Below are 56,320 nucleotides of genomic sequence, written 5' to 3' on the forward strand. Positions count from 1 at the left end.
GCGGACAGGCCGGTGTATTGCCTGGCAGTACTTACTCACTGGAAATAAAAATAATGATGAACCTGCAAAAATCACAGGTTGTTGTACGCGGCCGCTCCGGCGGTACGCCTTTGACGTTGCGCCTTTCAGGGGTTGCGCTGATGGTTGCCCTGCTCGCCGGGTGTGACAACAGCGTGGCGCAAAATGCTGCACCACCTGCTCCGCAAGTCAGCGCGGCAGATGTGTTAATCAAACCAATCAGCCAGTGGGATGCGTTTAACGGACGTGTGGAAGCGGTACAAAGTGTTCAGTTGCGCCCCCGCGTGTCCGGCTATATCGATAAAGTGAATTATCAGGAAGGTCAGGAAGTGAAAAAGGGTCAGGTGCTGTTCACCATCGACGACCGCACTTACCGCGCCGCGCAGGAACAGGCGCAGGCTGAACTGGTGCGTGCGCGCAATCAGGCCAGTCTGGCGAGAAGTGAATCCGCCCGTACGGAAGCGCTGATCGGTTCGCTGGCTGTGTCGAAAGAAGCTGCGGAGCAACGTCGTTCGGCCGCTTCGCAGGCACAGTCAGATGTGCTGGCAGCTCAGGCACAGCTGGACATGGCACAGTTGAATCTTGATTTCACCCGTGTCATCTCCCCGATTGATGGTCGCGCCAGCCGTGCGATGATCACGACCGGCAATCTGGTAACAGCGGGCGACAGTGCCAGTGTACTGACCACGGTGGTGTCACTCGACACGGTCTACGTGTATTTCGATGTCGATGAAGGGACGTTCCTGCGCTATCAGGCGCAGGCCCGCGAAGGGAAATTCAATGACAGCCCGCAAAGTCGCTTACCGGTTCATGTCGGGCTGGTGGGTGAAAACGGCTACCCGCATCAGGGCGTCGTCGATTTTACTGACAATCAGCTGAACTCCGGCACAGGCACGATCCGCATGCGTGCTCTGCTGGATAACCGCGACCGCACATTTACGCCGGGATTGTTTGCCCGCGTTCAAATGCCAGGCAGCGCACAGTTCAACGCCCTGCTGGTGGACGATAAAGCCATCCTTACCGATCAGGATCGTAAATTCGTTTATGTGGTGGATAAAGACGGCAAGGCGCAGCGACGTGATGTTGAAATTGGCCGCATATACGGCGGCTTACGCATCGTGCAGAAAGGCCTTGAAGCAGGCGATCGCGTCATCATCGATGGCGTACAAAAAGTGTTCATGCCGGGCATGCCGGTCAATGCCAAAACCGTCAGCATGGCGGCTAATACTGTCACGCCAGCCGCTCCTGCCGTTCAATAAAAGAGAATCCTGACTCATGGACTTTTCCCGCTTTTTCATCGACAGGCCGATTTTTGCGGCCGTCTTGTCGATTCTGATTTTAGTCACCGGGGCGATTGCCATTCCCCTGCTGCCGGTCAGCGAATACCCGAACGTGGTACCGCCAAGCGTGCAGGTTCGCGCTGAATATCCGGGTGCTAACCCGAAAGTGATTGCTGAAACCGTGGCGACGCCGCTGGAAGAAGCGATCAACGGTGTTGAAAACATGGTGTACATGAAATCCGTGGCCGGTTCTGATGGTGTGCTGGTGACGACAGTCACTTTCCGTCCGGGAACCGATCCGGATCAGGCACAGGTTCAGGTGCAAAACCGTGTGGCCCAGGCCGAAGCCCGTCTGCCGGAAGATGTCCGCCGTCAGGGCGTGACCACGCAGAAACAATCGCCAACGTTGACGCTGGTGGTGCATCTGGTGTCACCTTCGGGTAAATATGATTCGCTGTATCTGAGCAACTACGCCACGCTGAAGGTGAAAGACGAGCTGGCACGTTTGCCGGGTGTCGGGCAGATCCAGATTTTCGGTGCAGGCGAATATGCCATGCGCGTGTGGCTGGATCCGAACAAAGTCGCGGCGCGGGGTCTGACGGCTTCTGACATTGTGAAGGCAATGCAGGAACAGAACGTACAGGTGTCTGCCGGTCAGCTGGGCGCAGAACCGATGCCGAAAGACAGTGATTATCTGCTTTCCATCAATGCGCAGGGTCGTCTGAAAGATGAAGATGAGTTCGGCAAAATCATCCTGAAAAGCGGTGATAATGGCGAAATTGTCCGTCTTCGTGATGTGGCGCGTATCGAAATGGGGTCCGGCAGTTATGCCCTGCGCGCGCAACTTAATAATAAAGATGCAGTCGGGATCGGTATCTTCCAGTCGCCTGGCGCGAATGCGATCGATTTGTCAGACGCGGTGCGAGCCAAAATGGATGAACTGGCAACCCGGTTCCCGGAAGGCATGACCTGGCGTGCGCCGTACGACCCGACGGTGTTTGTCCGTGATTCCATCAGTGCGGTGGTTCACACATTGCTGGAAGCCGTCGTGCTGGTCGTACTGGTGGTTATTCTGTTCCTGCAAACCTGGCGCGCATCAATCATTCCTTTGCTGGCGGTACCGATATCTGTGATCGGGACATTCAGCATTCTGTATTTGCTCGGATTTTCGCTTAATACACTCAGTCTGTTCGGGCTGGTGCTGGCGATAGGGATAGTCGTCGATGACGCCATTGTGGTGGTGGAAAACGTCGAGCGAAACATCGAGGAGGGACTCGCGCCAAGGGACGCTGCGCACCAGGCGATGCGGGAAGTTTCAGGACCGATAGTGGCTATCGCGCTGGTGCTGTGTGCGGTGTTCGTGCCGATGGCGTTTTTGTCGGGCGTGACCGGTCAGTTCTATAAGCAGTTTGCGGTGACCATCGCCATTTCAACCGTGATCTCGGCCATCAACTCACTGACGTTGTCCCCTGCTCTTGCGGCATTGCTGCTTAAATCGCACGGTGCACCGAAAGACATGCCGTCGCGGCTTATCGACCGCCTGTTCGGCTGGATTTTCCGACCGTTCAACCGGTTCTTTAATGCCAGTTCACATCGTTATCAGAATGCAGTGTCTAAAACACTTGGGCGTCGTGGCGCGGTATTTGTGGTTTACATTCTGCTGTTGTGTGCGGCGGCCTTTATGTTCAAAGCCGTGCCGGGGGGCTTTATCCCGACGCAGGATAAACTGTATCTGATCGCGGGCGTGAAAATGCCGGAAGGCGCGTCCTTATCCCGCACTGATGCGGTGATCCGCAAAATCAGCGCAATGGGGTTAAGTACTGATGGCGTAATTGATGCGGTGGCGTTCCCCGGGTTGAACGCTTTGCAGTTCACCAATACGCCGAATACCGGTACGGTGTTCTTCGCGTTGAAACCACTGAGCGAACGTACCCGTACAGCGGCGGAGATTAATGCGGAAATCAACGCCAAGATTTCGCAGATCCAGGAAGGGTTCGCCTTCTCCATTATGCCGCCGCCGATCCTCGGATTGGGTCAGGGATCAGGTTATTCTCTGTATATACAGGATCGTGCAGGGCTGGGTTACGGTGCATTGCAAACCGCGATTAACACCATGTCCGGCGCTATCATGCAAACGCCGGGAATGGGGTATCCGATTTCTTCATATCAGGCTAACGTGCCGCAGTTGGACGCGCATATTGACCGTGATAAAGCCAAGGCGCAGGGCGTATCGCTGGACGAACTGTTCAGTACGCTGCAGGTGTATCTCGGCTCGTCCTATATCAATGATTTCAACCGGTTCGGACGTACCTGGAAAGTAATGGCACAGGCCGATGGCCAGTTCCGTGACACCGTGGAAGACATTGCCAATCTGCGTACCCGTAACGATAAAGGTGAAATGGTGCCAATCGGCAGTATGCTGAATATCACCACCACTTACGGTCCCGATCCGGTGATCCGCTATAACGGCTATCCGGCAGCAGATTTAATCGGTGACGCTGATCCCCGCGTGCTTTCTTCGACGCAGGCAATGACCGAGCTGACTGCAATGTCGAAAAACCTGTTACCGAACGGCATGAATATCGAATGGACCGACCTGAGCTATCAGCAATCCACACAAGGCAATGCTGCACTGATTGTGTTCCCGATGTCCGTGTTACTGGCGTTTCTGGTGCTGGCCGCCCTGTATGAGAGCTGGACGCTGCCGCTGGCGGTAATCCTGATTGTGCCAATGACCATGCTATCGGCCCTGTTTGGCGTGTGGCTGACCGGTGGCGACAACAACGTGTTTGTACAGGTCGGACTGGTGGTGCTGATGGGACTGGCATGTAAGAACGCGATTCTGATTGTTGAGTTCGCCCGCGAGCTTGAACTGCAAGGTAAAGGGATTATCGAATCTGCGCTTGAGGCATGCCGTCTGCGTCTGCGCCCTATCGTCATGACCTCGATTGCGTTTATCGCCGGGACTATCCCGTTGATTCTGGGTCACGGCGCGGGTGCGGAAGTGCGCGGTGTCACCGGTATTACCGTATTCTCCGGTATGCTGGGTGTGACGTTGTTCGGGTTGTTCCTGACGCCTGTTTTCTACGTCGCACTGCGCAAGCTGGTGACGCGTAAGAAAGTCGTTTTAGAAACGCAAACTGTGTAAACCGTTAAGATCAACAGAATGCAAAAAGCCGGGAGAATGATCTCCCGGCTTTTTTTTATATGCTTTATTAAGAGCGGTGCGCAGCGTCTTGCGTATCAGCGCTCTATTTCAAACAGAGCGAATCTTCTGGGTTTTGCGCCGCTAAATCTTTGGTACATTTGTATTTGCCACCGCGTTCAAACTCAGCCAGGGCATCCGCAACGGTATGACGGGCTAACACCTGAAACGATGCTTCTTCAGCTTCGCTGACAATGTTTTTGAAATAGGTGCAGGCATTGGCGCTGACCACACAGCGGGCGGGCACGTCCGGGCGCGCTGCCCACAGACGTTTATCTTCAATCACCGCGCAATAAATATCACGAAGTGTGATTTCTTCCGCCGGACGGCCAAGTGTAATCGAGCCGGTGCGACCAAGTGTGGAGACGATAATGCCATGCTGAGTCAGTGGCACCATCAGTTTGCGGATAAAACTGGAGTTGGCTTCCAGACCCGTTGCTAAAATCGCACTGGTGCAGCGCTGGCCAGCCTTTTGGGACTGAGCGATACAAAACACCATCTGCATAGCTGTCGGAAAGCGATAATCTAACATGTCATTGTCCTGAGAAACCAAGTCTTAGGTGAAGCACCGTATCACAGAGGAAATCCCCTATACGTGATCTGGTCAATAATATAACAAACACTGTTGCATTATTGAAGGCAGACACCTCTTAAACGCACAGAAAGCCACGATTTAGGGCACAAAAAAACCCATCCGGAGATGGGTTTTGGTACTCAGATTCTTTTATGAGAAGTTTCGGAGATTAGAACTGATATTGTAAGCCTACGCCCACGATATCATCGGTAGAGATTTTGTTGGTTTCGTAGAAATTATCATCGTTGTCCAGCAGGTTAATTTTGTAATCAACGTAGGTGGACATATTTTTGTTGAAGTAATAACTCGCACCAACAGAAACATATTTAACCAAATCTTTATCGTTGTTATCAGAAGTATTACTGCCGTCTGCAGTCAAATCCTTACCTTTAGATTGCAGGTAAGACACTTCAGGACGTAATCCAAAATCAAATTGATATTGTGCGGTTACTTCGAAGTTCTGCGTTTTGTTTGCAACACCACTCTCACCAAACATTGTCATATTACGCGTTTCGGAATACATCGTAGCGAGATAGACATTGTTTGCGTCATATTTTGTACCCACAGTCCAGACATCAGCTTTATCCCCTCCTGCAAAATTCTCGCCTGCAGAAGTCGTCTGATCGTTTGTACGGTCAGATGAGGCATACGCGGCACCCGCAGTGATACCCATACCGAAGTCGCAGAGCTAAGTAAATAATTTAAACCATTGAATAAAAAAGAAAATACCGCCATTTCAGCATGCCTTTACTTGCAAAAATTGTGTTTGTAACTGCATGAATTTACAAAGAATAAATTTAGTTTTGCAGAAGGGTTTTATTTTAACAAAACAAATATTACTGTATGCATATCCAGTTTAATGTGTGTGCGGTGATTTATGTTTGTTGAGCTGATTTACGACAAAAGAAATATGGCCGGTGTACCAAACGCCAATGCTCTGATCCTTGCTGAACTGACCAAACGTGTACATGGCACCTTCCCTGATGCTGACGTGAAGGTGAAGCCAATGGTGACGCTCAGCAGCATCAATACGGACGCCAGCAAGGCGCAGAAGGCAGTCTGGCCGTAATAGTGGAAGATATGTTTGAGGATGCCGGTAACTGGCTCGCTGTGGAGTAAGGGGGATTTATGCATATTGAACTGCTGATCGACAAAACCAAGCAGCTGCCCATCGGCGCGGTCGAGGCTTTCGAAGTTGAGTTTGATAAAAGGCTTGAAAGGAATTACCCAGGCGCCACGTTCAGCGTTCGCAGAGCTGGCAGTGATGGGATGTCGTTACCGGGCGGTTCGCCTCACGATCGGGAAGTGATTGACATGATGCTTCAGGAGACGTGGGAAAGCGCAGATGACTGGTTCCAGCCATAGAAAGTATCATGAGAATCTTCAATCCCTGATATATCAACAGTATTGGTGTTCCAAGTAATGAAGCTTAGTATGTCTTGCAGGGTTCTGAAGAAAAGCTGTGGCTATAATCTCTAACCTATACTCAGCACATGCATTGACGACAGATATCACTTGAACAACAATGAAGTAGTATTATGCGTTTTAAAAATTGAGGTTGTGATAAACCCATGGGCAAAGAAAACCGCCTGACCTTAAAACTTGATGGAACTAGCCCAGGCGAGCTTTCAATGCATCGTCTCGGAAAGTATCTTTCAGCTCTATCGGATCTTTATGGTTCGGTAGATGCCGTTCACTTCAAAGATGTGAGCGAAGGGTCGGCTTGCCTAAATACTTGGGTTGATAGCACAACCTCATATAACGCTGTAGTTCAGCGATCTATTTCGCAAGCCACTACATCCGGAACGGCTTACCTTAGATTGGTTTCTCTTCTTTCGCAGGACGGCTTTGAAGCCCGAATACTCAATCAGGACAAAGTAACTATTTTAGAGTTTCCATCCGCAAAAGAAGAATCCACGCTGATCGTTACGAAAAAAGGTAAGGTTCAAGGGAAACTTTATAATGTAGGTGGCAAGGATGACTCAGCCCCAGTCAAGCTTGAAGGCGCTAACGGCGAAACATTTCATTGCGAAGCTACCCCCGCCATGGCCGCTAAGCTCGCTATACATCTTTTCAAACAAGTAAGAGTTTCTGGCAACAGTGAATGGATAAAGAAAGACGGAAAGTGGAAACTTAAAAAATTAATAATTGAGTCTTTCGAAGTCCTTGAAAAATCTAACTTGAAGACTGCTTTAAAAGCATTACAGAATTCCTCTGGTAATCAATGGAAAGAAGAAGATGACGCACAAGCCATCTTAAAAGCTTTAAGGGCGCTAAATTGCGAATAATATTCGATACAAACATCTTAGTGCAGGCCATCACGGGAATGCGAGATGGGTGCACACTTTCTGATCCTGAGACAGGAATTGAAGTTGCTGATCCGGACAGAAGAGTCGAGGCCTTAATCGATATGGTTGAAAACAGCCGGGGCGCTATTATAATCCCCACCCCTGTTTTAGCTGAGTATCTGGTCGGTATCGACAAAAAAGATCATCAGAACCACCTTAATCTGATTCAGCGACAGTCATGTTTTGAAATTGCTAGTTTTGATGAGATAGCAGCTATCGAATGTGCTCAAATGCCTTCACTAAAAGAATTAAAAATGATGTTAAAAGGTGATACGGCTAACAAGATAAAATTTGATCGACAGATAATAGCTATAGCGAAAGCCCTCAGCGTTGACGAAGTGTGGACGCACGATAAAGGCGTTTTTAATCGATGCAAAGAGCTTGGAATCGTCGTTAAGTCTTTAGCTGATGTAGATCCTGCTCCTGTTCAAGTCTTGATTGACATGAGTCTTGATGCTTCCTCCGAGCTTCACTAGGTAACCCGGCCTCCGAGCCGAGTTTTTTGTGCCTAAATAACATCCGTATCAATGACTCTGCAATGGAGTGCAAATGAAATATCGTTGGTGGTTCTTGATTGTCCTTTTATTTGCTGCAGGTAAATATAACGATTACATTGTCTCAAAAGCTGCAAAGCAGATCGTTGTGGTTAGAAACTCCTGCTTCATAAGTCCGGGCTGTCAGAAGATGTAAAATTTGTGCCTGTAACTTGGCAATTAAAGCTCACTAGACTATTCTCAAATCAGTTGACACAAGATCAGCAAGCCTGACAAGGCGAGTAGTATATCTATCCTTGAATAGCCCACCTTATCCGTGGATTCTGCTTTCCTGAAAATTACCACTTTTTTAGACATTGTATTGCAAGTTGCAATACGTCATTTTGTTTACTGTTCGAATCAACAGCCTCTTCCTGGACTCGCTCAAGCCACGTAACAATTCGGTATCGGCTAACGCCCTCATCACCCTCTGACAGCATTAGGTAACATTCACCAATCATCCTGCATGCCTCTTGATAGGCAGAATCAACACCTTGCATAGTAACTCCGACTAACAAAAAAATGATATTAGTCATGTTAACCGGAGATTTTTTGTAAAGTATCTACCGCTTATAAACTTTATTCAAAATTCATCTAAAATAAGAATAGCTGACACAAGAGCAGCAAGCCTGCCAAGGCGCTATGAGTGCCTATCTTCTGATAACCCGCCGTTAACGCGGGTTTTTTTTAACTACAAACTACATTTACTTAAGCCAAATCTACTTCATGAGCTATCCTCAACAAAGGAGTAACACTCCTGTTCCTAAACTAAATTTGGTGGTAATTCACTAGCCTTCGTTCGCGAAGGCTTTTTTGTTTATGTCGGCTGTTGATCGGTAAGGAAAGAAATTTATGAGGAATGTTCGCTATTGGCTGGTGGGTTCAAATCCCCCCAGCTCCACCAATTTAGATAGGACAGTGAAGGGACAAACTCATATAAACCAGTAATTTATGAGTAACATTAGGACTCAACACTGACACCATCTGGACAGAAAAGGATACGTAAAAGATACGCGGCTCCTTCTGTTGAGAGAACCTCCGTCACCAACGGAGGTTTTTTTTCGTCTCAAATGCACGGTGTATCGTCAAACACCTGGTTACCAGCATCATTGATGATATGGGTGACAACGCCGGCAATGATTGTATCTTCGCCTTCCAAATCGCCGCCCTCGATCAACGTTTCCATATCCGGCTGATCCAGAGATTGCAATGAATGTCGTAAGAAAATGAAATATAGATAAATTTTCATATATGCATGGAGTGCCCGGTTTGTTTCGGGCAGCATATGAGATAATTAATTTCCAAATTTTCCTGTCAAAAGGAATAACTAAGCAACCTTTCCAATATCTTCAGGAATTGATTTGTTTGATGTTATTCTTTTCCCAAGTGACATCATTGGCTTTTCTATGTACTTGTAAGTCACTGATGAAATAGCAATGCTAACCACAATACACCCAAATGGAAATGCCACATAAATATATAAAGGCAACTCATTAAATCCGGATAGTAAACTAAGGATATAAAAAACTATTGCCATATGCACCATATATATAGAGTATGATATTCTCCCTATATAAAGCACTGGCTTCCAATCAAGTATCTTACCGATGAAGGATAATTTCCCGCACATATCTTTTTTGAGAACAGCGTAGAATGATACCACCCATATTATTACTGGCAATGCATCCTTCTCAAGCAAAACGATCGACAAGAATATAACAATTGCAGAGCCTGCTTTTAATTGATTAATGTCAATTGATGGATATATATTCTTATAAAAATAAAATGTTATATACCCTATTGAGAATGCAAAAAGGTTATTTCCATAAAACCCTTTGTCAGTTATTTTTCCATACCCAATCATAAAAGCAAGAATAATAAACAATGCAAAACAATTCTTCTTATTGGTTATTTTATTCATCAATGCAAATAATAATGGCGCGATGATATAAAACTGCCATTCTACTGACACACTCCAAGCCTGACCCAGTATAGTAAATGAAGAATCCTTAAGTATTGATACAGGTACCGCACCCTGAATTAATAATAAATGGAAAAATGCATGCAGTGATGGTGATTTATTAAACTGATCGATTAGCTCAAGCCTGCCGTTTGTTGCGGGTGCTGTGAGGGCATGAGTTAAAACACTGGTAGTAAAGTCAAGCATTATGAAAGAAACAATCAGCGCGACTAAATATATTGGAAAAATTCTAAAGAATCGTTGAGTTATATATTTACCATAGCTCTGAGGTTTGTTATCCAACATAAAGAAAATAACAAATCCACTAAGCATTATGAATACGTCAACAGCTTGTGTATTTAGGAGGTTGGCAGGTATCTTACTTGATAGCATAGGTAGACTTGCCAAAGCATGTCCAGCAACTACCCATAAGGCCATCAGTCCACGTAGCCCCTCTAGTTCCTTAATATATTTCACAGAAGCAGCCCCTTACTCAGCGTAAAAAAACACAAAATTACATTAGTTTACATTTCATGTAGTTTTATATTCATGTTTACTACTTGTTTACGCAAGCATTTTATTTACTATCAAAATTAGCTGCTTAAAGACCGCTCTATCCTTACGCCTATCACAGGTACCAGTCGCAGTGAAGCCATTTGGATTTCATATTTTATATGCATTGATTTTCAAATAATTAGAAGTAACGACTAACTTCCAAGAACCGCTATCGTAAGTGGATACCTATTGATACATAGAAAGATAGGTACAGAACCAGCATGGGTTTGTGGGCGGATTGAAGAGGCACGACCTACTCAGAGCAAACGTGTTTGTATTCAGCATATTTGTAGAGAAGTGGGACGTGCTTCTTTTGATGCATGTTATACAGTAACTAAACGCCTGCGTCGTAGATGTCAGCCATCTCCTTTTCAGTTAGCCTGGCCGGATAGTAAACAATTTTCTGGATCGTACCGTTAAACCATAGTGCATCCGGATTTTTATCTGTGCTTCGCCCCCTTCCTACGCATATGCGGCCAAAAAGGGCTGATGCAACCGAGGCGGCGACTTGTGTTAACCCGTATTCATCATACGTTAGCATCGTCATAGCGTCATACGACAGAAATCCCCGATAACTACGTCCTGCGCCAGCTACACCCTTTTTCGTATCCAGACTGGTATTGGCTCCGGCATTGTATGAGGAGGCCGAAATCACGCCGTTCTGGCTTGCCAGGTTCTTCTGATAAAAAGCGATATAATTCGCACTAGTATCAGTGGATTCAACACCAAAGAACCCGTTGCCAAGCTCCAGCGCACCAAGAGGAGACTGGTTAACACCGGGCATCACGGCTTCAACGTAAACTGTTCCTGCATCAGCAGACATGAATCCTGTCACTGAATTATTAGCATTCATGGTATCAGCGGCGCGTGTTCCGGATGCGCCCGACGTTGACACATAAGACGTGGCTGCTTCACGGACTTCCAGTTGAGCCCCCCAGACATACACTGTCTTACCAGTACCGGCGTAGGCTGGCATAAGCCCGGCATTCACTCCATCATTGATGAATGCCATCCCGGCTCCACCTGCAGTGTAAGCAGCATAAATACGGATTGTAATGCTGATCCGCCAGTATCCATTCGGTCCTGCCTCAATACCAGCTTGTTGCACCGCAGATGAAGCTCTGGCAACAATTCCTTTCTCCAGATCGAAGTTAGCGAAAGTATTTCCCGAAGTAGCAGGCAGCGCATATAACTGCACAAACCGGGCGGCCCCCTTCTTCACATAAATACTGTAGGTATGGTAGCTATTTACTGCTGTCGCCGTTGCATTCACTTCCTCAAGCGTGTGAATAGTGTTACCGGTTCCTTCTGTAACCAGCGTCGCTGACGTATTACCATCCGGAGAGATCGCCGCTGCAGCATCTACCGCGACCCCGGTTTTCGCCCAGGCTGATTGCGTGAAATCTTCGCTGTAAATTGCCTTATTGGACGTTGAGTTATGTAACGTAACGCCAAGACGTTTGCGCGTTACCGGATCATAAACGAAAGCTGCCTCATTATTAGCTACGTTCTGAAGAATACCGTAAGGACCGACAACGGATTTTTGCGAAGCGCGAGCAAAATTAATGATTCCGCTTATCAGCGTACTTCTGAAAAGTTTGCCGGTAGTGATGTTTCTGGCTAAATAAAGCCCATTTTTAAAATCTAAATAGAGCGAGGCATTATCTGGCATAGGAGCATTTGCCCCTGGTAACTGTGACGGGTCGCCTTTATATTCTGAGTTACTTTTCAGTTCAAGAGCCATGTTAGTTCCTTATTCTTTTCCTGGGTTACGACCATAGGTCACATTAGTTTTTGTACCCGTAAGGTTTTCAGCAGCCGTTTTAAAACCGACATAATGATTTCCATCAATATCAACATCGACCAAGTTACCATTGCCGCATAAACCATAGTCCTGAGTTCTGGTGTCCTGATTGTCACGTAATTTATTACTGGTTATGGATCCGCCCGTAATATTGCCGTTTATGACCAGTCCTGATCCGCCGCCATTCGGAGTATCCTGCCCGTTGTTAAAAATACGGTTGTGTTCAATATCGACGTTTTTCATGGTACCGCTCGCCAGACGAAGGCCATCCCGACCATTTCTGGCCATCTCATTCCCGAATATCCATACGTCGTTATATTCAAGTGAACCAGCCGTTATTTCGATTCCGAATTCAGCGTTATCATTTATTATGTTGTCCTTATAATGGTACCCGCTTCCGGCAACAACAGAACCCTCATAACCAATGCCCGACTTGCCATTTCGACTGATATTGTTAGCCATCAGAATCCCACGAGAACCCGGTGCAGGTCTGCCATCAACAACATCCATAGTCCCGGTATCCTGTAAGAATCCGTATCCGGCATTATTGGTCAGGTCATTGCCGATACATACCAGACCGTCAAGACCACAGTCACCAATCCCAGCCATGCCATTTCCGGTACAGACATTGTTGACGTAGATACTGTACCGGCTATGATTTTTCGAGTTTTCCCGGCGGGCCCACTCGCCAAAAATGCCAAAATTCCTGTTATTCCGGTTGAAAGTCCCGCCGATATACAGTGGTTCATCAAGGCTCCCGCCTGTACCAATACCAATCCCGGACGCCCCGGCTTGTCCTGCCGGCGCCAGTCGTCCGCAATTCTCTGTCGTGATATTAGTCATGACCGAATCGTAGGCGTAGTCAACGCCCAATCCGGTTGCGCCGGTATTCTGAATAAGAAGCCTGTTGAAGAAACAACGCTTAAAGAAGAAGAAATAAAATCCTTTTATTCGGCTGTCATACGTCGTACCTCCGATTAGGATCTGCTCACTCCCGTCGATGGCAAAATCCTGGAACACACAATCAGAAAGATAACTATCGTCATCCGGCAATCTCTGAATTGCAGCATAGGAGCCTCGCGGGCGTAAAATCGTAGCCCCGGTTCCCGCACCGATAATGCTCACCCCTGGCCGTGGGGTTATGTAGTTCAGCAGCCCCCAGTTACCGGGTGGTATGTAAACCACGCCACCACCATTTCGTGCAGCAGCGTTAATAGCACCATTTATGATGTATTCGTTTCGATCACCCTGTTCGCTGCGCAGTCCAAAATCACGGGCATCGTAAACCTGGCGGTTGTTAGCCAGCTCACGCAGGCGCTCTGTATTTCTGTTTAGCTGAGTCTGTAACCCGGACGGCATACCCGGCAAATAAAGATGACCAAACTCATCAACCCTTTGCCATACAGCCTCCATAGAATCCGGCATGACGTTAAGATAGGGTGAACGATTGTTGTTTATTTTCCTGTGTATTCTGGCAAATGCATCCTGCACAGAGCCATTCAACCCGGGAGCATACAACTGTCCATTTTCATCCTGAAGCAACACCACATTTCCTGCGGAATCCCGGTTAAGATGGACCGAGCTATTGTTCGTTTCATCCGTTCTGTCTAAAACTTCCTGTACTGAAGATTCCATTCCCGCCAGGTATAACCTCCCAAGCTCATCCTGCATGAGAACTGTTTTACCAGCAGCGGTGACCTTGGTAAGGTCACTCCCGTCAGATAAATACACCCTGCCATCAATTGAATACTGAGACGGCATTTTCCGGCCTGTCGCGACCAGCGTGCCGCCATTGTTGATGTACTCATCGGCAAGTGAGTTGTCGTCCTGGCTGCGCACATATGTTGCACTGCCTTCCGGGATATTCGCGATATCGGCCTGAGCAGAGGCTACTGTCATATACTGCCGGCTAAGAGGCACCAGGTTTTTCAGTGGGTCTTCAACCGCGCCAACCACCTTTGCAATATGCCCCCAGCTTGGACCGGTAAACTGAGTACGATCGGGGCGCGTAACGGTAACTGACGGTTCATCACTGTAAATCCCCTGCCAGTTCTCAAAATCGAGAATACGTCCGCGGGCAACCTGCGCGAAGTCGTTGATCACTTTCTGCGTAATAGCCATCTGAAGCAAAGCTGGCACAGAATTCCAGGACAGTCCGGTTGATGAGGGGCCGGTAAACGCTTCGGTAAGAGTGATTTCAATATCTGATACTACAGCGGAAGCGACAATAGTATAGGGAGCGCCACCCACGTTAACGTACATAAAATCACCGGCTTTTAGCTCCGCACTGAAGCTGGTTCCGCTACCGCTGACTTTATTAGAACCGTTGGTTAAATCAATAGTGCCTGCTGGCATGATTTTCTCCGGGCATAAAAAACCCGCCTAATAAACTGTCTGCTTAAATTTGAACAGTATACTTAGCGGGTAATAGGGTTAATTTATGATATTTGCGTTACGGTTTGCAAAAATATTAATAGTCTGGTTTCCTACTATATTTATATTTGCAGGTGAGGACGAAGTATTTCTAAATCTTATGCCAATTATTGTATTTCCATTTCCAGAAGGAGAAACAACTTGTCGCGATCCAATAACTTGATTTTGCCCTGTGGAAAGTGTTTCAGTAGCGACAACATTACCTGCCACAACCCAATCCATATATACTAATCCGGGACCACCTAATGAAATATTAATGTAAAATATACCATTACCGTTCGCACTGGTTAACGCAATTTTACGTTCAAAAGAAGTCTGAGCGATCCCACAGATATTGTATTCAGAGGAAGTCTGATTTCCACCTAAACTGAATGAACCAACGTTAAAAGTCCTGCCGATTGAAAAGTCAGAAAGGTCACCTACTATCCTGTTAGCATTGAGCGTACCCAGAATTTCGCAGTTCTCATTAATCAGTACATTATTCAGCTCGCCTTCGCTGGCATAAATCTTCCCACGCACAGTAACCCCGGAGAACTCTGAGGTACCATTTTTATCGATGTGCCATCCCGCCTGACCCGGAATGTAAGTATTGGATTCTATGTATTCCCCAATCATGGCGTTCGTTATCCATGCATTTCCGATGAATGCCTGGCTAATAAGCACCTGTCCATCTTTGATAATAAATGGCGAATAAAGATTGTTCCCGCTGCCGCTAATGACAACAAACTGGTTGGCATTTACGGCAAACCGGGTCTCTACTTCTGTGCCATTCACTATCGCTGCAACGGAAATACCCGCATCGTACTTCGTGCCATTGTAGTTAAGCCCCATCTTCATCGTCCAGATTGCAGATGGTCCGCTGGCATCGGCATACGCCGTGAATTTCTCCTGGATAACCGCTTCCTGCTCACCAAATTTAGCCGCCACATCCGTTTCGAGCTGAGCGATAGAGCTGTTCGCATCGGTAGCTATTTTTGTTGCTTCAATAATCCCCGCACGGTTTTCACCGTAGTTTTTCCACTGCTGATCCACGCTGTCATAATTAGCAAGGATGCTTTCAGCCAGAAGTTGGGGATCGGTAATCAGCGGCTCTAAAAGTGCTTTACCGTCCTGTGTTTCGAGATATTTTTCCAACGTGTCATGAATTAGGTCGTTGGCATCAACATTACTCGCACCGGCGACATATTCCGTCCAGTCCCCCACGTTGCCAATTCTGTCAACCAATCTTGCCCTGTACCAGCGCCTTATACCTGCCGGCATCGGGCCATGCTGATATGCAGACCCCGGATAGGGAATGGTGGCCAGCAGCGTTGGGTTTTGATGGTCAGCCGTGGTTGCTTGCTGCAGCTCGGTATAGGCTGTATCGCCGCTGCCTGCAGGGAATCCCCATGTAATATCGATATTCCACACGACATTATCGCTGGCGACCAAGTTTATTGGTGTTCCGGGATTACCCACCTTGCCGTTAAGCGTGGTCAAATCGGAGTATCCCCATGGAGATGACACTTCGACCGCATTAATCGCACGCACACGCACCATATAACTGCCAGCATAAATGCCAGGCACTTCAAACGACGTGGCAGAGCTGCGCGGTACGTTTACCCAGTTCCCGTCATTACGGCGCCACTGTGCCTCATAGGCGATAGCGTTCTTCGTTGCGTCCCACGTAGCCCGCATGGTCTGAACGCTGATCCCCTGATTGACCACAGAATAAGAGCCGATCTGAATATTGGCTGGAGCAGACTGGTTGCCCGGCGGGATAACACTGATCGGGCGTTCGTCGATAATGGCACCGGTATCGATGCGCGCATATTTATCAGGGTCGTGATACGCCGCGGAAATGGTGAATGTGTTGTCGTTGTTGTCAGCCACGCTGAGTACTCGGTATTGCTGTGCATATAGTTCGTCTGACTCAACCACCCATACGCTTTCAGATTCCGGTGTTTCACTGTAGGCGGTGGTGACAGTGACAACCTTCCCCGACACCGACTGAATTGTGCGTGACTGAGCTGCACCTGATGGAAGGTTTAAAATCAGCCGGCCACCAGCAACAGCATCCGGCACGCGGTCCAAAGTAATCGCGCGACCGTTCACCGAACTTATGCGGCCACCGTTCACTTTTCCCGACAGAATTTCGTCAGCAACAGCAATGATGTAACCCGGCTGTGGGATCATGCCATCCAGCCCGACCGAGAAGGTAATCACCCGGTCTTTGTTATTCGTCAGAATACCCCAGCGCCCCTTCCTGTTTGCCTCTGACTGACGGGTACATCCAATAGCCGTCAGTTCTAACTGGTTAAAGCCGTAACGTGTAACCAGGTCTTGTTCAAAAACGGGCTCCATAGCGTCAGCATAGGCATTGTCCGGATCAGACCATGACACCAATGCCGTTGTGTATCGGGTCTTGGTTGTGCTGCTCGAGTAACTGAACTGACCATCGATGACGTTTGCGCGGGTGTAGCTGTAATCGATATCGCGCGGCATGTCTGCCAGGGCAACAATCTGATTCCCGCCCCAGTACGTCATGCCGCGGAAGATCGCCGCAAAGTCTCTCAAAACCGTATAGGCGTCGTTTCGGCTTTGTACGTAAACATTACAGATATAACGCGGCTCTGTGCCGTTCCCGCCTTTGCCGTCCGGAACCATCTGATCGCAATATTGCGCTACCTGGTAAAGTTCCCATTTGTCGATGTTCGCCGCGGTGAGACGATTGCCCAGACCAAACCGATCAGTGACGACAAGGTCATAGAAAACCCAAGCGGGGTTATCTGACCATGCCCATTTAAAAGCACCGGTCCATGTGCCGCTGTAAGTGCGTGTTACCGGGTCATAGGTATCCGGCACGCGAATGACGCGGCCCTGTGGCTCACATGAAATCTGAGGGATTGAACCATTGAACTGGCTGGAATCAAATTCGATATACAGCAGCGCGGTGTTCGGATACCTCAGTTTTGCATCAATGACTTCCGTGTAGCTCTGGATCGTCATTGCATCGCCAATCTTGGCACTGTTCGCATCTGCCGTAATCTTGCGCAGACGAATTGTCCAGGTGGTGCCTGCCGGCGGGAGGTCAATGCGATGGCTGCGCTCGTATCCTGACGTAGTTTTGCCAGTAACCGCTGTGTTGATTATCGTCTGAAATGCTCCGCCGTCGGTCTGCAGTTCAATGGAGTAATTGATCGAATACCCAACCAGATCCCCATCGTCTTCTTGCTTGAAGAGTGACGGCCATTTCAGGCGCAGACGAATAGCGGAAAGCTGGGTATTAGTAAAAGTATGCGTCCAGGCAACGGTACTTTTAACCTCAGTGCCCACGCTGATTTCGTTCTCAGTACCCGGCAACCCCTGAATATAGGATTGCGCCTGCGTCCCGGCGCGGAACTCCCACGCCACCCCGCTGAAATTACTCGATCCGTCACTGTTAAGCAGCGGCGTTCCATCCAGAAAAATTGATTGCCCAGTCAGTCCGCCGCCAAATTCCCCCTCGCCCAAAGCGATAAGCAGTTTCGCCTTTGCGATGGATTGAAGATCATCTGGCTGTTCTACGGGCGTGCGGGATGAAGAGCTGCCACCTTTGCGGCCTTTTATTTTGGTTGCGGTTGCCATATTGCGCCCATAAAAAAAGGCCGCCGAAGCGACCTTAGAGGTAAGAATTAGGTGATGGGGTTATTGCTGGTCTTCGACATAAATACCGGCGGAAATAATAGCGCCGCCGATCCGGCGTTTTCCATAAAGAAGAGGAACCGGATATCCCTGAGCTGCAGTATTCGTAACGCCGCCGAAGGCATAGGAAGCCTGGTTATCGGCATCCTGCTTACTGGCGAGGCCAGAGGTCTGCGGGGAAAGCATCTGAATGACGCCGCCAATTGCCATTGCGGCCCCAACTTTGATCATGCCAGCGGCGACAGCTCCACCAATACCAGTCCATCCCGCTAAAGCACCAACAACTACGCCAGCAACAACAAGAACTGCACCTAAAATTGTTTGCAGCGCGCCAGCGCGTTTACTTCCTATCGTAACTGGAACAATTTTTATAGTTTCTTCAGTAATTGGATAACCCAGATCGTCGAAGCCAATGTTTCTTTTTCCTACAAATACCGCATAGGTGAGACCCCGAAGCTTACTGGTATTAAGGAATCTCTCAAAATTAGAGATAGTCTTACACAGAGCATGTATGGCTTCCGCTTTGGTACGCACCAGTCGTTGATGCGTTTTACCAAATGTCTTTGCAAGCAGCCCATATAACTCAATTGTTGCCAACTTTTCAGGAATAGCCTCTGCCATAAATTAATCCCCATAAAAAAAACGCCTAAGCGACTTTTAATTTACTTGGTTTGCCACATTCTATATTGCCCAGCGGCGCCTATTTCCGTTTCATATTCTTTAGGTTTGCCATCGGCTATTAACTGAAGAGATTTTTTCCATTCAGTTATTGCACATTTAAACTTAACTGAAAGCGTGTGTTCTCCTTGGGGTAAGTAAAAATCTACATATTGATTTTGTTGCAAGCCAGCAATTTCTTTTTCATCTACTTTAAGCACTAACGGGCAGCCTTTCCCTAAACCAGAGCCAGTCAGTTGTGAAGTTCTGTGAACGCGGACATGAGTAAGATTCCCTTTCACCGTAGTCAGGTTCGTATCATAAATTGTACTTGTTGCCTCATAAGGCTTAGCGGCGCATCCGGTTAGCCCAATCACCAGTGCCATTATAAAAAACCTATTCATTTTGTACCTTATTTGTAAGAGGACTGAGTAACAACTTTTTTATTATCTGGTTCCGAACAAGAAACCATGACAACACCGTCATTTGTCCAGATCTTGACAATATAAAGCACATTTGTATCAACAATCTCTTTTGCTGGGTAGCTTCCGATAACTTGGTTATACGCGCTACTTGCATTTAATTTACATTCTTCAAAAGATATGCTTTCTACACTTTTAGTCACTGGTGCCTCTTGCTCAGGGTATTGGCCCATTGAATCCATAGAGTTCAGTTGATCTTTTGTATAAGTTGAAGATGCAAGTGCATTAGCAGCGAATATCATTAATCCAATTAATAAAATCTTTTTCATATCCCCTATCCTTATGTAACAGTTCGTTACATCGTAGCAGAGGAATAATGTAAGTCTAAATAGTTAGATCAGATCTTTGTGCCTGACAATTTTCATGGTTCGTTCCTGCCAATATCCTCCGTAAGGAACACGGTTGCTGAGCATGCCGTACATGTGGTGCAGAAGCATGTTGCCTTCGAGTAGGATACCGGCGTGATTCCACTTATTGGACTGAACCTGCATGATCACCATATCGCCCGGCATTGGTAGCCCGCGGAATTCGCGAAACCCACATTCAAACCAGCAGTCCTGATAAAAATTATCTGAGTGCTCGTCTTCCCACCACGGATAATCCACGCGGTAATCGGTCAGTTCAATGCCGTGTGTCTGCCGGTAATAGCTCATGACTAATCCCCAGCAATCCGTGTGACCGAGCACGAATGGTCGCTCGAGTAATGGCAACTCGCCGCGCGGCTGAATGGTACGAAAATCCCCCTCTGGCCAGCTCACGATGTGCCAGGGTAATTCGGTTGCGTCGCACTGCGCCTTATCCAGTTCGCTCGGCTGCGTCGTTGCATCAGGATGGCTGTGAACGATGGAAATAACGGTTCCCCAATCCTCGGCATCAGCATAACCCGCGGGATCGAGGTGAAAATCTTCGGTGGGATTGGCTGCCAGATTTATACAGGGAAAGTAACGTTCTACCCGGCTTTTCTGCGCTACCACGCCACAGCATTCGTGCGGGTAGCTCTGCCTGGCATGTTCAAAAATAGCCTGCAGGGTTTTATCACGCATAATCAGCTCTTAATCAGAGAAGTGCCAGGGAATCCGCCGAACGGCAATGCGTTGTTTGCACCATGGCGAGGCTTACAGCCAGTGTTCAGCGTACCGTTGCACTCGTCGAGCGAGGGATCGCTCACCGGATTACCGTGCTTATCGAAATAGTTGGTACCGGCGTAATCGCAGCCATCCCCTGAACGGTATTTGCCACGGATGCACCAGGTGCAGAGAGAATGAAGCTGCCGTGTTGGGATCATCAATCCCTGTAAATCCATCGGGCTAGTCAGCGTGAACTCAACAGAAATGTTGGTTTCCATGCTCTTGCTGTCGATGTAAAAAACCTGCAGCTTTTCCTGACTGGCGTCCGCCGTGGCATTCCCGCCCGCAAAGTTTCGGGCATCGAGGTACTGCGTCAGCGTGTCGTGAATCGTTACCACTGCCTGAAGCATGTCATCGTAAGCCAGACAAAGCGCGGTAATCGACCCGTCAAGATTCGCCACAGTCAGTTTCGGCTGTGCGCCGCTGCCGCTGGTTGAAGCCTCAATGCCTTCAATCTGAACCGGCCACGCTGAATATTCATTACCTTGCCACCAGATGGATTTCGCAGGCAGTTTCGATTCATCTCCACCTGCTGCCACAATTTCGGCTTCGGTATAAACCAGATTGTAATTATGAAATCTGATGACTTCACCGGTACCAAAGGCAGTGCCGTCAACTTCAAAAAGCCGGACAGTGTTTCCCGGCTCGAGTTTTTGATAATCGCTGTTTAATGACATTATGCCACCGTTGCAGAATAGGCCTGCTCGAACGTTGCTGTGATGGTTGCCTGCAACTTTCCGTTTGGTTGCATACGAATAGAATCAGCAGCTACCCGATATAACCCTTTCTCACCGTGTGGAGGTGTCCAGATAAAGGCCTTGCTGCAATGGTTGCGGCAAAAATCTCTGATGGCGAGCGAGGTCACGAGCGGGCCGCGATAGGAATAGGGAAATTTAATCATTTCCGAATTAATACCCTCCTCAGAAATCTGAGCATAGCCATCCCCAAACTGAGCCTTTCTAACCGTCCGGTTATATTCAGTCGAAGGTTGGCTGGCGACCTGGGTGGGCCACGTGAAAATGTCGATTGCCATGGGATACCTATAAAGGGGTTATCGGGTTTTCATTGCATTGAAGAGTTGGCCACCGGGGCGCAAAGCATTGGTGATGTTTTTCTGACAGAACTGATCCAGCATATTCATCATCGCCTTACTCATCTCATCGTTACTGCCAGAGGTTTTAGCGTTTGCAGTACCCTCGTTTTGAAGGATGATGGTGTTATGAAATACAGGACTTCCGGCGCTCATATTTCCTGCAGCGCCAACTGGCGTCTGTCCGCCGCCCACATATCCCCCTGTCGCATAACCCCGCATCATACGATAGAGATTTGCGACGCCCAGACGGCTGGTCGCCTCCTTAGTGAATACAAACTCCCCGCCGTGAACAATGCCTTTGGGTTCATACTTTCCGCCGTGCCCGGTGTAGCCGCCAACGTCAAACTCGCGGATGTAGCCGCCGTTATAAGCAAGTGGCAGGTTGCTATAGCTGCCGCCGGTGATTGCCGTCCCTGCATTACCGCCACCCGAAACGCTTCCCGTTACCCATCCCATGGCTGACTGAATGGCATAGGCAACCAGCAGACGGTCGATCACGTTAACAATCATTTTCAGAATGGATGAGGTGAAGTCTTTGAAACTGGCCTTGCCGGTAGTGACCAGACTGTTCAACTGGTCTGTAAGCCCGTTAAACCCGGACTGAGCCACCTGCTGCACGGACGTGAAAACATCCGTCGCAGATTCAGCGTATTCCGCCCAGCCCTGTTTCGCACCCGCGACCCAGTTTGACCGCAGGGCGTCTTCTGCATCATACGTTTTCTGTTGCTCCTGCAGGACGCGCTGCTGGGCAGAGGGGTTAAACGCATAGGCTTCCTGCAGACGCTGCAGGGTGGCGGCCCGATCTGCCTGACGTGAGGATACGCCCTCTGCCTGGGCATCCAGAGCGGCGCGTTTTGCCGACTGCTGCTGGGCAAATTTGTCCGCCTGGTCGGAAAGTGTATTCAGCCTTTGCTGGGCAACGACCTTATCGCCCAGCACAGCCAGTTGCCGTTTGTACTCCAGCGTTTCATCCTTATGCGCCAGCAGGGATTTTTCCTGTGCAGATAACTGCCGGCTGCTGGCTGCCTGTTCAAGGACGGCGTACTGATTTTCGGTTTGCCACAAATCTTTGCGCTGCTGGCTGATAACATCGTTAACGCTGGTATGCTGCTGCAGCACCTTAAGCTGTGCCTGCAGACTCAGTAAGTCCCCCTGCGCACTGTCTTCTGCCCGGTCTCCCGCAGACGTGGTGACCCGCTGTTTTTTGGGTTCCTGCCGTTTCTTTGCCTGCTCGACTTCTTTCTCACGCAGGGCAATGAGTTTTTGCGCATTCGCGATAGCGGTCGCATCCCCCGAAAAGGCAATTTTCCGTGACTGTTCCCGCGCCTCTTTAAGTTTAGCTTCAGCCCCTGCAACAGCATCCGTGGCCAGATATTCCTTATTTATCCACTCCACGGATTTCTGTGTTGCCAGGTTTCCGTCTATCGTGGCTTTTGTGAGGTCCCCCCTTAACTGCTTCGCCTGCTCAAGAACGCCAACGATGGGATCAATAGCGCCCCCCAATGCCACGCTTTGCTTGCCTAAATTAACCCCCGAATAATAATTTCTGACCGCCTCTTCCGCGTCCGTCCACGCATCCGGAATACCGAGAACCTTAAGCCGGTGCGCTTCGATCTGGGTGTTGAGGTTGGTAAAATCAGATGAGCCTTTGTATTCACTGACCTTGGCTTTGGCATCCAGATAGCTGAAGCCGACCGCAATCATTTTCTGCGTGGCTTCGTCAGCACCATCTTTTGTGGTGATGAAGAGATCGGCAACGCTTTTAATCGACGCGCCAGAAGAATCGGAAATAGCCCGGATATTTTGCGCCAGCTTTTCCGCTGCGCCACCACTTAAACCCAGGGACTCCTGAATAATTTTGCTGGCTTCGGCAATCTCCTGCTGACTTTTATAAACCGCCAGGCCAAGGCTGCCAAAAACGGCAGCAGCGACGCCGATAGCCGCATTGAGCGGCGTAATGTATGTCAGCAGTATTTTGGCAACGTTCCCGACCCCGCCAAACGAATCTTTAATCTGACCGCCCTGCTGAAGGAGGATCAGCCAGGGACTTTGCCCGCCTGCCAACTGGGTGGCAATATCGGTGAACTGAGCAGGCAACATCCGCATTGCCGCTTTATATTGCCCGATGGAAATACCCGCACGCTGTGCCGCAAGCTCCTGTTTAGAGAATGCCTGCTGAACCTGCGTCCCGGCTTTCGTCGAGTCCGCCCCTAAGCCGGTAAATTGCTTGCGGACATAACTGACCTGTTCATTAAATTTTGCGGCATCAACATCAAGGCTGACGACCAAATCACCCACTGGCTGGGACATAGCGGACTCCTCCTGACAGACCTTCTGCGATAGCCATTAACTGTTCATCATCGGGATCCGGCTGCTCTTCCACGACGTGAGGTTTTAGCAGACTGAAATGACCCACGTTAAGATCGGTTTCCCCGCATACCAGCGACAAAATATTGAGGTTCAGCGCGGCGAAATGTGCATCAAGCAGCGCATCTTCGAAGTAATGGGACTCGTAAAATCGGTGCCATTCCTCCAGATCGCTGGAGGACATATCAGCAAGCATGGCGCGCCAGTCAGGCCGTCTGAACTCACGCGCCAGCTTCATGACAAAGTCCATTTCACGGGTTAGCGCTTTTCCGCTGTTTCCCCTTGGCTGTCTGATCCTTCGGATACTTCGGGCTCCGGGGCTTCCTGTCCGGTTGTCTGAGTGATTGCCATCATGCCCGACAGCACTTTGACCTGGGTATCCGCTTTCCCGATGGCCTCGACCGGCCATGTGCTCATCACCTGTTGCTGAAGGTCGTGAATATCCGGCTTCGGCGACTCGCTGTGCCAAAGGGACATGGCCACCACCATCGCACCCGCCCGGATATTCAGTTCAACCAGCGCGGCTGACAGGATTTGTTCGTCGGGCTCATCGTTGGGCAACGCTTTTTCCTGCGCGGCCAGATAATGCAACAGCTCGACGCGCTGCAGCGCCGACAGCTCGTACAGCGTGGCGTTTGCCCCGTTGAACTCAAACAGTTCTGATTTTAAAAACATGCTCGCTCCGTTATGCCGCCGTGACGGTCAGTGTGCAGATAGCCACTTTCTGGCCGTCATTGGTCATCACGATGATCTGTGTCGTGCCCGCTTTAAGGCCCTTCGCCGTGACGGTATTACCCGATACCGTCAGCGTGGCGACGGTCGGATCGGCAGCCGCAACATTAAACGCGCCGTTTGTCGCGCCGTCCGGAAGCACCGCCACAGTGATCACGGCATTTTGTCCGACCACCACGCTGGTGGTTGACGGCGTGACGGTCACGCCGGTCACGGGTACTGCAGCGGCCTGATTGCTCTCGGCCAGCGCCGGTTTGCCCGTATTGGTGATTTTCACCGTCCGGGTGATCACCTCTTTTACCGGCACCGCTTTGCCCAGGCTGCTGATCCAGCCACGGAAGACATCGACAGCGGTGTTGGGATACCGAATTTTGTACCCGCGCACCGCGCCATCGTAAAACCAGTTAACCAGATCCTGCTGCCCGCTCTCGCCGGGCTTCCAGGCCAGTGTAAACGACGTGTCCCCGGAAGATTTGGCCCCCTGCGCCGTGCCGTTCCAGTCGGCGTCGTCATCATCGAGGTACGTGTCGTCGTAGGATTCCGCCGTCATTTCTCCCGGCGTCAGCTCCTTGATTTTCGCCAGCCGGGTCCAGTCCTGATCCGATAGCGGATTGGCGTAGGGATCGCCGCTGCCGGTGTAAATCCAGAGTGTTGTGCCCGCGCCTTTGGTCGGTTCGAGTTGTGTGGTCATAAATTCCTCACATTAAGTAAGTCAGTGTGTAACGCAGGTCAGCGGAGCCCCACGTCGACATTTCATCATCGCGCTGATAGTCATAGCCTTCGGGCGTGATGTTTTCGATAAGGTCTGAAAGCGCCGGAATGTCACCCACAACGGGGTAAATGTTTTGTTCCATCCACAGGTCGAGATCCGTGTCAGGACTCACCGCCTTAAGAAATACCTCCACGTGAAGCGTCGCCCGCCACTCATCTTCATCAAGAGTTTCCCCCGTGGGTTCAGCACCAGACAGGTAGACGGCAACGGCGGGCAGGTCTTCAGCGGTCAGAAAACTCGGGCGGCCGTCATACCAGGTGACGGAAGGATCGGTCACCGAAAGTTTCAGCGCATCCAGCACGGCGTTACGGATTTTGGGGTGCTTTATCATCGTTTAATGATCAGCCTCAGTTGATTTTTCAGGGCGGAAGCCATTTCCTTCGGCATGTCGCTTTGCATCAGACGGTGGGTTTCTGCGGTATACGCTTCCGTAAGTGGGGTGGTTAACGGTATCTTCACGACCTCAATCGGGTACCGGCTTTTCCCGGAACGTTGGAGCACATGCCACCGGCCGTTAGCCAGTTGCTGAATAAACGCATTCCGAAAGGTAAAGCGGCCTATTTTGAGTACGCTGCCCTGCCCGCGCAGGTTGCCCTGACGCCGGGAGACACGCATTTGTGCCGCGCCCAGCTTGATGGCCGGTAAATTACCCCGGTTGATTTTTAACGTGGCAACCGGCCGGTTTATCGTGGCCTTTTTCAGTTTTGCACGCTGCATGACCAGCTTTCTCGGCACCTTTGTTTCCTTCGACACCGTGCTGCTGCTGCGACTGATGGCCCGCCCTGCCACCCGGTTAACCGCCTGCGCCGAGGCGCGGGGAACGGCCGTCGAACTGATACTGTTCATATTGGCGATGGCCTGCTCCAGCCCTTTGATGGTCATATTCCCTCCCCTTACTCCAGCCAGATTTGTGGCTTCCCGTTAAACATCTGATGACGGGTGACGATGTAACTTTCTCCCTGATAAACCACCTGATCGTTACGGTGCGGCCGGTAATCGGGAGAAAAAACCACAACAGACAGGCCATCGCCGCTCACCGGCCCCATCTCGGGCAGAAAATGGCTTTCAACACCGATAAACACGGTGCTATTGATTACCACCTCCCGCCCAAACCGCGCGGTCGTGACCGCATCCATCCGCGCGGCCAACGCATCAAAGGCGTTAGCCATTGATTTTCACTTCAACGACGGTGCTGCCCGCGGCGGCAGCGTCCCAGGCAATGCCGGCGGCCACGGCATCCGCAGACGCCAGCTGGATTTCACCGTCCGCGATATACACTTTTGTGCCAGCGGGGATCGCATCGGCGGAGACTTTCGGCAGCAGGAATACCCCTTCGGCCATCCCCGTGCCGGTTTCATTCGGGGCAATATCCACCAGAGAGACAACCAGCAGGGAACCCAGTACCACGGGGTCGCCGCTCTCGATGGTGGCAGCGCCGGTGTTGGTAATGGAAATCGTCTGACCTTCCTGTACAAAATTCTTAGCCATTGAAAAACTCCAGACGCCCCGGAAGGGGGCGAATTTTAGGTATAAAAAAGCCCTTACGGGCATTCGGGCAACGCGGGAGGAGGATTACTGGCCGGAAGATTTCACCAGACCGCGGTAATCAAGCGGCGCAACACCGGCATCAATGCGCACTTTCGTCGCAATACCGTCAGAACTGAACCCCTCCTGCTGATCGATGTAAGGCAGCTCGACACCGTTGAGATAAGCCACCTCGATGGTGTCCATACCCTGTGCAGCGGCCAGGTACCAGGACTTGGCACTGTTATCGTCCAGACGCGGTTCGCCGATCACCGTCGCAAAGTTCTGGATCGGGTTGATGATACCGGCGTTAACGTCGGCGCCTTTCACGCTGGCAGATTTGATGGTCTGGTTTGCCACGGTTTCGAGGGCGGTTGGCACCAGCAGGAACGCCGGGCGGATATTCAGGGTGCGGCCGGTGGTTGGCTCTTTCTGAACGCGCATCAGCTGGCGGCCCGCATCCAGATTCGTGACGTCAATGGCTCCGGTTGCCAGGTTTTTATGATCGCTGCTGAACAACGCCTTACCGTCTGACAATTTCGGGTTGCTGGTCAGCACGGCATACACCAGATCGCCGATGGTGGCTTTCGCGGCGCGGCCCATTTTCATCGGCACGTCGGTCAGCTGGTTCAGATCGTCGTTGATGATGGCCTGACGGGTAATGGAGAAAATTTCACCGTAGGTGGCCAGCGCAATGGTCTCGCTGTTATCGGTGGTCGTGACGTATTTGTATTCCGCCCCTTCGCGTACCTTACGCAGCGACGGGAAGCCGCCCAGCCCGACGCGGTGCGCCGTTTTAAAGTCAGAGAGCTGCCCTTTCTTCGTCCAGGCTTCAAAGGTCTCCTGTGACTCCTCCCAGCCTTGCAGCAGAGATTTGTTCGCCACATCCAGCAAAATATTGCCAAAATCCGAGGTGGTGTGCGTCATCGCCAGCCCCACCATCTGCATCGGGTTATAAGCCGCAACGCCGACGCCGCGCTCGGTCAGCGACATGCGCGCATATTCGCGCAGGGTCATGCCGTTATACACGTTGTCATTCTGCCGGTCTTCGTAGCCTGCACGCGCCATCAGCGCCTGGCGGATCCCGTCGCCGGTGAAATTCCCGTTGTCGGCATAAATATGCGCATTGCCGCCGTTTTTATTGGACGGTGTAGCGCCTTTCCCCAGCATCACCAGCAGCTTGTCCTTGGCCTGATCGACCGTGCAGTCGATATCTTCAATGCATGACGCCTGTAATTCCTGATGGCGGCCGCCAAACATCGCGAACAGGTCTTTGATCCCCGTCACACGTTGTTTCTGGGCGGCAATGACCTGATTGCGGATGGCGTTTTCATCCAGTGCGGCAGGTTCAGTCACGGCCACCGGCGCCGGGGCTGGTTGCGGATTAGCCGGTGCCTGAGTCGTCGCTTTCGGCTTGGTGATCATGTTTTTCAGTGCGTTTGGCATAGCGTCGAATTCCTCGATACGTTTTGAATTAATGCGGGCCATTGCCTGCACCGCGGTAGAAATCTGGTCAGCAAAACCGTGCTCAAGGCACTCCTGCGCGGTCATCCACGTTTCCTCACCCAGCATCAGGGCAAGTTCGTCAGGGGTTTTGCCGGTTTTTTTGGCATAGGACGGGATCAGCACGGCCTCGACTTTGTCCAGCAGGTCGGCATAGTCGCGCATGTCGTTGGCATCGCCGCCGGTGATCCCCCAGGGCTTGTGGATCATCATCATGGCGTTTTCAGGCATGATGATGGGATTGCCCACCATGGCAATCACCGAGGCCATTGAGGCGGCAAGACCGTCGATATACACGGTTTTGCTCGCCGTATGGCTGTTAAGCAGGTTGTAAATGGCAATGCCGTCAAAGACATCACCGCCCGGCGAGTGGATATGCAGATTGATATGGTCCAGATCGCCCAGCGCTTTCATGCTGCTGGCGAACTGGCGGGCGGTCACGCCCCAGTAACCAATCTCGTCATAAATATAAATGTCAGCAGTCTTGTCGCCGCTGGCCTTCATGCGGAACCAGCTTTTGTCCCCCGCGGAGGCCTTAGGTGACACACCCAGTTTATTTCTTCGATTCTTTCGCACTGGCTTCCCCTTTATCGTTTGCCGGGTCCGTGTCGAAGACCAGACCTAACGTTTTGTTTTCGTCGACTTCCGCCTTGCGGCGGCGTTTTACATCGCCCGGATTCGCGCCGCGCGCCCTGACCCAGTCCCCTTCCGTTGCCGCGCCGCCGCGTAACAGCACGCGCCAGGAGTTGGCCTCTTTCATCGGGTCAATCCACGGCATCACCGGCCCGCTGTAGACCGCATTAAACAACGTCGCCATGTCCACATCGGGCGGAACGTTGATCACGCCCGCGGTGATCGCCATCTGCAACCAGCTGCGGTACATCGGTCGGGTCACGGCCGCAATAAATGCATCCTGAAGAATGCCGTAGCCTTCAAAGGACTCCACCAGCTCCTGACGCTGGGAACTGTAAGTGCCATTGTAGTTACGGGAGATGCTGGAAAAGCTGCTGCGGCTGCCGGCGGCCACCGCCCTGAGCTGCCCGTTGCGGAACGTCTCAAGGTTAGGATTCGGCCGGTCGGATTTAATCATTCCGATTTCTTCGCCGGGTTCCAGTTCATCAAAGACCATCCCGGGCTCGATGTTGAGCTCGCGGGGGTCTTTGTCTTTACCACAGGCATCGTCGTAGGATTGCCCGTCGCCTTTTTTCACGTACATACCCAGCGCTGCGGCAATACGGGCGGCCGTCAGTTCAGCATCTTCATACTCTTTCAGCGCACTCAGGCGGATCAGGATGCCGGACAGCAGGCTGTTTCCCCGGACCTGATGAAGACGGCGCATGAATTTGAGGTGCATCATGCCGTCTGCAGCGATTTCCTTGGTATTGCCCAGCGCCACGCCTGATGTCACCAGATTTTTGTAGACGACATACTTTGTCGGGCAGCCCCAGTCGTTGAGATAGATCCCCTGACAAATCCCCTTCCCGGTATCGTTCATCTCCAGCGGTATGTAGTCCGGTTCCAGCGCCTCGACCCAGAAAGGGATGTTCGCCGTCGGGGTGAGTCCGGGCGCGGAACCCCGTACCATCTGGCCGAAAACCTCACCGTCGCGCAGCCAGGTTCTTGCCATCAGCCGCTCAAGAACGGGGCGGGTAAACTGCCCTGTCACATCGGGGGAAACAGACCACTCCGCCCAGGCTGCCCGGATCTGTTTAGAGAGTTCATCGGCCACCAGCCCCGTTTTCAGGATGGGCTGGGGGTCAACCACAATGCCGCGCGCGCCGACGATGCGCTCTTCGAGTTTGTCCAGCAGGCCAATCACCAGATCGTGATTATTGTCCAGCCAGCGCGCCTGCTCCCTGATTGACCGGCCCGCAAACTGCGTGAGCTGGTTTGCGTTGCGGTTTTCCCGCTTCGCCCGGTGCGTGCGCGTCGGTAATGCCGCCTCGTAGGCATTGATTGCCACACGGGACCGCAACCGGGAGGCTTTCCAGCCTGGTGAAATCAGACCAATGGCATCATCAATCAGGCTCATCGCGGGAACCTCGCCAGCCGGTACTGCGGTCGCCCGCGCTGCGCCGCCAGCAACGTGCTTAACCGGCGCTCCCAGGCTTTCCGCCCTTTCTGGATTTCACTGAGGTTCTCCATCGTCATGGACTGCCCGTTAAAGGTGATGGATTTCCCCTGCAGGACGGCGCGTTCGGCGGTCATATACTGCTGGATCATGTCTTCAATATCGGCCTGATTCATACCCAGCCTCCTGATGTTGATGGCGCCCAGGCAGAGGGTTTCTCCTCTTTCCTGGCGCGGGTTGTTTTCGGTTTTTGATGATGACTGCGGGGTTTCGGTAAGGGTGAATCAGAAGGTGCAGGCGGAGCGGATTGTTCAACGGGGAGCGCCCAGCCAGGCGGTTTTTCCCAGTTTATCCGCTCGTACCCGCGCAAAATCACCAGCGCATGGGCGTATACCATCAGATCAAAGGCTTCGTTCGCCCCTTTCCCTGGCTTCGTCCATTTGCCATCAGCGCCCCTTTCTTCATAGGTCAGTTCGTCATAGAACCACTCCCCCAGCCAGTCAGGAAAGTGAACGTAGTTAGCCCCCGGCGTATCACGCTGAAGCGCGTTACTGATCCGGTCTTTGAGCATATTGGTCTGCAGCAGGTAGAGTGGCACGTCGCCGCGGGCCTCCGCCCGGCGGTTAGGACGATCGGTATTGTCCGGCAATGACTTGGTGATCAGCTTGCTGCGCGTGGTGCTGTCGCCTTTGAAGAGATAAACGCGCTTGTGGACGCCATCGCGGCGGCATTGGCGCCAGAACTCATAGGCATTACCGGTCACGCCGTCTTCACCACCGGAATCGACGGCCATCGCCAGCACGGGCAGAGAAACACCCGGATTGCTGTTGAGTGGCCACTCTTTATCCAGCACGTCGGTGCGCAGCAGGTTCCAGTCTTCCAGATAGCCTGCGGGGTCAACTGGCAGACTTTCGCCGTTCGGCCCGGTGCGCATCGACTGTTTGATGTTGTACCGGTCGACAATCCACCGCTCACCATGCGCCCCATAACCGATCACCTGCACCACAAAGCGCCGGTTGCGGCCGCCCTGCACGTCAACGGTCGCTACCAGAAAACGCACACCGTCGGGCACCGTACGCTTGGTTACCATGGTGGCGCGCGCCATAAGCGTTTCGGATTTCCGCTGCTCGACGCTGGACTGTGGAATATAAGGCAGACCCCAGTCAGTGTTGATCACCGCTTTCAGGGTTTCTTCGCTGCCGTTGGCCTCATAATCCTGCTGGGCTGAAAGCAGCTTATAGACAAGTTGGGACAGGGTCTGATATGCCGCTGCGGGGCCTTCCATCCAGAAGGAAGCAATGCGGGAACGTCTCGCGGTACCCGTAATGACACCATGACGGTCAATCTGCTCACCGTCGCGCAGCCAGACGCCTTTCTGATTGAGCGCGCGTTTCTGGTCTGCTGTGATTTCTCCCCGGCAATGTGGACATTCAATGAATGCCGCCTCACTGGCAACCACCGGATCGACAATATTCTGATAGCCCTGCACCACATCTTTCGCCGGTTGGAAGTGTTCGCCGCAGTGCGGACAAGGCCAGTACCAGCGTCGGCGATCGCCGCGGTTATATAATGAAAGAATGCCGGTGGTCGGCGGGGCTTCATGAAGTGAACTTCGCCGCCACTTGGTATCTCGGATATCACGGCCCGGTGAACTCTCCACCAGCGTCATACCGGATGACATAAATGTCGTGGTACGTTTTGAGGCCAGTGTGAAGCCGTCCCCTTCTCCGTCGATGTCCTCGGGAAAGCGGTCATAGTCCGTCAGCGCCACGCACTTATAATCGGACGACGACATGATGTTAATAGAGGGCCAACCGATTTTAAGGTAGTTACCGGCGCGAAACGTTCGGTCGTAGACGTTGTTGTCATTACGCCGGGGGCTCAGGCGCTTGGCGACTTCCGGGCTGCTGCGGAAAGTACGGTCGAGACGCTTTTTGCTGTGTTCGCGCGCTTTCTCTTCAGTCATCTGAATAAGCAGCATATCGGAGGGATCGCAGACAACGTTGTAGACTATCCAGCCATCAATCAGGCCGATGGTTTTACCCGTCCGGGACGGTCCGACGAAAATCACGGCATCGTATTCACGCGATGCCAGACAATTCATAGGTTCAATGACATACGGAGCCAGATTCGGATCCCAGGGAACGGAGTTGCCAGCCCCCATCGGTACACGCATATATTGGCTGACCGCATCGGCAACCAGCATACGCCGCGGGGCGCGAAGTATTCCTGGTACATCTCTCCGGATGCCACGCGCTGAAGCCCGCTTTGCCATCAGTCCTCCTCAGACGTCTCCTCCTCCGGTTCTGCGTCAATGACCTTCTGCGCAATCTGGTCACGCAGATCATCAATAATATTTTGTACCCGCATCACGGCAGACGGCGGCAGAGCACAATCTCGCTCGAGCACGTCCGGCAACGTTTCCAGCACCTGAACGACGGCTTTCGCCATAACCGAAAATTCTCTTGCCACATCTTCCGCGGGGATTAGCTGCCCCATGCTCTGCTCAAAACTCAGCCGCTCATTCTCGGCCTTCCAGTGCGCCAGCCGGTCGGATGGCGTCATTTCAGCGACGTCACCTGAAACCGTGGGGATCATCAATTCAGTCAACACATCAGTCACGGAAAATAATTTAAGTTTCGCGTTACTGCCCGGCGCGGGATCGACATTCTTCAGGCGCGCCGCGACGGTCTGCCGGTGCACGCCGGTGATCCCTGCGAGTTGATTGATGTTGAGTTTGAGTGAGGCGATTTCTTGGTCCATGATGGTGAACACTTTTTAGACGATTCGACATCTTTGCAATTTGGGCATTAATAAAATCAATAACCTGCACAGATGATGATGATGACCCTAGATCGCGAAAACTAGCCGTTTTCCGCGAGTCCGCCGCCCCGTGGAGAGGCCCCCTGCCGGGAGTACCTTTCACTGCTAATCATTTCATTTGAAACTACTGCCGAGGTAATCGGCACGCAGCGTCCTGAATTGCACGGAGGCGCATACGGGACACCATCAATAGTGACTTCCATGACCCTGCCTTATTGGATGCATAAAAAAACCGCTCTGGTTAAAGAGCGGTCTTATACATGAACGGGGAATCAAAACTTGAAAGAAATACCTGGTACGAATTTTGGAGTAGTTTTAATCGGCATTCCTTGCTGTGGATAGTTTTTCTCATCAAAAGTGTCTGCAATCTCTTCTATCAAACTGGATTTCCATACATGTCCGAGTTGCAGAGATTCTTTATGAGACACCTTATAGCCCGTGCCGCTTTCTACTTGCTCAAGATAAAGATCGTCATTGAGCATTTGCATACTTGCGTAAATTCCAAGGAAATGAACACTCATTCCCACACCCATAATCATGTCGCCTCCTTTGGTAAGGTACCCATTGTGAGTAACATAAAATGCAGGCGATCCGGACATGCCCGGGAAAGCTGATATATCAACTACAAGTAATTTTTTTCCATCGAAATTTATTTCTAGTTCACTAGCTAAACTACCAGTTTTCCATATCGGCAGATTATTAACAGAATCATGATATCCATGTGGATAGCCAATCATAACAACAGGCGATGAGGGAACTATCAGTACATCTTGGATAGTAGTTTTTTTGGTAATAAATCGCGGAGTGGCATCCTTGAACAACTCTGGTAAAAGCGGGATTAGTATTACATCCGCTAATTTATCAGTTGGATGCTCTAACCAGAGTTTCTTATCTCCACTAAACAGCTGGAGCGTTTTGCTGTGACTTTTGCCAGCATTATCTCTTATCTGAATTTCAATCTCATCGCCTAGGACCGGTTTTATCCCTCTTTCATTCGGGCTTATGCCAGTAATAACATGGAAATTCGTAGCTAAGAAAAGCACCTGTTTTTCGTTTGAATATAAAAAACCCGTGCCTAACGACTTACGTTCTCCTTTTGATTTAAGGATAACTAAAGTCGTTATTAACGATAATGGATTTATATTTTGCATTTTGATAATCCTAACGTACCCGCGACTCCGCGGCTCACTAGATTATCATGCGTTAAGATAATTATTAAACAGGAATACCGCAATTCTTTGGTAACTGCCAAATACTTTCGCCAATGCTAACTTCTTCAACTACTGGATCAATTTCTATGAAGTATTCTCTTCCCTGTTCAAACTGGTTGAATGCGTCAGGGTTTGAAATATGCATTTGAATCTGGCCGCCTGGGGTGAGCCTAGACCAGGCTTCATTTTCATGACTGCCGGAAGTGACAGCGCTCATATGAATGGTGCGGCTTGAATCGTCATCTGCCTTCTGAATGAAATGGCAGCGGAATTTTGCTTTTACGGTCATGGTTTTTTCCTGTCAGTTAATTTTGCAACGCTTCTGAGCTTCAGCGGCATAGCCCTGAAGGTATTGGATCACTTCGTCGTCTCTGCTGGTTGACTCTCTGAGACTGAGAACAGCTGATCCACCTGCTGGCGTGAGGTCGATTTGTACTGTATCGCCCAGGCTGCCGCTGCCGGAAGTGCTGTTCCCGACGAGTTGGCAGGTGGCAAGGTTTGCTGCGGCGATTCGCACCCGGCGAGTACCAGCAGCAATATCAGCACGCAACTTCTCATTCTTAGCCAGTTCATCTGTCATTTCCTTCGTGTGCTTAGCGTCAAGCGCTGCCAACGCAATCTGTGCCGCTTCTGTACGCTTCTTCTGGTTGGTCAGGTCAATCACTGCCTGATCGCTTTGTCTCTTCAGCTCTGCGGTGTGGGCCCCATTAAGTTTGGAAACGTCAGCATCCCAGCGTATTCCCTCAACCCACCAGGTAAGGGCGGCGCCAGTCAAGAAGGCCAGCACAATCAGTAAATTGTTATTCATCCAGCCCCCAGCACGTCAGTTCGCTTTCCTGATCACGTCGTTGCAACTGACCGAAGCAATTATTCGCACGTATATTGCAATCCTTGCCACCGTCCCTCACCCAGCGTTTTATCTCCGAGCAGGCACCGCGTTTATCACCAGTATTAAGTTTGCGGTAGAACGTCGAAGTAAAGCATTTCGCCGGACCGATGTTGTAAGGGCAAAATGAAGCGATTCCGGCAATTTGTGGCTGCGTCAGCGGGACGGTGACGTTTCCATTTACCCAGGCAATCGCCTTATCTGACTCCAGCTTATTTACCTGGGCGCATTTCGCTGCTGTCAGCTTCATTCCCTTGTAAACAAGACGGCCATCAACACGGGTTGCGCCGCGGCAAATAGTCCAGACCCCCACGCCATCTTGATAAGCAGTCAGGCGATTACCTTCCTTTTCATCAAGAAACTGGCCTAGGATCGCTGAAGCACCGGCACCAGAAATAATCAGAGCAATTACAGCTTTGCTGAGTTTGCTTTTGATACCAGGCTGAGTTGCCATCATTCACCTCTGAGTGCTTTGCGGCGGTCTTCTTTAATTTTGAAATAAAGGTTTGTCAGGTATGTGAGGAGCGCAACAGCTATACCTGCCAGCACACCTATAGCGTTCCACTGATCCGGACTAAATGCATTCAACAGGCCGTTCAGGACGCTACCGGCAGAGGCTCCGTACGCAATGCCTGTAGTCAATTTGTCCATTCTCATAGTCTCCCCCTCCGGTTGTCCGGTTGGGTGCGTAGTAGTGAGGTATTTAGCGGCTCAGTCCGTTTGCGAAAGGATGAGTGGTTAGCTGATTGACTGGCCGCCAAAACGAGAAAAGGCCGCCAAATTGGCAGCCTCAAAAACGCAAAAACCCGCATATCGGCGGGTTCAAGTAACTTCTGTAATTAAAGATGTAGTGCCTGCCCCATCCGGCGCTTATCTCCGGCACTCGTAATGGCTTAGCTCTTGAAGGGGCGAATTCATCATCTCAGATTAATCCTGATGACATTTAACAATATTTGCGAATTTAACCATTTTTAGACCAATAAAATACAACATTGTGATCCAGCCCCAGGAATCAGCGACCGTGGTGATACCTGCTCGGACATTAATAAACCTTTATCGCTGTGAGTGTCCTCACAACCGAATTTAGAGTATAAAAAAGGCTGCGAATCGGCAGCTTCTAGAAAGTGTTTTATAGTGACGGCACTACTCAAATAAGGACATGTATATGAAAAATAAAATCTTCGTTGTCTTAATGCTCACCGGCATGTTCACCAGTTTTTCAGGACTTGCGGAACTCTTGCAGTGCAGTATCAACGTCGGCAATCTCTCCGATTGCCAGCCATATCCATCAACGAAAAATGCCCCTCTACTCAGAAGCGATGGAAAGGTTTCTTTATGCGAGATTAATAGCGGACAGGTTGGCTCATGCTCATCAAATTATGACGGTGAAATAGTCATCAAGAGAGGTAGTGGTTACTCTGAATGCAATGTTGAGTATGGCGAACTGAAAGGCTGCACTCCTCCTGTTTATTCTGGCTCAGCGATTATTGATACTAGCCAGGAATAAGGGTAAAGCTCTTCGGTAAGGGCATTAACCCCTTTAACTGGCCGGAAATGTCCCAGCTTACCAAGCCGATGCTCTTACCTGATGTGCAGAAACGAAAAAGCCCCGCATTTTTGCAGGGCTCTCAAAGCTTTTCTAGGTGCTCATCTACTGAAACGCCTATGAGTTAGAATATTCATTTTGACTATTTAACAATGCCGAACAGCTTTGCCCACTCTTCTATCTGGGATCGATATATGAATTGAACTGACTGCAGGGAGTAACCACCCTCCCCTTCTACAATTTGTGCAAGGCAAGGGAATTCTTTGGGTGCCTGACGCAGAATTTCTCTTTCAAGCTCGTCAGGTTCGAAAACCGAAGGAAACTCCTCATCCAAATGAAGGTAGCCTTTTACTATCCATTCTCTGTATTCAAATTCGTTATTCAGTAGCTTCATGCCAATGGTCTCATGTGATGTTTTACATAAGATAGCAGGCATCCAGCAAACGAACGATGGTGATGATTATCTTTTACACCCTCTTGTGATTTACTTAAGCAAAACTCAAGCGTACATTTTAATTCACAGGTATACCAAGAGGTCTCCTAAAGGAGAGATTTCCTTCATTTTATTGAATATACATTGTGTTAAATAGGATGAGCCTATGGATATTAAGACAGTTCTGGAGAATTTGAGCTGCTCAGCTTGCCGATGCGAATTTTTCACATACCCAAAAAACTTTAATGTCGAAACAAACTTCGCTGAGGTTAGTTGCGCATCTTGCGGCTATGAAGTTACCAAAAGCGAACTTCTCGAGCTATTGCAAACTGGTGAATTTAAACAGCCGAAGAAACTCGATACTTCCATGCTGAAGTAATATCGCCCAACTAAGTGGCCTGAAATTTGTATATCACATTGCATGGTGGCTGCGTTCCATAGCAAGCATTCAACAAACTGAGGATGATGCAGATCCACACTCTCGCAATGGCCGCGCTCATGCTCTTCAGTCTTCTCCCACGCCATCACTGCTAATAATCATTGCAAGTCTGGCTTGTACGTTGCGCTAAGCATGCATAGATGGGCGAAATTCCAGCACCTCAATATGTTGCATTACTGCTTTTTTCGCCGATTTTCATGGTATTCACCTCCGGTTGTCCGGTTGGGTGTGTAGTCGTGAGGAAAAAGAAATAAGCAGTACCGTCACTTTTCAGAAATGGTCATTGACTGTCCGGTGATACAGGTATGCAGGCGTTAAGCTGGCAAGGATGATGATTGCTTGGTAATTTTGTGATACATAAATATCCTGGAATCAGAAAAATCCCAATATCAGGGGCACCATGAAGATAAATTTAATAGTTGGAGCGGTCTTGCTTAGTACAGCAATGTGCGTAAAAGCAGAGGATCCCCCTATACTCGAAGGTTGGGCGCTCGTATCCTCCAGCAACCTAATTTTTGAGTATGCTAAGAAAGGGTCTGGCGAATTAGTAAAAGGGACCCGATCTATGCTTGTTCAATATGTACCCTCCTCAAGCAACCCCAATCAATCAGTGATGTTTAGCAAAATGACAATTACTGATCGGGAATGTAAGAATGGATATGGGGTAATAAAATTCTACGATTTATCAGGTCAATTTGCATACAAAGCTGACTATGTAAAAGGAGGCGGTAGCATTTCTGCCGCTGCTGCAGATATCCTTTGTATTGTTGATTTCACTAAATAAAATAGGCCACGCAAAAGCGCAACCATAAATATTATTGTCACTTTTTGCTGTGGCCGCGCTCATGCTCTTGAGTCTTCTATCATTTCTCACCGCTAATAACCGGTGCGTGTATGGCTGGCGCGCTGCTTTACGGTATGCCTTTTTCTTTACGTAACCCTAACCAGCGCATATTGCAGTTCGGACCTGCATCTGGCTCCCTCTATCGGGACTCCGGGCAGCATCACTACTGCTGCATTGGCTGACGCCTGCGGTCTATCCGTTTACTGGTGCATATTTCTAACCTTCAGAAAGCAAAAAAACGCATTTCTTCGAGGTTTTGTATTGATTTTTAATATTTCAATGTCTTACGGCTTTTTCATGCATTTTTTCACTAATATGTTCGTCAGGTGTTTCTGAGGTGTCGATAATGTTGAAATGGGGCACGGCACCATGTGCAAGCTTTCGGTCTATGTGGTGAACGCCTTCCGCATACCCACCAAAAGATGCCACCATAAATAGCCAAGCGAACCAAACCCTTCTCTTCACAGCGCCTCCAATGATTTAAATACCAAGAGAAATCTATATTAGAGGGCATTACGTAATGAAGTGTCTTCTTTATCTAAAGTTGATGATGAGTTTGTTTCGACAGGCTTGCATTCTTGCTGAATACAAAACATATGAGGCATTACAGCAGATTTTGCCAGCAACGCTCATCCGAATGTGCTTTCCAATCGCTCCGGGTTATCCCATCTTCTCAAACTGAAAAGCATTGTCTGATTGTTGCGGTGCCGGGTGCCTCCCGGTGAACCGTTGGTGAGCTAACCGTGGTTCGCTGTCTTCACTACGAGGGCATAGCTTATTAGCCCTACCGCATAGGTAGGATTCACCGCAACGGGATCAACGTATCATATGCCCATAAAAGACAAAACCCCGCCGGAGCGAGGTTCTCAGATTGTCTAAGCTTCGTGACTACGTGACCACTCTTAACAGGTTACAAGAGTTTTTGCGTAGCGCACTAGAACTATTTTAAGCGACTTTCGCCACTCTAATTTTCTGGGTGTAGGCGTCCATTTCCAGCACCGCGCCGGTCATCGCCAGACAACCATCCACGAATCCTTCCGCAACCTGCAACTGCTGGCGGATCAGGCCTTCACTCACCTTATACATTTTAGCTATTTTCCGTTTCGACAGACCAAAGCGATAATGCAGCATGATGAGTGTTACCTCTTCCGGTTTACGGACGGCAGCCAGACGACCTACTGCGGCATCTACAATCAGGCCATCATCATCACAGCAGGATTCGACCTTGTTGGATTCAGTCGGCAGCAGGCCTTTAAAGCCCGCCGCAATCGGTGACCAGTCCACGCCTGAATTATCTTTCGCCCACACGCCGTAACGAGCCAGCACCAGTTGAATATCACGCATTATTCTCTCCACACTTATTTTGCTTTGCCGGTTGCGATAACACCCATCGCCAGGGCTTTGTCTAATGTCTTCAGCACCCAAAATTCCTGTGTGCCGTGTTCTTCTTCCCAGGCTGGGGTATTCGCATGAAGTGAGTCGTGACACCGTCTGCACAGCGGTATCACGAACATGTCATGCGCTTTTGTTGCCATTCCACCAAATCCATTGCCGGTGATGTGGTGCGGATCATCTGACCCGTTACCACAGCCGCAGCATGGCTGACGCTTTACCCATTGGGTGTATTTGGTGTTTTCGTACCGGCGGCGCTTAGGGCGAAGCATAAAAGATTCTGGCGTTTCCGGATCAACGGCCAGTGCCAGCACCGGTTTGATGTTGCTCGCCATCACTTCCCGAGGTTCTTGTTCGTAGGGGTTAATGTCGGATTCTTTCAACTGCGTGCCCGGAGGCTGGTATTTCATGCCAAGCGCTTCGCATATGATTTCCTCCGGCAGTTGCGCCGCTAGCCCCTTACTCGTTGCCCACCAGCAAAGTTCCGGCAGGGTCAGTTGATGTCCAGCGGACAATCGGGAACGCTCGCGGATAGCCTCGGTCACAAATTCAGTGGTATTCGACAGTGCTGCGGCATCGAGTTTTACCGATTCTTTTCCGTGATATTCGTTGTCATGGGTCCAACACAGAGACACAACACCACGCGCACGGCGAGACTGCACCAGTTCATGGTGATGGTATTGGCCACCAAAATCAGTGCACTGGCAGCCTCGGTTACGCTTAACCCACAACGTCAGCGCACCCCACCCGCCGACCAGGTTGATAACCCGCTCTGAGGCCAGAAATCCAGACAGGCGTGGATCTCGCGATAGTGGCTCAGCCTCCACCGGTACCAAACCGTCCGCCGCCCCGCGCAGATCCGCCGGTTCATCGGTTATTAGCAGGCGTTTGCCGCTGAAATGCTGCAGCATGTCACCTGGCGGCCGCAATAGCACAATCCCCAAATCCCTCTGTGGATATGGCTTTAAGAGCGCTCTCATTCAGCTCTCTCCCCAGCTTTAACCAGGCTGCTCAGCACAGCATCGGCATGTTCCCGCGCAGCGGTGTAATCAGTGGGATGTAGCTCCCCCGAAGGGGAGACCGCTGTCAGCCAGCCGTTGTAAGCAGAGAGCCAGATTCTCTGAAATTCGTTCACGCAGCCACCTCCTGCAGGTAAACGATGCCAGCGGAGATCTGGTGTCTAGAAGCTGATAGTGGTGTCAGTGCCTGATAGTGGCCTGCCAAAACTTTTACGCGAGAGTTCCGCATAGGAGGAATAGTAGTGAAGCTCGCCGGTACCAACTCGATATCGTTGAATGGGTTTTCATTCCCCCAGTGATGCCAGCCTGAAGCTTCTCCACGGCTAAAAAGCTCGATGCGTGAAACTTGCCCGTAAAGCTCTTCGAGGCGAAAACGCACCTCTGCCGGCTTTTCGCTGTGCTCACCGCGGCAACTGTAAACAACCTGCTTAATGCTGGCGTTCAGGCGCTCGAGACCGGACCCGCGAACGGCGATCAACACATCTTCTGTGTTGCCGCGCGTGTAGTTTCCGCCATTCATCACCGTTTCTACGTTCAAAGTATCCATAAAGTCTTCGAAATCGATCATGGTCTGTTCTGCCAGCGCACGCTCTATACGGCTACGTGCCTGCTCATAGAGTTTTACCCACGTAAATCCCTTCATGGTTTTCACCTTGAAGCCCCATGCATGCGCCAGCTCAACTGCTTCTGAAGCAAAGTTGCCGGTGTACCACATAGCCAGAACTGCGTTTTCATCTGCAATAGACCAGACCGGAAGACGCTTCATTTCCTCAACCGCCATAGTGCTGTAGTGGTCACCCGCCGCGCCGTTACTTATCTTGTTGGAATACTGCCAGGCAGGATCTGCATAAATTAGTTGATAACTCATAGCGCCTCCGATTTAGGGGCAATACGGAAGTTTTGATCGAAGTTTTTAGCTTGAAAGCATGACCAGCGCCCCGTATGTAAGGCGTAACCGCATACTTTGTTTTCGTCCCGGTAAACCACATTGAATTTTTTATAAAACCTAGGTCTCACTTCAAGGTATAGGCCTAGGTTTTCAGGAATCGCCGATAAATTAATTTTCTCGCCATGGTTCATTGGTGGTGTGGTGTATACAGGGATAATTACGCCGCCGTGGGCGTTTTTGCATTTGATGGCATCAACCTCTTCCAAATACACATCAAGTTTAAACGTAGAACTATATCCATCTGTTAACGGCCGACTAATGACGTAATAATCAGGCTTGCCCTGCTTTGCTGCTAATGCTATGTGTAAGAGTGGGATGATTTCTTGAACATCAAATAAACTATTTCCGTATGAAGTTGCTTTGGCCATTGAAAGCAACTCTTCCAACCTTCCTTCGCTGAACTGCCCCAAATAGTTATTCATACCGACCCCCTGCCCAGAAGTACTGCCCATAGGTTGTGTTCAAACTCAGCACAGATTTCAGCCGGTGTTTTCACTGGAGCTATATCCGATTTTTCGGCCGTCGGTTCTACGACTTGTTTTGGCACTTCGCTCAGTGAATATGTTTTCTTCCCGGCACAATGCCCAGTAACAATGTTGAACTGAGGTTTTTTGCTGATCATATTAATCGTAGATGACATCGTAAGCCGTGATGGAATAAAGCCGGCATATTCGATTAAAGATGCTTCAGTATCCGAGCAGGCGCGCGGAGCGCAATCACACATGAGCTTTTCTATGACTAATTGCTGATGGTTTTTTTTCATGCAGATTTCCTCTGCTGCTGGCGCTGAGCACATTCTTTCCAGATGCGATTCCAGGTGCTGATCGCGAAATCACTGCGCATGCCACGCACACTGGCTTTACTTGCCTCAGTACAGACCAGTTTTTCCAAATCACTTGGGGCTTTGCTCGCCGCAACACCGCTGATAAACCGGCGATAAGCCGAATCACGTTCAGAGGTATCAACGGCCACTTCGCTGCGGTCCCACTTTCCGTTTTTGCGGGCTGGGCGGCCAGCACGATTCCAAGCATTGGCACCTTCGAGATAACCCGGGAACTTGGAAGGCTGGAACAGCGTGGACGGTCGCAGATACTCGGCCATTTCCAGATCGCCGCCCCATTTGGCATGCATGTAATCAACGGTCAGTTGCTGTTCTTCAGGTGTAAACCCTTCTCGGAGTCTGGCCCGAATGTTATCCAGTGAGGATTTGCTGACCTGATAGCGTGAGCCAGTGGTCTGATTCAGGTAGTTCAGAACCTGTTTAGCCTGATCAGTAATTTCAACCTCGGCGTCGGTCTGCGTAGCAGGCTGACAAAGGGGTTTTATATCTGATGGATCTTGTTTTGAATTTACTAACGGATCCCCCCCAGATTCTGGCGGGTGAAAACCGGTATTCGCGTTCGATTTTGATGTGTCGGATTTTGACCGGTCAGAATTTGAGGCGTCAGATTTTGATGTGTCAGAATCTGACGGTTCAGCAGCAGCACGAAGCTTGGCAATATTCAGCTGGTACATGTTCGATGTGTTGCGGTTTCCCTTACGGCGCTGAGTGCTGGTGATCCAGCCGTCAGCCTCAAGCTTGCCCAGCGTAGTGCGCACTGTGCTTTCACCTGCACCCAACTGGCGGGCAATGGTGGTGATCGACGGCCAGCACAGGCCTTCGTCAGAACTGAAGTCAGCGAGGCGCGCCATGATGGCCACCGCCGATATTTTCAAACCGGCAGCAGCGCAACCATCCCAGACGTATGCGGATAACTTAACGCTCATAAGACCCTCTTAAATTTTCGCCGGAATTGTTCAGTAGGCTGGGCGCAATGCGGGTAACCTGCGCGCATGAAGATGACGCGATCCCCTGCTCTGTCGAAGCCCACGACGTGTACCACAACGCCCCGCCAATCTTTGTAGTGCCTGTCCAGCGTTTGGATTTCTTCAGACATGCAGTCACCTTCCGGCTTCTCACCCTGACGTAACCTACCCACCACCGGACGATCTGGTAGTTGCACGGTACCCAGTGGCCCGATACCATCACTTCGTACGACAAAGCTTGTTTGTTGCCGCCAGTCGCTTTGCAGCGCATTTGCGGGACGCCAGCTTTTATGAGTAAACTGTTCATGCGTTAATTACTCCACACACGTTTTTAATGCGCCGACGCCTCGGGACTGCACTCCTGAGGCGTCAACCCTTTCATGCAAAGCCACCACTGACTTCACATACTCATCGCGCGCAGATAAATGCTTGAAATGCAGCGCCATAATCTCGGCCTTCTCGTTCTGATCAATCACGCCGTCATCTGCAATAGACGTGTTTATTTGCTGATCCACCTTCCCGCTCTTTGCCGCCACTTTTACGCCTTTAATAAACAGGTCAACGTGGTCCAACTCATCGCGATTTGGGATTTCAACGAACAAGCCACCGCGCCGCTGGGCGAAGTAATCCGCCAGATGATTAGTGCCGCTGATGTCTTCCATCGCTTCCAGCTCGGCAATTTCGAAGAACCGGCAGCCGTTCTTTTCGTACAAATTGTTGTTGAACTGCGTTTCAGTCATGCCCAGAGCGCCAGCCATAGCAGACCGACCGCCGGGATAGGCTTTGCACATCGTTTTAACTACTGATTTCAGATCTACCATGTTGTTTTCCCTTTGGTAGTTATGGCTGTATGCCAGCAGTGGTAGTCTTTTCGTATTGAGTTGGGTCGTATTTGATAGCACCGTTTGTGGCTTTTTCTGCCAATAACGCGTACTGCCACGGCACAATATCCTTCCAAAGACTGACGGTTGATTTTGAAACCCCCAGTGCTTTGGCTGCCGCAGTCGCAGTACCGAAATGTGCGACTAAATCTTGTTTAAACATTTCACCTCCAGATAAAGAATCAACAATGCAAAGTTTAATGTTTCAAACTAAAAATAGTCAAGAAATTAAACCTTATGTTGTTTAATTCTTTAAACATGAAAAATGAAACGATGAGCGACCGCATTAACCAACGTATGAAGCTACTGAGGTTGCGGAGCACTAATTTAATGAGCGCTACAGGCGCATCGAAAGGAACCGTTAGCCAGTGGGTAAACGGCGGCACTGAGCCGTCTGCACGCTATTTGAGTAAACTGGCTGAGGTGTTAGGCGTAACTGAACGCTGGTTATATGAAGGCGGACTTATCGAAGAGTCGATCGGAAACGCAACACCTGGACCAGAGCTGCGCCGCCGTGTGCCGTTATTGTCATCAGTACAGGCAGGAGCCTGGAAAGAAATCGTTGAGGGGCACTTGCAGGACGTGACTGAGTGGATTGAAACCACTGCGAAAGTATCTCCTTACTCATTTTCGCTGCGCGTATCTGGCGATTCTATGGATAGCCCACCCGGCCAAGGTATTTCCCTACCTAATGGCTCGATCGTCATTGTGGATCCTGATGTTGAGGCAATAAATGGACGCATAGTTGTTGCGCGCATTAGTGGTTCAAACGAAGCGACCGTAAAAAAATTAGCGATTGATGGTCCGAACATGTACCTGATGCCACTTAACCCTAATTTCAAACCGATACCCTTTGATGAGGATTGTGAAATCATTGGCGTATGCGTTCGCGTTGAAATGAATTTGATGTAACCAATTCCACTTCACGAAATACCGGCTCTGGCCGGTTTTTTTTCACCTTAAACTTTTTTGTTTAATAATGCGAACTTTTGTATTGACACTTTAGTTTGAAAAGTTAAACTAAATTCATCGGCAGTACAACGGCAAGAGCGCAGCAGATTAATGAGGTATCAGGATGGATAAGCAAGAACCGGAAATTATTGGTCCGGGATCTTCGAATGAAGAGTTAATTGAAGAAACTGTTTCTGAAATCTTGCAAAAGCATGCACACCAAGTGGCCGCCTTTTTGGAAGGCGGCGAGATTACCAAAATTAATCTCTTATCTTCGGATTGAAAGCTTCAATTCGGTTAATAAGCAACTTGGTTGCCGAGGCAACGGCAGGATCCTTACCTTTATAAGCTTGAGCATGACGATTTAGATTTTCAATGACGTCGCTTTTTACTGTGGGTAAGGCGGTTGAAACGGAATGAAGCGCTACCGTGAATGCGTTCTCAAGAGCTTCAATCCTACGGGCTAAAGTGACTAAATTAGTCGAAGCGTTTTCCACCTTCATTTCCTTCTTGGCTGTGTGAGAACTACCAAGATAACACCGCCGCCTGAGGTGGAGAAGTGACCAGGCACACAACGGAAAGAACACTGGGGGTTGAGGGACTCACTTGCCATTAACCCGATCTGACCACAGAACCAGTGTTCTCTCCGTTGTGGCCAGCATCAGGTGATGGTCGGGTTCCCTACCCGATTGCGGGTTCGACTCCCGCCGCCCAATCAGATCGACGTGGAACCTCGATAATTGCTGTGTGTAGCTGTATTCGGCGGTGGCATGACTCTTCAACCATCCAACATCAGGGGGAGCGAAGATAATGTTCTGATCATGACCACCGCCAATTTTTTCGCAGGCATAGACAAGGGTTCGCTGGCCCCACCAGCACACCCAGTGCGTCAGCGGTGGCCCTTTTCTATGTGTGTGAGTTTCCGCCCGGTGCAGTGGGCATAAACAGGAGGGATTAACGTGAAAGAACTTTGGTTTAAGAGTTTGCAGATTTACCGCATGAACCGTGATATCGCGCTCGATGCCGAGGAAATGCAGCGCCAGATGAGCGCCTTTATTTTCTCTCCATGCGGCAGCCAGGATATGGCGAAAACAGGATGGGTATCACCAATGGGCAAGTTCGGCGGTGATCAGTTGGTACACGCCGCTGGCCATCAGCTTCTGATCTGCGCAAAGCGTGAAGAGAAGATACTTCCGGCGCCGGTAATTAAGCAGGAGCTGGCGGGCAAAATTGAGCAGTTGGAAGGTGAGCAGCATCGCAAGCTGAAGAAAACCGAGAAAGACTCCCTGAAAGACGAAGTGCTGCACAGCCTCATGCCACGCGCATTCAGCCGTTACAGCCAGACCTTCATGTGGATTGATTTGGATAACGGCCTGATCATGGTCGCCGCGGTCAGCACCAAAAAGGCAGAAGACATGCTGGCGTTATTGCGCAAAAGCCTCGGTTCTTTGCCAGTGGTACCCCTCACAATGGAAACGCCGATCGAACTGACCCTGACCGATTGGGTGCGCACAGGTGAGCCGCCAGCTGAGTTTGCTTTGCAGGATGAAGCCGAGCTGAAAGCCATTCTGGAAGAAGGCGGCACTATCCGCTGTAAGAAACAGGCATTGGTCAGCGACGAGATCGGAACGCATATCGAAAACGGTAAGTTGGTTACCCAGGTGTCTATGGACTGGCAGGAACGCGTCAACTTCCAGATTAACGATGCATTCACGCTGAAAAAGCTGAAACCGAGCGACACACTGTCCGATCAGAATGACGACATCGACCGTGAAGATTTAGCCGCGCGCTTTAATGCTGATTTCATTCTGGTAACCAGCGAATATTCTGCGCTGATATCAAACCTTATTTCCGCGCTGGGCGGCGAAGCCCAAAGATAATTTAAAACATCTGAATTTTATTAATTGCCGTCACTGGCAAGGGATTCGCTCACGCCGAAATCTGGAAATTACTTATTTAGGAATGTAGCCATGAAACTTATTCAACCGGTCACACCAGAACGCAATGCCGATAACTTGGGATATTGGACTCACCCTGATTTCTTCGAACCGGCCAACGGTAACGAATACCCAGCGCCAAGCGAATTTGAAGCGTGGGCAAAAGCTCAGGGTGTCGAGGTTTATACCCTGTCACTTGATGCCGATCCAGCAGCTGACGATATTCAGGCCGCCTATGAAGCAGGCGAAGCTGATGTTTCTGCGTGGAACCCAACACCGCCGATCGGTGATGGCTGGTTCCTCGCATCAATTCACGATACAGAGGACGGCCCTTACAGTGTCTGGTTCCGCCGCAATACTGAAGAACAAGCCGAAATTGCACGCCTTAAAACAGACTTTCTGGGAAAGCACCAGGTGGCGATCACCGCCGCTTATGAATATTTCAAGGCCTGCCCTGTGGGTAATGAACGCACTATCGCACACCAGATTTATCAGGTACTGCGCACGGCTACGAGGGTGGGCTGAATGAAAGTTTATATCGCAGGGCCAATGACAGGCCGGCCACATTTCAACCGCCCTGCTTTCAAACAGGCAGCTATAAGCCTGTCATTTGAAAAGCATGTGCCACTGAATCCGGCAATCCTGCCTGATGGCCTGTCCGAACCAGATTACATGGCTATTGGTCTGACGATGCTGCAGCGCGCCGAAGCAATTTACCTGCTGACCGGCTGGCAGTTCAGTGCGGGCGCCAGAGCAGAACATGCGCTGGCTTTAAAGCTGGGTTTGGAAGTAATCGAACAGAGGGAAAACCGCCATGACTGAGGCAACCAGCAAACCAATTCTGGATATGTGCTGCGGCTCCCGGATGTTTTGGCTCGATAAACAGGATGACCGCACCGTATTCAGTGACGTGCGCAGCGAAGAACACACGCTGTGTGACGGGCGCCAACTGGTGATCAGCCCGGACGTGCTTGCCGACTTCCGCCAGTTGCCATTCGCCGATAACAGTTTCTCCCAGGTAGTCTTCGATCCTCCGCACCTCGAGCGCGCTGGCGTGAATGGCTGGATGCGGAAGAAGTACGGTGCTCTGGACAAAGAAACATGGCGTGAAGACATCGCCGCCGGGTTCCGCGAAGCGTTTAGGGTGTTGCGGCCACACGGCACGCTCATTTTTAAATGGAACGAAACGCAGATACCAGTTGCTCACGTAATCGCGCTGACAGATCAGAAGCCAACAATCTGGCAACGCACCGGAAAAGGCGACAAAACTCACTGGGTTCTGTTCTTGAAGGAGGCTGTATGACTGAGAATACGTTCTGGAATAGCTACGGGAAATACTGCAAGAGGCGCACCAGAACCTACATCGGCAATGGAAGATTCTATTACGGCAGAATGATCCACGTTCAGTATATGGAATGGAGGAACTGTGATCACTGAAACAACCCGTTCGCATTTCGTCCGGCGTGTTTTTGTGAAAAGAATGCTGAATCTGTGGTTTATCCCAGCTGAGTTTGCGCCAGCAATGCCACCAGGCGAGAAAAATGCTGTGGTGGCGAGCTGGGAAATATTACGGCCGATTTCGGTTCAGTCAGTAAACCGGTGCGCAACCGGCTATAATTAAACGTGTGGAGTGATATATGACGAGAACATTAACGCTTGATGAATGGGCTCTCGAAGAGTTTTCCGCGCCAATCCCTAGCAGACCAACGCTGATGAGGTATGCGAAAAATGGAATGATATACCCCCTGCCCTTTAAAGCCGGGCGGTGCTGGCGTGTTGAAGCATCAGCGCGTTTCATTGGGATAGCTGAGAAGCCTGTGATCAACAAGGATATAGATCCACGTTTAATGAGGATTCTCGAAGATGGCACGTCCACGAAAATATAACGTGAATATTCCCGGGCTGTCGTGCTACTTGGACGCCAGAACCAATAAGGTTTACTGGCGTTACAAGCATCCAGCCACAGGTAAGTTCCACGGTTTGGGGGACAACGAAGAGGAGGCAAAAGCAATCGCAATAGATGCGAATATGCAACTCAATCAGAGGAAAATGGCAAATCTCCTGAGAGTAAGAAATGAAATTAGCCGTGAAGTGAATAAAGGCATCACGACCAATGCATGGGTTGATAAATATAGAGCGATTCAGCTAGAAAGGGTTAAGGCTGGCGAAATAAAGCCCGATACTGCGAAACTGCGGGAACCTTCTTTACGAGCATTAATTTCTCATTGCGGGATAAAACCATTGTCGGAAGTAGGTGCCAGAGATATTGCTGGGATCCTCGATGTTTACATTGAAAAAGGTCAGGGAAGGATGGCGCAGATGGTGCGTTCGAATCTAAGTGATGTATTCAAAGAAGCTCAGCATGCAGGTGAAGTTCCGGCTGGTTATAACCCTGCGAAGGCAACAAAACAACCTCGGGCAAAAGTTTCACGACAGAGACTTTCATTTGATGAATGGAAAGCCATTTATTCGGCTGCATTAACGTTACCGGTGCATATTCCCAGGGTAATGCTATTGGCCTTAATTACAGGCCAACGGATAGGAGATATATCAAAGTTGAAATTTACAGATATCTGGGATGACAAACTTCATATAGTTCAGCAAAAAACCGGGGCTAAAGTGGCTATACCCCTTTCTTTGAAATGTGAGGCGCTGGGGCTGTCTCTTCAGGATGTGATAGCTGAATGCCGAGATTCTGTTTTGAGTCAGTGGATCTTGCATCATCACCGTTCACGAAGAAACTGCACCCGTGGTGGGCAGATAACTAAAAGCACACTCTCAAAAGGATTTGCTGAAGCCCGAGATAAAAGTGGTCTCCTGTGGGAGGGAGAGAATCCTCCAACATTCCATGAACAGAGGTCATTGTCGGAACGCTTGTTCAGAGAGCAAGGAATAAACACGCAAGTTTTACTTGGACATAAAAATAGTCAAATGACGGAGAAGTATAACGACGACCGGGGGAAAGACTGGAAGGAAGTTGTTGTTTAATTAAGGTGCCGTTTTGCAGAAGAATTTTGCAGGAGTTTTGCAGGGATGAACATTTACTCTTAATTAATAGTCAGTTAGCAGTTGATACCCATACCGAAGTCATAAGTGGTAGAAAGAGCATAGCCATCACCATTCTGATGACGAACATCGCGGCCATTATTCGTGCCTTCACCTGCTGGTGTATAGTTAATGTCTTCGCTGTTGTTATCGCCATCATTCGCACCCTGATATTGCAGTGCAAAGTTCCAGCCTTTTACTTCACCAAAGAAGTCTGTATTACGGTAAGTCGCAACGCCATTAGTACGACCAACCATAAAGTTATCAGAAGAGGTGTAGGTATCGCCGCCGAACACTGGCAGCATATCGGTCCAGGCTTCAATGTCATACACAACGCCGTAGTTACGGCCGTAATCGAATGAACCGAAGTCAGCGAATTTCAGACCTGCAAAGCCCAGACGGGTGGCGTTGCCTGATGTACCTGTACTTTCAGAATTATTAGCCTGGACGTTGTATTCCCACTGGCCGTAACCGGTCAGTTGATCGGTAATTTGGGTTTCACCTTTAAAGCCTACACGAACATAGGTTACGTCGCCGTCCTGACCTGCATCATCTGAAAATTGGTGACGTGCATCAACTTTGCCATACAGGTCCAGTTTATTGCCGTCTTTATTATATATTTCTGCGGAATGAGCTGCGCCTGCAACCAGTAATGCCGGGATAATAAGTGCCAATGCTTTTAATTTCATGATGTATTCCTTTATCATTTAATTGGATATTTGAATTTATTATATATGTATTTTCAATGAGTCAGACTCGTATTAATATTACCTACAGAGTTCCGTGGTTCTGTAGATAAATTATCGGTTTTAATTTTATTATTTATTACTAATTATTTCTGTCGGTATTATCAATATTTCGAATGAATGTTATAGTTAATTTCATATAAAATATGTATTTATAATTATATATTTTTCTGTGGTACTTTATTTCCGGGTTGTGGAATCATCACTGCAATCCTATTTACCCTTCCTTGGTTTTACTTATATTCTTTTTAGTCGCCGTTTTACCCCTGTTAACGGCGTTAGTATGTCGCCCCGCCTGACTGCGGGGCTTTTTTTTGCATAAAAAAACCCATAACCGGCGAAAGTTATGGGCTCAACAAATGAGAGAGAGAACTAAAATTTCTACGACGAGGTCAGAGAGACTTTCCACAACAACCTGCATAACAGATGTCACGGTTGCGTTATCCGCAGCGGAAACACCGGCTATTCAGGGTACAGCACATAATTTCAGGAGAAGGCTTCTCTCATGGCACAGCTCGTTCCAGTAACTGAACCGCAATAAACGGATATAACGATCAGGAGCGGCGAAACCAGGCCGGATCACTGTTCCCCACATCAATACCGTAAAGACAGCCTGTGGCGAGAAAGCTTTCCAGCAGACGGGATGTATCCTGCGCCCTCTCCGCTGGTGGATGACTGACCTTGCGGTGCGTGATACGTTGCCATAGCGAACGGCGCTCAGCAGTGTGTACAGTGATTGACATACAGGCCTCCGGTTAATCGCAGCTTCAAAATCAAAGCTTTCTTTAACGCTGGTTTCAAAATCGTGGCAAACGATGCCTGCCGCGGGAATGAACGTAGTAAACCTTTTATGAACGGCAAACTGAACCAACCATTTTTGCTTTCTTTATGAAGTTTTGAACTATAACTCCCGCAGCCAAACGCCTTCGCAGAACAGTTTTGCACAGGCCAGACTTTGCTGATGACGTAATGCCGGATCTGCGGGATCTTGCGCGAATTGTACCAGCATGCCGGTAAAACATTGCGCGAGCATGACGGCAGAAATTTCTTTGCGGAAAAGTTTGCTTTGCTGATTTTGCACGAGGTTTTCTGCCATCAGGTTGATCAGCAAACGCTGTGTCTCTTGCGCCAGAGGTGGCAGCAAAAACACCTGCTGCGTCAGTTCATTGTTTTCAGCGAAAAAATTCAGCAACTTGCGAAAGCAGAGCGCCATCCGGTCCAGTACCTGATTTTCGGCAACGTCAGGCGCAATCTGTAATGAACGCACCAGTGCAGTCAGGCGTTCACGGAAAAGAACAATATTATTGCCGGTCATTTCTGCATCCTTACTCTCTTACACGTATGCCATTCTAAACGACTTGCTGGCAGGAACAGCCATTTGCGTTTGACCAAATCAGAAAAAGTTAATGACCGTGCTTAACAATTGCACATTGGGAGCGGCAGGCGTAAACCAGTGGATAGCTCACGCAACGGCACCGGGTCGGGTAGACCGTGTCTTGCGCGCAGCACCTGAAGAAGATACCGAATACATAGAGGATAGTCGTATGTCTAAAAATGGAAAAGTGGCTTTAGTGACAGGTGGTGGTCAGGGGATCGGCCGCGCGATTGCACTGCGTCTGGCGAAGGATGGTTTTGCTGTGGCCGTGGTGGATTTTAATGGGGAAACAGCGAAAAAAGTTGCCGAAGAAATTAATCATGCCGGTGGTAAAGCCATTGCTCAGTTGGCGGACGTTTCAGACCGGGAGCAAGTTTTTGCTGCCGTAGAAGCGGCCACCAGGCAACTCGGTGGTTTTGATGTCATCGTTAATAATGCCGGGATTGCGCCGACGACACTGATTGAAGACATCACCCCGGAAATCGTCGATAAAGTTTATAATATCAACGTGAAAGGTGTCATTTGGGGCATTCAGGCGGCAGTCAAAGCGTTCAAGTCACAAGGGCATGGCGGCAAAATTATTAATGCGTCATCACAGGCCGGGCATGTGGGTAACCCTGAACTGGCGATCTACAGTTCGAGTAAATTTGCGGTGCGCGGGCTGACACAAACTGCAGCGCGTGACCTGGCCTCGCTGGGTATTACTGTCAATGCCTACTGTCCTGGGATTGTGAAAACGCCGATGTGGGAAGAAATAGACCGTCAGGTGTCAGCGGCAGCCGGAAAACCGGCGGGCTATGGTACACAAGAATTCGCCAAGAATATTACGCTGAAACGCCTTTCTGAGCCGGAAGATGTCGCGGCTTGCGTTTCTTATCTGGCCGGGCCGGATTCTGATTACATGACGGGTCAGGCTTTGCTGATCGACGGCGGTATGGTGTTCAACTGATCCCCTTTCCCGCCCGTCAGGCCTCTCATAATGAGGGGCTTTTTTGTTTCTCTTTTCTACCTGATCACTGTGTGGCCAGCGGAATATAGTATTCGCAGGTCACGCCTTTGAGCGCAGATTCACGCGAGTACTTCTCCAGGTCCGGTTGCATAATAAATTCAAGACCCAGCGTAGGCAAAAACACAGAATACAGATAAAGAATAAAATCGTTCAACCGGCTAAGATCGTACGGATAGTTGATCTTCAGATAACGGCTGGCCGGAACCAGGATGTTGTGGCTGTCGCTGGTGTGTACCTGATGTGCCACGGTGTAATCCATCTGCAACGCATTCGCCACTTCATCATTCGTATCAGGCCGGCAGTCCGACAATCCCCAGACCGGTGCCCGCAGAGATTCCGGTGTTTCCAGATAACGCAGCAACTCCGCGCGGTGAACGTGATTCTTACTGTTGAATAAGGCTTCAATGGGGTAAGAATGCGAGATCGTATCCCCTTCAAACGCCATCACCGGTAACTCTACGATTTCATATTCCGGCTGCGGAAACTCATCGACGGTAAGCGGCGCGGTGATCCCGTTCATGGTCCATGATGCATTGCGGCGATACGTACCGGGAGTTTCGGCGAAATTCTTCTTGAACGATCGGGTGAACGTTTGCTGCGAATCGTACGAGTAGTACAACGAAATATCGAGGATAGGCATATTGGTCAGACGCAACGCGATAGCGGCCATCGTGAGACGGCGGTCACGAATGTATTTACCTAGTGCGTAACCCGTTTTACTTTTAAACAAACGCTGAAGATACCATGGTGAATAGCCGGTTTTTTTTGAGGCTTTTTCCATGGTCAGACGATCACTTAAGTTGACTTCGATCCAGTAGAGTAACTCTTTGATCAAATCATCATGAAAATCAGGTTTTTGTTCGCTCTGCAAAATGAACTCCCTGTGCTGCAATAAAGTCGCGTGATTAGGACGCGACAGATTTTGAAATCATATGCACTACAATGGCATCCGCGCTCTGGCTAACGTTTTTTAGACATCAGAGGTTTCCTCACATACCGTTCGGCAGGCGTAAAGCTCATTTTCGATGGCGCGGTTAAGATTGTATTCTGCACAGTCTGCGCTCAGCCCGAGCGTTTCCAGGCGTGACATGGCATCCATGCTGCTTTACACAGATAAGCCACAGGAGTAACCGAAGAAAAGTAGATAGCTGAGGATAATGCCAAGACTTGAACGGATGTTCAAGTTATTTGAGAACGCTCATTCACCTGTGAATTTATATAGGTAAATGACTTGCAATCTCCTGCAAAAGCATACCCGCCGAGGCAGGCAGAAAAGTGAATATGAGAAATATTATCTGGCGGAACAGGTAAAACTGGAGGCCATTTTCGTGTCACCCTGTCCGTTGTATCGTGGGAATAACGGATAATCACACAACGGCATTTCGCGCCCGGCAGTTGCTTTGTTTGTATCAATCATCACTTGCTGACCCGGATCTATCCCATGAACAACCCATTTATCCAGGGTTCCTAATGAATCCCAACTCACCCGATATGTCCCGCTGCTGTGCGTGAAACCCGGTGCCAGGTAGAAACGGGCAAACTGATGAAGTTCTTGCTCACCAAATTCAGCTTTCAGCTTCTCGTAATACGCTACGGTGTTTCCCGGCGGAACAGCCATATCCGCCGTGCCATGCATCAGTAAAAGTTTGCCTCCATGCTGCACAAAAGTGTGAATATCGGCACTATCATTATCGATTTGTGCTGCCAGTTCTTTCAGCCTCGTCTCATGGGCTGCGGGATTAAACTGAAGAGAGTCGTAATTTGCATCTCGCATCACTTCGTAGCGGACAGCTTGGTCGCCCATCATGTAAGGGAATGAAATAATGATATTACTGGCTTCTGGTTTTGGCTTGTTTGCACCGGAACCAAAAACACTGACTAACGCAGAAGCGTCTGCACCACGTAAAATTGGCCATGGGGCAAAGTGATCGCCAGTTAGCAGGTTGACACCCAGAGGCACCGGTTTATTAAGCATCTGGACCAGCGCGATTTGCGTATCTGAAAGGCAGTTGGCGCCTATATCTTTCCCATCCGGGCAGCGCAGATGAGCCAGTTTAAATGTCGAACTGCAGGCATCCGGATTGGCGACTACACCATCAGCCAGACCATCCAGTTTGTCACAGGCACCGGTAACGGCATTGGCAATCAGTGCGGCTTTGGCCGGCGAAATCCACGCGCCCGGCGTGTTGTAGATTGCCTTCCCGATACTGATCCCGGCCATGTGCAGTTCAACGACGTTATACACCGGATGAATGGCAATCGCGCCGTCATAGTCAAGCGGGAAGCGCTGGATCGCCGCAAGCGCTTCGTGGCCGCCTTGCGAATTA

Annotated in this window: 60 protein-coding genes and 3 pseudogenes (1 of these 63 only partly in view); 17 read left to right on the top strand and 46 right to left on the bottom strand. The window is 49.8% G+C overall.

The window, feature by feature from the left end:
• Positions 1–140: 140 nt before the first annotated feature.
• Both LC431_RS07715 and LC431_RS07720 read left to right on the top strand, forming a co-directional pair.
• The gene (locus LC431_RS07715; protein WP_223509661.1) at positions 141–1,277 is read left to right on the top strand and encodes an efflux RND transporter periplasmic adaptor subunit; all 1,137 of its coding nucleotides are present in this window, start codon (positions 141–143) and stop codon (positions 1,275–1,277) included.
• Between the two features lie 16 nt (positions 1,278–1,293).
• Positions 1,294–4,446, top strand: a complete 3,153-nt coding sequence (locus tag LC431_RS07720) for an efflux RND transporter permease subunit (RefSeq protein ID WP_013577759.1) — start codon at positions 1,294–1,296, stop codon at positions 4,444–4,446.
• A gap of 103 nt (positions 4,447–4,549) precedes the next feature.
• Here LC431_RS07720 and LC431_RS07725 read toward each other — a convergent pair whose 3' ends face one another.
• Both LC431_RS07725 and LC431_RS07730 read right to left on the bottom strand, forming a co-directional pair.
• Positions 4,550–5,035: an Rrf2 family transcriptional regulator gene (locus tag LC431_RS07725; protein WP_013577760.1), complete on the bottom strand. Its 486-nt coding sequence runs from the start codon at positions 5,033–5,035 to the stop codon at positions 4,550–4,552.
• A 211-nt stretch (positions 5,036–5,246) separates the two neighbouring features.
• A pseudogene (locus LC431_RS07730) lies at positions 5,247–5,759 on the bottom strand (porin); the annotation flags it as partial.
• 195 nt (positions 5,760–5,954) lie between these two features.
• Between LC431_RS07730 and LC431_RS07735 the strand changes: the two are divergent.
• From LC431_RS07735 to LC431_RS07750, 4 genes and pseudogenes are all read left to right on the top strand, one after another.
• Positions 5,955–6,196 (top strand): annotated as a pseudogene (locus LC431_RS07735) (DinI-like family protein).
• Positions 6,197–6,205: 9 nt separating this feature from the next.
• Positions 6,206–6,442: a DinI family protein gene (locus tag LC431_RS07740; protein ID WP_121019922.1), complete on the top strand. Its 237-nt coding sequence runs from the start codon at positions 6,206–6,208 to the stop codon at positions 6,440–6,442.
• A gap of 206 nt (positions 6,443–6,648) precedes the next feature.
• On the top strand, positions 6,649–7,365 hold the full coding sequence (locus tag LC431_RS07745; protein WP_223509588.1) for a hypothetical protein: 717 nt from the start codon (positions 6,649–6,651) through the stop codon (positions 7,363–7,365).
• Positions 7,356–7,901: a type II toxin-antitoxin system VapC family toxin gene (locus LC431_RS07750; protein WP_121019924.1), complete on the top strand. Its 546-nt coding sequence runs from the start codon at positions 7,356–7,358 to the stop codon at positions 7,899–7,901. Before LC431_RS07745 ends, LC431_RS07750 begins: the two co-directional genes overlap by 10 nt.
• A 1,384-nt stretch (positions 7,902–9,285) precedes the next feature.
• Here LC431_RS07750 and LC431_RS07755 read toward each other — a convergent pair.
• The 28 genes from LC431_RS07755 to LC431_RS07890 all read right to left on the bottom strand — a co-directional run bounded on the left by LC431_RS07755 (position 9,286) and on the right by LC431_RS07890 (position 36,278).
• A complete protein-coding gene (locus tag LC431_RS07755; RefSeq protein WP_223509589.1) occupies positions 9,286–10,395 on the bottom strand; it encodes an acyltransferase in 1,110 nt (369 codons plus the stop codon).
• Between the two features lie 412 nt (positions 10,396–10,807).
• Complete coding sequence (locus LC431_RS07760; protein ID WP_223509590.1) at positions 10,808–12,217, bottom strand: hypothetical protein; 1,410 nt, start codon at positions 12,215–12,217, stop codon at positions 10,808–10,810.
• Between the two features lie 9 nt (positions 12,218–12,226).
• On the bottom strand, positions 12,227–14,632 hold the full coding sequence (locus LC431_RS07765) for a right-handed parallel beta-helix repeat-containing protein (RefSeq protein ID WP_223509591.1): 2,406 nt from the start codon (positions 14,630–14,632) through the stop codon (positions 12,227–12,229).
• Between the two features lie 78 nt (positions 14,633–14,710).
• Complete coding sequence (locus tag LC431_RS07770; RefSeq protein ID WP_223509593.1) at positions 14,711–18,316, bottom strand: DUF1983 domain-containing protein; 3,606 nt, start codon at positions 18,314–18,316, stop codon at positions 14,711–14,713.
• Between the two features lie 60 nt (positions 18,317–18,376).
• Complete coding sequence (locus LC431_RS07775) at positions 18,377–18,994, bottom strand: tail assembly protein (RefSeq protein ID WP_223509595.1); 618 nt, start codon at positions 18,992–18,994, stop codon at positions 18,377–18,379.
• Positions 18,995–19,035: 41 nt separating this feature from the next.
• A complete protein-coding gene (locus LC431_RS07780; protein ID WP_223509597.1) occupies positions 19,036–19,416 on the bottom strand; it encodes a hypothetical protein in 381 nt (126 codons plus the stop codon).
• A 26-nt stretch (positions 19,417–19,442) separates the two neighbouring features.
• Positions 19,443–19,781, bottom strand: a complete 339-nt coding sequence (locus LC431_RS07785; protein WP_223509599.1) for a hypothetical protein — start codon at positions 19,779–19,781, stop codon at positions 19,443–19,445.
• A 63-nt stretch (positions 19,782–19,844) separates the two neighbouring features.
• Positions 19,845–20,555, bottom strand: coding sequence for a C40 family peptidase (locus LC431_RS07790; RefSeq protein WP_223509601.1), 711 nt, complete (start codon positions 20,553–20,555; stop codon positions 19,845–19,847).
• Between the two features lie 2 nt (positions 20,556–20,557).
• Entirely contained in the window at positions 20,558–21,316 is a 759-nt protein-coding gene (locus LC431_RS07795) for a phage minor tail protein L (protein ID WP_223509603.1), read from the bottom strand.
• Positions 21,316–21,672, bottom strand: coding sequence for a phage tail protein (locus LC431_RS07800; protein ID WP_223509605.1), 357 nt, complete (start codon positions 21,670–21,672; stop codon positions 21,316–21,318). Before LC431_RS07800 ends, LC431_RS07795 begins: the two co-directional genes overlap by 1 nt.
• A gap of 18 nt (positions 21,673–21,690) precedes the next feature.
• Positions 21,691–24,042, bottom strand: a complete 2,352-nt coding sequence (locus LC431_RS07805; protein WP_223509607.1) for a phage tail tape measure protein — start codon at positions 24,040–24,042, stop codon at positions 21,691–21,693.
• Positions 24,023–24,337, bottom strand: a complete 315-nt coding sequence (locus LC431_RS07810) for a phage tail assembly protein T (protein ID WP_255611171.1) — start codon at positions 24,335–24,337, stop codon at positions 24,023–24,025. The genes LC431_RS07805 and LC431_RS07810 overlap by 20 nt, the downstream gene beginning before the upstream one ends.
• Positions 24,338–24,357: 20 nt before the next feature.
• Positions 24,358–24,774: a phage tail assembly chaperone G gene (gene gpG / locus LC431_RS07815; protein ID WP_223509610.1), complete on the bottom strand. Its 417-nt coding sequence runs from the start codon at positions 24,772–24,774 to the stop codon at positions 24,358–24,360.
• A 10-nt stretch (positions 24,775–24,784) separates the two neighbouring features.
• On the bottom strand, positions 24,785–25,522 hold the full coding sequence (locus LC431_RS07820; protein ID WP_223509612.1) for a phage tail protein: 738 nt from the start codon (positions 25,520–25,522) through the stop codon (positions 24,785–24,787).
• A 7-nt stretch (positions 25,523–25,529) separates the two neighbouring features.
• On the bottom strand, positions 25,530–25,934 hold the full coding sequence (locus tag LC431_RS07825; RefSeq protein ID WP_013577780.1) for a phage minor tail U family protein: 405 nt from the start codon (positions 25,932–25,934) through the stop codon (positions 25,530–25,532).
• Entirely contained in the window at positions 25,931–26,485 is a 555-nt protein-coding gene (locus LC431_RS07830; RefSeq protein ID WP_014416515.1) for a phage tail protein, read from the bottom strand. The genes LC431_RS07825 and LC431_RS07830 overlap by 4 nt, the downstream gene beginning before the upstream one ends.
• Positions 26,486–26,496: 11 nt before the next feature.
• Positions 26,497–26,772, bottom strand: a complete 276-nt coding sequence (locus LC431_RS07835; protein WP_223509614.1) for a DNA breaking-rejoining protein — start codon at positions 26,770–26,772, stop codon at positions 26,497–26,499.
• Positions 26,765–27,091 carry a DUF2190 family protein gene (locus tag LC431_RS07840; protein ID WP_223509616.1) on the bottom strand — a complete coding sequence of 109 codons (327 nt, stop codon included), beginning with the start codon at positions 27,089–27,091 and terminating at the stop codon, positions 26,765–26,767. The genes LC431_RS07835 and LC431_RS07840 overlap by 8 nt, the downstream gene beginning before the upstream one ends.
• A gap of 84 nt (positions 27,092–27,175) precedes the next feature.
• Positions 27,176–29,134: a ClpP-like prohead protease/major capsid protein fusion protein gene (locus tag LC431_RS07845; protein WP_223509663.1), complete on the bottom strand. Its 1,959-nt coding sequence runs from the start codon at positions 29,132–29,134 to the stop codon at positions 27,176–27,178.
• 49 nt (positions 29,135–29,183) lie between these two features.
• Positions 29,184–30,662: a phage portal protein gene (locus tag LC431_RS07850; protein ID WP_223509618.1), complete on the bottom strand. Its 1,479-nt coding sequence runs from the start codon at positions 30,660–30,662 to the stop codon at positions 29,184–29,186.
• Positions 30,659–30,877: a hypothetical protein gene (locus LC431_RS07855; protein WP_223509619.1), complete on the bottom strand. Its 219-nt coding sequence runs from the start codon at positions 30,875–30,877 to the stop codon at positions 30,659–30,661. Before LC431_RS07855 ends, LC431_RS07850 begins: the two co-directional genes overlap by 4 nt.
• Positions 30,874–32,976, bottom strand: coding sequence for a phage terminase large subunit family protein (locus LC431_RS07860; protein ID WP_223509620.1), 2,103 nt, complete (start codon positions 32,974–32,976; stop codon positions 30,874–30,876). The genes LC431_RS07855 and LC431_RS07860 overlap by 4 nt, the downstream gene beginning before the upstream one ends.
• Entirely contained in the window at positions 32,976–33,464 is a 489-nt protein-coding gene (locus LC431_RS07865) for a DUF1441 family protein (RefSeq protein ID WP_013577788.1), read from the bottom strand. The genes LC431_RS07860 and LC431_RS07865 overlap by 1 nt, the downstream gene beginning before the upstream one ends.
• A gap of 332 nt (positions 33,465–33,796) precedes the next feature.
• On the bottom strand, positions 33,797–34,675 hold the full coding sequence (locus tag LC431_RS07870; protein ID WP_223509622.1) for a serine protease: 879 nt from the start codon (positions 34,673–34,675) through the stop codon (positions 33,797–33,799).
• Positions 34,676–34,739: 64 nt separating this feature from the next.
• Entirely contained in the window at positions 34,740–35,024 is a 285-nt protein-coding gene (locus LC431_RS07875; RefSeq protein WP_223509624.1) for a hypothetical protein, read from the bottom strand.
• Positions 35,025–35,036: 12 nt separating this feature from the next.
• Entirely contained in the window at positions 35,037–35,543 is a 507-nt protein-coding gene (locus tag LC431_RS07880; RefSeq protein WP_223509626.1) for a lysis system i-spanin subunit Rz, read from the bottom strand.
• Positions 35,536–36,075, bottom strand: coding sequence for a lysozyme (locus LC431_RS07885; protein ID WP_223509664.1), 540 nt, complete (start codon positions 36,073–36,075; stop codon positions 35,536–35,538). The genes LC431_RS07880 and LC431_RS07885 overlap by 8 nt, the downstream gene beginning before the upstream one ends.
• The gene (locus LC431_RS07890; protein WP_013577792.1) at positions 36,075–36,278 is read right to left on the bottom strand and encodes a class II holin family protein; all 204 of its coding nucleotides are present in this window, start codon (positions 36,276–36,278) and stop codon (positions 36,075–36,077) included. Before LC431_RS07890 ends, LC431_RS07885 begins: the two co-directional genes overlap by 1 nt.
• 508 nt (positions 36,279–36,786) lie before the next feature.
• Here LC431_RS07890 and LC431_RS07895 point away from each other — a divergent pair.
• Positions 36,787–37,128 (top strand): hypothetical protein, encoded by a 342-nt coding sequence (locus LC431_RS07895; protein ID WP_166861103.1) that lies wholly within the window; start codon positions 36,787–36,789, stop codon positions 37,126–37,128.
• A 181-nt stretch (positions 37,129–37,309) separates the two neighbouring features.
• Here the strand turns inward: LC431_RS07895 and LC431_RS07900 are convergent, their stop codons facing one another.
• Positions 37,310–37,561 carry a hypothetical protein gene (locus LC431_RS07900; RefSeq protein ID WP_166861105.1) on the bottom strand — a complete coding sequence of 84 codons (252 nt, stop codon included), beginning with the start codon at positions 37,559–37,561 and terminating at the stop codon, positions 37,310–37,312.
• Positions 37,562–38,439: 878 nt separating this feature from the next.
• Here LC431_RS07900 and LC431_RS07905 point away from each other — a divergent pair.
• Complete coding sequence (locus LC431_RS07905; protein WP_223509628.1) at positions 38,440–38,823, top strand: hypothetical protein; 384 nt, start codon at positions 38,440–38,442, stop codon at positions 38,821–38,823.
• A 1,005-nt stretch (positions 38,824–39,828) separates the two neighbouring features.
• Here the strand turns inward: LC431_RS07905 and LC431_RS07910 are convergent.
• The 9 genes from LC431_RS07910 to LC431_RS07950 all read right to left on the bottom strand — a co-directional run bounded on the left by LC431_RS07910 (position 39,829) and on the right by LC431_RS07950 (position 45,093).
• On the bottom strand, positions 39,829–40,227 hold the full coding sequence (locus LC431_RS07910) for an antiterminator Q family protein (RefSeq protein ID WP_223509630.1): 399 nt from the start codon (positions 40,225–40,227) through the stop codon (positions 39,829–39,831).
• A gap of 14 nt (positions 40,228–40,241) precedes the next feature.
• Positions 40,242–41,186, bottom strand: a complete 945-nt coding sequence (locus LC431_RS07915; protein WP_223509632.1) for a DUF968 domain-containing protein — start codon at positions 41,184–41,186, stop codon at positions 40,242–40,244.
• Positions 41,187–41,406: 220 nt separating this feature from the next.
• The gene (locus tag LC431_RS07920) at positions 41,407–42,162 is read right to left on the bottom strand and encodes an MT-A70 family methyltransferase (protein ID WP_223509633.1); all 756 of its coding nucleotides are present in this window, start codon (positions 42,160–42,162) and stop codon (positions 41,407–41,409) included.
• Entirely contained in the window at positions 42,159–42,665 is a 507-nt protein-coding gene (locus LC431_RS07925) for a hypothetical protein (RefSeq protein ID WP_223509634.1), read from the bottom strand. Before LC431_RS07925 ends, LC431_RS07920 begins: the two co-directional genes overlap by 4 nt.
• Positions 42,662–43,006 carry a hypothetical protein gene (locus LC431_RS07930; RefSeq protein WP_223509635.1) on the bottom strand — a complete coding sequence of 115 codons (345 nt, stop codon included), beginning with the start codon at positions 43,004–43,006 and terminating at the stop codon, positions 42,662–42,664. The genes LC431_RS07925 and LC431_RS07930 overlap by 4 nt, the downstream gene beginning before the upstream one ends.
• Positions 43,003–44,010 carry a conserved phage C-terminal domain-containing protein gene (locus tag LC431_RS07935; RefSeq protein WP_223509636.1) on the bottom strand — a complete coding sequence of 336 codons (1,008 nt, stop codon included), beginning with the start codon at positions 44,008–44,010 and terminating at the stop codon, positions 43,003–43,005. Before LC431_RS07935 ends, LC431_RS07930 begins: the two co-directional genes overlap by 4 nt.
• The gene (locus LC431_RS07940) at positions 44,007–44,180 is read right to left on the bottom strand and encodes a DUF4222 domain-containing protein (protein WP_223509637.1); all 174 of its coding nucleotides are present in this window, start codon (positions 44,178–44,180) and stop codon (positions 44,007–44,009) included. The genes LC431_RS07935 and LC431_RS07940 overlap by 4 nt, the downstream gene beginning before the upstream one ends.
• 183 nt (positions 44,181–44,363) lie before the next feature.
• Complete coding sequence (locus tag LC431_RS07945) at positions 44,364–44,870, bottom strand: YmfL family putative regulatory protein (RefSeq protein ID WP_014416536.1); 507 nt, start codon at positions 44,868–44,870, stop codon at positions 44,364–44,366.
• Positions 44,871–44,889: 19 nt separating this feature from the next.
• On the bottom strand, positions 44,890–45,093 hold the full coding sequence (locus tag LC431_RS07950) for a Cro/CI family transcriptional regulator (protein ID WP_112151554.1): 204 nt from the start codon (positions 45,091–45,093) through the stop codon (positions 44,890–44,892).
• A gap of 74 nt (positions 45,094–45,167) precedes the next feature.
• Here LC431_RS07950 and LC431_RS07955 point away from each other — a divergent pair, with 74 nt between their 5' ends.
• Together LC431_RS07955 and LC431_RS07960 are read left to right on the top strand one after the other, a co-directional pair.
• Positions 45,168–45,842 (top strand): LexA family transcriptional regulator, encoded by a 675-nt coding sequence (locus LC431_RS07955; protein WP_223509638.1) that lies wholly within the window; start codon positions 45,168–45,170, stop codon positions 45,840–45,842.
• A gap of 163 nt (positions 45,843–46,005) precedes the next feature.
• On the top strand, positions 46,006–46,164 hold the full coding sequence (locus LC431_RS07960; RefSeq protein ID WP_223509640.1) for a hypothetical protein: 159 nt from the start codon (positions 46,006–46,008) through the stop codon (positions 46,162–46,164).
• Here LC431_RS07960 and LC431_RS07965 read toward each other — a convergent pair.
• Complete coding sequence (locus tag LC431_RS07965) at positions 46,142–46,378, bottom strand: hypothetical protein (protein ID WP_132964301.1); 237 nt, start codon at positions 46,376–46,378, stop codon at positions 46,142–46,144. The two genes, LC431_RS07960 and LC431_RS07965, sit on opposite strands and share 23 nt — an antisense overlap.
• Before the next feature lie 462 nt (positions 46,379–46,840).
• Here LC431_RS07965 and rdgC point away from each other — a divergent pair, with 462 nt between their 5' ends.
• The 6 genes from rdgC to LC431_RS07995 all read left to right on the top strand — a co-directional run bounded on the left by rdgC (position 46,841) and on the right by LC431_RS07995 (position 50,806).
• Positions 46,841–47,761 carry a recombination-associated protein RdgC gene (gene rdgC, locus LC431_RS07970; protein ID WP_223509642.1) on the top strand — a complete coding sequence of 307 codons (921 nt, stop codon included), beginning with the start codon at positions 46,841–46,843 and terminating at the stop codon, positions 47,759–47,761.
• A gap of 90 nt (positions 47,762–47,851) precedes the next feature.
• A complete protein-coding gene (locus tag LC431_RS07975) occupies positions 47,852–48,343 on the top strand; it encodes a hypothetical protein (protein ID WP_223509644.1) in 492 nt (163 codons plus the stop codon).
• Positions 48,344–48,640, top strand: a complete 297-nt coding sequence (locus tag LC431_RS07980) for a DUF4406 domain-containing protein (RefSeq protein ID WP_121019971.1) — start codon at positions 48,344–48,346, stop codon at positions 48,638–48,640.
• On the top strand, positions 48,633–49,121 hold the full coding sequence (locus LC431_RS07985; RefSeq protein ID WP_223509646.1) for a class I SAM-dependent methyltransferase: 489 nt from the start codon (positions 48,633–48,635) through the stop codon (positions 49,119–49,121). The genes LC431_RS07980 and LC431_RS07985 overlap by 8 nt, the downstream gene beginning before the upstream one ends.
• A gap of 334 nt (positions 49,122–49,455) precedes the next feature.
• Complete coding sequence (locus tag LC431_RS07990; RefSeq protein ID WP_223509648.1) at positions 49,456–49,704, top strand: excisionase; 249 nt, start codon at positions 49,456–49,458, stop codon at positions 49,702–49,704.
• Positions 49,682–50,806, top strand: a complete 1,125-nt coding sequence (locus LC431_RS07995) for a site-specific integrase (RefSeq protein WP_223509649.1) — start codon at positions 49,682–49,684, stop codon at positions 50,804–50,806. Before LC431_RS07990 ends, LC431_RS07995 begins: the two co-directional genes overlap by 23 nt.
• An 80-nt stretch (positions 50,807–50,886) precedes the next feature.
• Here LC431_RS07995 and LC431_RS08000 read toward each other — a convergent pair.
• From LC431_RS08000 to LC431_RS08010, 3 genes and pseudogenes are all read right to left on the bottom strand, one after another.
• A pseudogene (locus LC431_RS08000) lies at positions 50,887–51,552 on the bottom strand (porin); the annotation flags it as partial.
• Between the two features lie 611 nt (positions 51,553–52,163).
• Positions 52,164–52,352 (bottom strand): hypothetical protein, encoded by a 189-nt coding sequence (locus LC431_RS08005; protein ID WP_037033048.1) that lies wholly within the window; start codon positions 52,350–52,352, stop codon positions 52,164–52,166.
• Positions 52,353–52,510: 158 nt separating this feature from the next.
• The gene (locus LC431_RS08010) at positions 52,511–52,924 is read right to left on the bottom strand and encodes a hypothetical protein (RefSeq protein WP_119262438.1); all 414 of its coding nucleotides are present in this window, start codon (positions 52,922–52,924) and stop codon (positions 52,511–52,513) included.
• 229 nt (positions 52,925–53,153) lie between these two features.
• On the opposite strand from LC431_RS08010, the gene LC431_RS08015 reads away from it, so the two are divergent.
• A complete protein-coding gene (locus LC431_RS08015; protein WP_013577817.1) occupies positions 53,154–53,933 on the top strand; it encodes a (S)-acetoin forming diacetyl reductase in 780 nt (259 codons plus the stop codon).
• Between the two features lie 64 nt (positions 53,934–53,997).
• Here LC431_RS08015 and LC431_RS08020 read toward each other — a convergent pair whose 3' ends face one another.
• Positions 53,998–54,864, bottom strand: coding sequence for a helix-turn-helix domain-containing protein (locus LC431_RS08020; RefSeq protein WP_013577818.1), 867 nt, complete (start codon positions 54,862–54,864; stop codon positions 53,998–54,000).
• A gap of 420 nt (positions 54,865–55,284) precedes the next feature.
• Positions 55,285–56,320, bottom strand: the 3' portion of a protein-coding gene (locus LC431_RS08025; protein ID WP_223509651.1) for a tannase/feruloyl esterase family alpha/beta hydrolase. The gene runs 563 nt beyond the window's last position; 1,036 of the gene's 1,599 nt are visible here — the last part of the coding sequence; the start codon falls outside the window, past its right edge — the gene reads right to left on this strand; the stop codon is at positions 55,285–55,287.

This window comes from Rahnella sp. GSA61A, from assembly GCF_019969905.1.
Classification (GTDB): domain Bacteria; phylum Pseudomonadota; class Gammaproteobacteria; order Enterobacterales; family Enterobacteriaceae; genus Rahnella; species Rahnella aceris.

What these genes read in the sequence shown, in the direction of transcription:
- LC431_RS07715 (WP_223509661.1), top strand. Translation starts at nt 141, where the DNA reads ATGGTTGCCCTGCTCGCCGGGTGTGACAACAGCGTGGCGCAAAATGCT.
- LC431_RS07720 (WP_013577759.1), top strand. Translation starts at nt 1,294, where the DNA reads ATGGACTTTTCCCGCTTTTTCATCGACAGGCCGATTTTTGCGGCCGTC.
- LC431_RS07725 (WP_013577760.1), bottom strand. Translation starts at nt 5,035, where the DNA reads ATGTTAGATTATCGCTTTCCGACAGCTATGCAGATGGTGTTTTGTATC.
- LC431_RS07740 (WP_121019922.1), top strand. Translation starts at nt 6,206, where the DNA reads ATGCATATTGAACTGCTGATCGACAAAACCAAGCAGCTGCCCATCGGC.
- LC431_RS07745 (WP_223509588.1), top strand. Translation starts at nt 6,649, where the DNA reads ATGGGCAAAGAAAACCGCCTGACCTTAAAACTTGATGGAACTAGCCCA.
- LC431_RS07760 (WP_223509590.1), bottom strand. Translation starts at nt 12,217, where the DNA reads ATGGCTCTTGAACTGAAAAGTAACTCAGAATATAAAGGCGACCCGTCA.
- LC431_RS07765 (WP_223509591.1), bottom strand. Translation starts at nt 14,632, where the DNA reads ATGCCAGCAGGCACTATTGATTTAACCAACGGTTCTAATAAAGTCAGC.
- LC431_RS07770 (WP_223509593.1), bottom strand. Translation starts at nt 18,316, where the DNA reads ATGGCAACCGCAACCAAAATAAAAGGCCGCAAAGGTGGCAGCTCTTCA.
- LC431_RS07775 (WP_223509595.1), bottom strand. Translation starts at nt 18,994, where the DNA reads ATGGCAGAGGCTATTCCTGAAAAGTTGGCAACAATTGAGTTATATGGG.
- LC431_RS07780 (WP_223509597.1), bottom strand. Translation starts at nt 19,416, where the DNA reads ATGGCACTGGTGATTGGGCTAACCGGATGCGCCGCTAAGCCTTATGAG.
- LC431_RS07785 (WP_223509599.1), bottom strand. Translation starts at nt 19,781, where the DNA reads ATGAAAAAGATTTTATTAATTGGATTAATGATATTCGCTGCTAATGCA.
- LC431_RS07790 (WP_223509601.1), bottom strand. Translation starts at nt 20,555, where the DNA reads ATGCGTGATAAAACCCTGCAGGCTATTTTTGAACATGCCAGGCAGAGC.
- LC431_RS07795 (WP_223509603.1), bottom strand. Translation starts at nt 21,316, where the DNA reads ATGTCATTAAACAGCGATTATCAAAAACTCGAGCCGGGAAACACTGTC.
- LC431_RS07800 (WP_223509605.1), bottom strand. Translation starts at nt 21,672, where the DNA reads ATGGCAATCGACATTTTCACGTGGCCCACCCAGGTCGCCAGCCAACCT.
- LC431_RS07805 (WP_223509607.1), bottom strand. Translation starts at nt 24,042, where the DNA reads ATGTCCCAGCCAGTGGGTGATTTGGTCGTCAGCCTTGATGTTGATGCC.
- LC431_RS07810 (WP_255611171.1), bottom strand. Translation starts at nt 24,337, where the DNA reads ATGAAGCTGGCGCGTGAGTTCAGACGGCCTGACTGGCGCGCCATGCTT.
- gpG (WP_223509610.1), bottom strand. Translation starts at nt 24,774, where the DNA reads ATGTTTTTAAAATCAGAACTGTTTGAGTTCAACGGGGCAAACGCCACG.
- LC431_RS07820 (WP_223509612.1), bottom strand. Translation starts at nt 25,522, where the DNA reads ATGACCACACAACTCGAACCGACCAAAGGCGCGGGCACAACACTCTGG.
- LC431_RS07825 (WP_013577780.1), bottom strand. Translation starts at nt 25,934, where the DNA reads ATGATAAAGCACCCCAAAATCCGTAACGCCGTGCTGGATGCGCTGAAA.
- LC431_RS07830 (WP_014416515.1), bottom strand. Translation starts at nt 26,485, where the DNA reads ATGACCATCAAAGGGCTGGAGCAGGCCATCGCCAATATGAACAGTATC.
- LC431_RS07835 (WP_223509614.1), bottom strand. Translation starts at nt 26,772, where the DNA reads ATGGCTAACGCCTTTGATGCGTTGGCCGCGCGGATGGATGCGGTCACG.
- LC431_RS07840 (WP_223509616.1), bottom strand. Translation starts at nt 27,091, where the DNA reads ATGGCTAAGAATTTTGTACAGGAAGGTCAGACGATTTCCATTACCAAC.
- LC431_RS07845 (WP_223509663.1), bottom strand. Translation starts at nt 29,134, where the DNA reads ATGAAGGCCAGCGGCGACAAGACTGCTGACATTTATATTTATGACGAG.
- LC431_RS07850 (WP_223509618.1), bottom strand. Translation starts at nt 30,662, where the DNA reads ATGAGCCTGATTGATGATGCCATTGGTCTGATTTCACCAGGCTGGAAA.
- LC431_RS07855 (WP_223509619.1), bottom strand. Translation starts at nt 30,877, where the DNA reads ATGAATCAGGCCGATATTGAAGACATGATCCAGCAGTATATGACCGCC.
- LC431_RS07860 (WP_223509620.1), bottom strand. Translation starts at nt 32,976, where the DNA reads ATGGCAAAGCGGGCTTCAGCGCGTGGCATCCGGAGAGATGTACCAGGA.
- LC431_RS07865 (WP_013577788.1), bottom strand. Translation starts at nt 33,464, where the DNA reads ATGGACCAAGAAATCGCCTCACTCAAACTCAACATCAATCAACTCGCA.
- LC431_RS07870 (WP_223509622.1), bottom strand. Translation starts at nt 34,675, where the DNA reads ATGCAAAATATAAATCCATTATCGTTAATAACGACTTTAGTTATCCTT.
- LC431_RS07875 (WP_223509624.1), bottom strand. Translation starts at nt 35,024, where the DNA reads ATGACCGTAAAAGCAAAATTCCGCTGCCATTTCATTCAGAAGGCAGAT.
- LC431_RS07880 (WP_223509626.1), bottom strand. Translation starts at nt 35,543, where the DNA reads ATGAATAACAATTTACTGATTGTGCTGGCCTTCTTGACTGGCGCCGCC.
- LC431_RS07885 (WP_223509664.1), bottom strand. Translation starts at nt 36,075, where the DNA reads ATGGCAACTCAGCCTGGTATCAAAAGCAAACTCAGCAAAGCTGTAATT.
- LC431_RS07890 (WP_013577792.1), bottom strand. Translation starts at nt 36,278, where the DNA reads ATGAGAATGGACAAATTGACTACAGGCATTGCGTACGGAGCCTCTGCC.
- LC431_RS07895 (WP_166861103.1), top strand. Translation starts at nt 36,787, where the DNA reads ATGAAAAATAAAATCTTCGTTGTCTTAATGCTCACCGGCATGTTCACC.
- LC431_RS07900 (WP_166861105.1), bottom strand. Translation starts at nt 37,561, where the DNA reads ATGAAGCTACTGAATAACGAATTTGAATACAGAGAATGGATAGTAAAA.
- LC431_RS07905 (WP_223509628.1), top strand. Translation starts at nt 38,440, where the DNA reads ATGAAGATAAATTTAATAGTTGGAGCGGTCTTGCTTAGTACAGCAATG.
- LC431_RS07910 (WP_223509630.1), bottom strand. Translation starts at nt 40,227, where the DNA reads ATGCGTGATATTCAACTGGTGCTGGCTCGTTACGGCGTGTGGGCGAAA.
- LC431_RS07915 (WP_223509632.1), bottom strand. Translation starts at nt 41,186, where the DNA reads ATGCTGCAGCATTTCAGCGGCAAACGCCTGCTAATAACCGATGAACCG.
- LC431_RS07920 (WP_223509633.1), bottom strand. Translation starts at nt 42,162, where the DNA reads ATGAGTTATCAACTAATTTATGCAGATCCTGCCTGGCAGTATTCCAAC.
- LC431_RS07925 (WP_223509634.1), bottom strand. Translation starts at nt 42,665, where the DNA reads ATGAATAACTATTTGGGGCAGTTCAGCGAAGGAAGGTTGGAAGAGTTG.
- LC431_RS07930 (WP_223509635.1), bottom strand. Translation starts at nt 43,006, where the DNA reads ATGAAAAAAAACCATCAGCAATTAGTCATAGAAAAGCTCATGTGTGAT.
- LC431_RS07935 (WP_223509636.1), bottom strand. Translation starts at nt 44,010, where the DNA reads ATGAGCGTTAAGTTATCCGCATACGTCTGGGATGGTTGCGCTGCTGCC.
- LC431_RS07940 (WP_223509637.1), bottom strand. Translation starts at nt 44,180, where the DNA reads ATGTCTGAAGAAATCCAAACGCTGGACAGGCACTACAAAGATTGGCGG.
- LC431_RS07945 (WP_014416536.1), bottom strand. Translation starts at nt 44,870, where the DNA reads ATGGTAGATCTGAAATCAGTAGTTAAAACGATGTGCAAAGCCTATCCC.
- LC431_RS07950 (WP_112151554.1), bottom strand. Translation starts at nt 45,093, where the DNA reads ATGTTTAAACAAGATTTAGTCGCACATTTCGGTACTGCGACTGCGGCA.
- LC431_RS07955 (WP_223509638.1), top strand. Translation starts at nt 45,168, where the DNA reads ATGTTGTTTAATTCTTTAAACATGAAAAATGAAACGATGAGCGACCGC.
- LC431_RS07960 (WP_223509640.1), top strand. Translation starts at nt 46,006, where the DNA reads ATGGATAAGCAAGAACCGGAAATTATTGGTCCGGGATCTTCGAATGAA.
- LC431_RS07975 (WP_223509644.1), top strand. Translation starts at nt 47,852, where the DNA reads ATGAAACTTATTCAACCGGTCACACCAGAACGCAATGCCGATAACTTG.
- LC431_RS07980 (WP_121019971.1), top strand. Translation starts at nt 48,344, where the DNA reads ATGAAAGTTTATATCGCAGGGCCAATGACAGGCCGGCCACATTTCAAC.
- LC431_RS07985 (WP_223509646.1), top strand. Translation starts at nt 48,633, where the DNA reads ATGACTGAGGCAACCAGCAAACCAATTCTGGATATGTGCTGCGGCTCC.
- LC431_RS07990 (WP_223509648.1), top strand. Translation starts at nt 49,456, where the DNA reads ATGACGAGAACATTAACGCTTGATGAATGGGCTCTCGAAGAGTTTTCC.
- LC431_RS07995 (WP_223509649.1), top strand. Translation starts at nt 49,682, where the DNA reads ATGGCACGTCCACGAAAATATAACGTGAATATTCCCGGGCTGTCGTGC.
- LC431_RS08005 (WP_037033048.1), bottom strand. Translation starts at nt 52,352, where the DNA reads ATGTCAATCACTGTACACACTGCTGAGCGCCGTTCGCTATGGCAACGT.
- LC431_RS08010 (WP_119262438.1), bottom strand. Translation starts at nt 52,924, where the DNA reads ATGACCGGCAATAATATTGTTCTTTTCCGTGAACGCCTGACTGCACTG.
- LC431_RS08015 (WP_013577817.1), top strand. Translation starts at nt 53,154, where the DNA reads ATGTCTAAAAATGGAAAAGTGGCTTTAGTGACAGGTGGTGGTCAGGGG.